The organism is Shewanella sp. MF05956 (assembly GCF_059758055.1).
The window spans coordinates 1-50,358 of the sequence record NZ_JCAYNV010000022.1 but is presented as its reverse complement, the minus strand read 5'-3'; the positions used below and the strand labels follow the sequence as shown (position 1 = coordinate 50,358).

Sequence of the window (50,358 nt, the reverse complement as noted above, 5' to 3'; positions counted from 1 at the left end):
CGGCTTGCTTGAGGATAGCCAAGATTTGGCTGTCGCTAAATTTTGATGTTTTCATGCAGAATCTCCCTGCGTATATAGTACGAGAAAATTCTACTTTTGAAATCAGCTTTTTTTAGGGGGGATTACCCTATGATGAAGGTAATGTGTTCGTTTAGCTTGGAAAATTAAGAAGAGGTTATTGCTTTTGTTGTAACGTCTCAAAAATATTAGTGGTGTGCTCGCACCTACTTGAAAAACACTAGGAAAGCATCTTCTCAACTAGCAATTTCTCTCCTGGTACGAGGTAATTCAATATTTCCATGCTCAACCTAAGTAAACTAACTTAACAGTTCAACCCCAGTATTTTTATTGAATTTGCTGTAAGGATGTGACATTAGCTGCTCGACCTTCGTCAAATGGAAGTTCTTCTGACATTCTAGTTTCCGTCCTACGCTGAATGTGCAATGTAGTCATTGACTGCATTTTCTACCGCAGCATTCAAACTAATGCTTTGCGATAGCGCTATTTCATTCAGTCGAGCGTGAACCTCTGGCGAGATCCGAACGTTGAATTTGCCAGAGAAGTTTTTATAAGGCTCAATGCCACGCTCCTGACACATCTCTAAAAAAACGCTTAATGACTTCGCGCCCTCGGCTTCCAATTGATTGATGCTTTCACCGTAGAAATCCGCGCCGCCGTTTAACCCAACGAACTCTCCACGGAATGTTTCAGCGTCTGGATCAAAATTAATAAAGGCTTTTACCCCGTTGATCATCATTAGATTTTTCATGCTTTTACCCCGTTTCTTTCTAACCATTTTTTGACGCTTACCACTGCGCCTTTGTCAGTTTCTTTATGAGGATGTGGGCGGTGATATACCTGAACTTCACCAAACAGCACCACACCAATTCGAGAACCCTCACGTTCCTCTATGTCTGCCCCTAGAGCAATAAACAGCGCTTCAATATCAGACCACTTGATAGAACCGCTGACAGGTCTAGCAAAAATAGCCGCTAACGTTCTTAAATGTTTTTTGTTCATAAAGCCTCATAATCCGTTAAATTCATAGTACCACTTTTTAGTATCTTTTCAATCGAATTTGATACTATTTTTTAGTACCATCATTAAAAGGCATTTGCAGCTATAGCCCCCATAGATACGGGGTCAGTTGTTAGCAGCTTTTGCGTGGTTTCGAGTGTGCGATTACCTAGCATGTGATGTATGTGGGCAACATCGTAGCCTTGGCGGTGAAGCTCTACAGCGAACACTCTGCGGCCAGATAACACACTTGGCGACTCGTGTACGACCATAATAAAGTTTGATAAAAATTATGGTTGTCATGAACGGTAATACCGCTATTGTTTGATAATTTATCTGAGGACGAATATCAGTTTCTGATAACTAAGTTTGATCATTTTCAAACTCACTTTTGGACATTTATTGGTTAGAGTAAAGATTCGATGCATCGAAACCTTCATGGAACAATGAAAATACTTATTCACCTTAAATGAATAGGCACTCGGATATAAATAATTTACCTAATCATCCACAACTTCAATCGTTACATGCTGAGCACCAAGGTAAGTACCTTCATCCACTTCATAGCGCAAGGTTTCATCACAGTGTGGGCAGTCAAAGGCTTCGTTTGGCTCGATGCACTCATCTTCGAGCCAATCCCAGCCAATATGCTTTTCACAAGTTGGGCATGTCATTCAACAATCCTTACTCATTCAAATACAGCTCCGCCATTCCATCTAAACGGGCTTTTACTGCTTTCCAATTAGGCATCACGCTTGTTAATAAGCGCCAGAATTTCTCACTGTGGTTGTGCTCAGCGATATGACAAAGCTCGTGCAGAATCACGTAATCAATACACTCTTTAGGCGCTTTAATTAGATGAATGCTCCACGAAAGGTTTACGGAAAGCTTGGTGGCAGCCCAAGCAGCTTTCCTGCACGTGGGCGAATGATTGGATCACCGCCTTGCCGTCGCTGCTCGCAGCAGCCAGCTTCATGGCCAGCGCCGCCTCGTGAGTCTGCGCGTCAAAGTTTCTGAACTTGGTCGCATCAGCGCCGAGGTAAGCAAGGGTGCGCATTTTTTCAGTAAGCGGTGGCTCGGGGTGTGCAGCAACTTTTGGGGCGAGCTGAACGACCTGAACCCATTCCTCCTGCGAAATCGCACCGGTTGCTTTCCTGACGCTTGTTTTCATCAATTTGAGTCAACAAATGCTGGATGGTTACTTCAAACTCTGCGGAAGTTATTGCCTCTCTTGAGGAATATTGGAGTCGCTGCTCATTACCCATTAAACGCATGTCAGACGCTGTTGACGCCGTTTCTGAATCAAAAGCACTCAAGGCACGTTCAGCCTCTTTTAAAGCTTTGGATGCAGCATCAAGGCGGTTCTCTTGCTCTGTTTTAAACTCAGACTCAAGTTTATCGCGTTCTAATTTAAGCTGTCGGCTCATTTCCCATAAAGCATCCTGCCGACTTTCACAAGTCCCAAGCTCTGACTTGAACTTGTGACTTTGTGAAGTTGCCAAAGAAATCTCGCTTTCGCATGATTTAATCTCTTCAAGCAACACGTCTTTATCGCGAAGAAGCAACATGAGTCTTTGATCAAGCAGTTCGTTCGGCTGTGCGTACTCTGGCAGATCTAAATTCTCTATCTCAAGAGTAATCCCGAAGACTGTCCGTGTTGCGTCTGTGTCAACGACAACAGGATTGAGCTTCGAATTGTTTAATGCTTCTGCACTAAGCAATTTACCGAAAGTCTTGCGCCAGTCTGGAATATTGTCAGCCAGGTAAGCACGCAAACTGTTTTTGTTCGGGCTAAGTAAATTGCGTACATCTTCTATTTGGGTCTCACAAGAGTCGAGTTTTTTACCAAGCCCCAATCTGTGTAATTCATAACTTTGCCGTTTAGTGAGGATGTCATCAAACGCGTTCTGAGTTTGCTTATGCTTGATCTTAAGCTCGTTAATCTCTTCGTCGATCGCGTTACGGTGTTCTTGCAGTTTCAATAAGGCAAGATTTTCTTCTTGCGTGATATACCGTGCCTTCTCTTCCGCTCTGACGGCTTGATTGATGGCAGATACATGGACATCGCGTTTTTCGCTTCGCTTTGACTCATATTGCTTAATAGCGTCAGTGGTTTCCCGTTCAATCCTCATGACACCATCATTGACTTGTTTTTGATGGGCCGCTTTTTCAGATTTGACTGCATCTATTTTGACAGACAACGTCTCTCGACGTTGGGATGCTTGCGCCGAAACTTTTGCGGATTGTGCTTGATAGGCGTTGGATTCCTCCTTGACGGAGTCCAACAACATCACATGATGCTTGACGGCGTCTTGAGCTATCACCTCAAGGTTGTGCAGCTCGTTATATGCCGCTATCTTTTGAACCAAATCGAGTTCGTCATACTCGTCTCGTTTTGCATAAAGGTGTTCAATAACCCTTTCCAAATGCTTGAAGGAGTCATTCAGATCATTCACTTTACCTTGCGTTTCACTAATTTTGGCATCGAACGTTTTCTGCGTGATTCTGATCTGGTCACGCAACTCGGTTAATAAACTCCTTGCCCTTTCTTGTTCACTACTGAGCACTAATTTGTGCTCATCCAACTGCTTGGTATGACTCAATAGTAATGACCATACAGATTTGATGTCGCCATAGGCCTGAATAGCAGACTCGAACTCACTCTGATGCGACATCATTCGCTCAAGCGCACTGAGAGCATCAATCGTCAACGTATCATTGTCGTTATATGGCGCTTTCCCGACATCTAGCTGACTGTCAATAACGGCGTTTTTCAAGGTAGTTGTCGCCTAAGCTGTTAAGCTGCTTCTTTTTTGTTCTCTGGGTTTAACTCCACCTCACCGATTTCATCCCAGTTTCTGGTGCCATTTGACCAGCGGTTAGGGGTAATTTTTTGCGATTTTTTGTATAACTCACGGCGTTTTGCCAATATCGCTTTATCTTCACCATGATGACGTTGTGCCGGTGTCACGAATTTGATACGACTATGTCTGTGCTCATTGTTGTACCAATTCGCGAAGTCTTTCACCCAAGTTCTTGCATCTTCAAGGCTTTTAAAGCCTTCACTTGGCCAGCGGTGGCTGTATTTGACCGTGCGAAACAGTGATTCCGAGTACGGATTATCATTGCTGACACCTGGACGACTACGAGAGCCTATTACTCCCATTTCAAGCATCTTGGACTGCATCGTTAAGCATTTCATCGGACTGCCGTTATCTGAGTGCAATACCACGTTTTGTTTAACGCATTTCTCAGCCCAGAGAGTTCGCTCAAGTAACTTTGCAGCATAGTCACCTGATTCACTATCATGAACTTCCCAACCCACAATTTTACGGCTGAAAATGTCGATTATCATGTAAAGGTAGAAAAACCGTCCAATCACTGTTGAAGGACAGTAGCTGATATCCCAGGTCCACACTTGGTTTGGTCCTGTCGCTGTGTACCCCTTAGGCTTAGCTCGGCTACCTTTAGGTTTTTCTTTTCCTCTATGAGTGAGTTGGTTGTTGGCCTTCAGCACACGATAAAAGCTTGATTCAGATGCGATATATTGCCCATTATCTGCCAGCATTGGTACTATCTGGCTTGGCCCTAAATTAGCGTATTCTTCTTGATTGCTGATAGCTAATATGGCTTGCTGTTCTTCCTCTGTTAGCTTATTTTGGGGCTGGGGTCTATCCGCTATAGGCCTTTTATCACCGATGATTTCACCTTGCTCCTGCCAACGCTGTAACGTCCGTATAGACAAACCAATTTCTTCACAGGCTTTCTCCTTTCTTGCGCCTGAGGTAACGGCATTATCAATCAAGGATGTGTAATGCAGCCTATCTGAGAGTGAGGTTAACTGTCCTCGTCTTCCCCCCAGTAGGCATTTAACTTTTTTCTTAACACCAATAATGCCGCAGTTTCTGCTAGGGCTGCATCCTTACGTTTTAACTCTTTTTCTAGCTCTTTAATTCGCTTACGGTCGGCTTTTCGCTCTTGGGCTAATTGCTTACGCTGCTGGGCTTGTGTTTGATTGCCTGCAATACAGCTTTGCTTCCATTCTTTAACTTGTTCAGGGTAAAGCCCTTTTTCACGGCAATACTCACTTAACTCAATTTCGCTTAATGCTGACGTTTCTAAAACAATTGAGAACTTTTGCTCTGGTGACCAACCATCTAAATTATTACTCTCTGCCAAACTAGAACCTACTTTTAAATACTTATCTCGCCATGAATACAAAGTAGATAAGTTGATACTTTCTAGCTTTGCGAATTGGCCTAATGATAAGCCACTTTCAAGGAGCTTTCTAATGACGGCTTGCTTATGCTCTTCTGGATAATGCTTCATTCATAACAAACTTACCGCTCCCTGTTTTATTTTTATGAAAAACTGAGGCGACAACTATCCTGACACAGGGGGATAAAGCAATCTGCAACCATGTCTTTTAACCCTTCCATCAATTTTGTTTTTTTGTGCATGACGGACGTTAAGCGTTCAATGTGCCTCATTGATTTCCCTGGACGGCACAGAGAGAATTTATCAGCAATATCCTTGAGTCCTGACTGTCGAGCTTTAATCGGGGATAGGTGCGACAAGTTGTGCTGGATAATTGCGCAGTAATCCTTGATGGTTTTGATCTGCCGGGACACTTCTGTTATCTGAGCGATGTCTTCCGAGAGCCAGCAATCAATATTTTCCGCATTATTCAGCTTCATTTTGCTCTGTTCTGTAAATAAAGTGGAATCGGCGTCCCCTTTGACAAACCTGTAATGCAACGTGTTGTTATGTCTGTAAAGCACGACACAGGAGATCTGATCTTGTCGTTGATATTCAAAAATGACAAAACTACGTGCTTTAGAAAGATAGAAATCCAGAAAGGTTTTAGGCTTTTCTCTGACCATATACTGAGGGTCAATCCCATAAAAAACAGGAACCAGAACAAGAGATGAGGTTTTTCCTGCTCCGTTTGTCCCTGAGATGTTGCTATGACCCGTCAAGGATATTTCCGTCAATGAAGGAAACGCGCTCTGGTTGGTGATGATCCGCAGTAGTGCACTTTTCATAAAAATCGCCTGCAAAATATACATTAAATCAATATATATCAGATCAGTGCATATTGGTAGTGTCAAGGTTAAATAATAGGCAATTTTGTACTAGGTAGCGTTTTAATTTGATTATGGACTTTATGCTATACCGATAAATACACAGGAAATTTTTTTCACAAAAGTGTATGAATGTTGATAGAAGCAACAAGCTACCATCGAAGGGCGTTTCCAAAGATATTGGTATAACAGAGCATCGAACAGACTCAGTTGGAAAGGATCTCGCGTAGAAGCTCTATCATCTTCACGGATAACTCGCGTTTCCAACGATAAATTAGTTTGGGATTATGTAGGGTAACGTTGTTGTATCGTTATGTGATTTTACTCACTTAGCGCGGTGTACAGAACTACTGGATCAGATCAGTTTCAACTGACGTTCTGCCGTTGCACATTTTGCCCTGATGAGTTCGTTCATTGTTGTAAGACAGCCACTCATCCTGATCATTTTGCCGCGTCTCCAGCGTTTGATTAACTTGTTGCGAAAAGCCACCTGATAAAACTCGTTCAGGATCGCCTTATCAAACTGCTCGCAGATCCCATTCGTTTGCGGTGACATCGTTTTAGTTTTCGTGTGATCGATGCCACTACTAGAGTTGGTAATCATGACGCTCGAACTTGCAGAGTAGCACAGCCTATATCGATGTTAACTCTACACCTGACTCTGTCAATTTATGTGTATCAACATAGTGGCTGAAACGTGCTAATAAGAAGGTGAGTTTTGGATGAATGTACCTTTGACAAAATGGTCTGTTGGGTGCTGTATAAAAGTAGTCGATAAGCTCAGTTTTATTCGCTTTAAAATCCTTAAAAAAATAAACCTGAGTAATGACTGGCTGCTCAAAATCAGCTCTACAGGCATCTAATATGTTTACAGCCTGGTTATACTGAACCTCATCATAAGCGTATATCGCTGAACGATATTTACCACGCATTGAGTGGTTTGATGTGCTCGCGTGAGTATGTAAATGGATTTCGATCAAGGTTGATAAAGAAATAACAGTCGGATCAAAAACCACTTCAATGGCTTCGCTGAACTGAGCGTTGTCACCAATTGAGGCGATCCAACCTTGATTGACAGTAGCAATGCCAATAAGTGATGAAAATACGCCTTCGGTGCACCAGTGACAACCACCGCCTAAGCCGATTGTATTAAGGGTGGTTGTCGTATGCAAATTGCAAGTCTGTGTGGGCTGCTGCAAACTCATTGAGATGAGGGCAACTTCCAGTCTGGTCTGGGGAAGTGGCAGGTATAGCCATTTGGTCGGAGTTCCAAATAGTCCTGATGCATAGCCTCCGCTTCCCAAAAATCACTTGCAGGTTCGACTTCAGTCACTACTTTTCCAGGCCATAATCCCGAAGCATCCACGTCAGCAATGGTTTTTACTGCCTCAGCATGCTGTGCCTCAGAGGTATAATAAATGGCTGAGCGATAAGATGTGCCCTTGTCATTACCTTGTCTATTTACTGTACTAGGGTCATGAATCTGAAAGAAAAACTCTAAAATTTGTCGATAGCTGGTGATTTCATTATCGAACATTATTTCAATGCCTTCAGCATGGTTACCATGATTGCGGTAGGTAGCATTAGCCACTTCACCACCGGTATAACCTACTCGGGTTGAAGTGATACCGGGACGTTTGCGGATAAGATCCTGCATGCCCCAAAAGCAGCCACCGGCTAATACTGCGCGTTCAATTGCCATAATTAAATGTCCTCTACTTGGTCTAAATACTCTGCGTAACCTTTACTTGCCATTTCTTCCCTAGGAATAAAACGTAATGACGCTGAGTTAATACAATAACGTAGGCCACCCTGGTCTTTGGGACCGTCTGAAAATACATGGCCTAAGTGACTGTCGCCATGAGTTGAGCGCACTTCTGTGCGGGTCATGCCGTGCGACCTATCAGTGATTTCAATTACGTTGACAGAGTCTATCGCTTTGGTAAAGCTCGGCCAACCACACCCTGATTCATACTTGGCAGAAGACGCAAATAAAGGCTCACCTGACACGATATCCACGTAAATGCCGGGCTTGGTGTTCTTTAGCAATTCACCAGTCCCTGGACGCTCTGTACCATTTTCTTGCGTCACCCGATACTGCTCCTTAGTCAGAGCAGAAATCGCATTCATAGATTTTTGATAGGTATTCATAAATGTCCTCTTATAGAGTAGAGCCATGTGCCTTTCAGATTATAAGAGACCTTCCGGAGTTTTTCAAGTTAGTTGTCGCATCAAATTAAATTTTATGCCGCCCGCATTGCTTCTTTTTTCTCTGGATTTAAATTTACTTCATTGATCATTGTCCAATCTCTAGATTTTCCTGACCAACGAATTGGATTTTGCAATTTCGCTATTTCATTTACTCGGTGACGGTTCGCTAGTATCGCTTTATCTAATCCTAAATGACGCTGGTTTGGCGTGACAAATTTAATACCGCTGTGCAAGTGCTCATCGTTGTACCAATCAACAAATCCGTTAACCCACTTCCTTGCACTACCGATGCTTTCAAAGGCTTTTTCAGGGTATTCTGGGCGATACTTTAACGTCTTAAATAGCGATTCAGAATAAGGATTATCATTACTCACTGACGGTCGGCTAAATGAAGGCACAATACCTAACTCCTGCAATGTTGCCAATAACGTTGCCCCTTTCATTGGACTGCCATTATCCGAGTGCAACGTGACTTGATCTGGCTTTACCTGCTCTCGCCTGCAAATATCTACCATTAAATCAGCCGCCAGTGTGCTTAGCTGTGTGTCATGAACCTGCCAACCAACTATTTTTCGACTATAAATATCCATCACTAAATATAAGTATAAAAACTGACCTTTAACCGCTGTTGGCAAATATGTGATATCCCATGTATAAATTTCGTTTACACGTGTTGCCTTGAGCGCTTTTGGCTTTTTTATCTTTTTATTTGGTTTAACTTTTTCTCTGTGTGTTAATAATTTATGTGATTTCATAACACGATAAAACGAGCTTTCTGATGCTATCCACACACCTTTATCTAATAGTTTAGGGACTATCTTGCTGGGTGGTAAATGTCCATATTCTATTGAATTTACTGTCTTAATAATACGCTGTTGCTCTAATTCAGTTAGCCTGTTAGGTGGTCGCTTTATCGTACTCGTTCGCTTATCTGTCATATCATCAGCTTCAATCCAGCGTTGAATTGTTCTTGCCGTTAGACCAAGTAACTCACATGCTTTTGCTTGCCTTGCCCCTGATTTCTGCGCGTCGGTAATGAGCTTTATCAGTTCATGACGTTCAGTTGAGCTGGTTAATCGTCCTCGTTGAAACCCCAAAGCGCATCTGCTTTTTTTTTGAGTACAAGTAAGGCAGCTGTTTCTGCTAACGCTTTGTCTTTACGATTAAGCTCTTTTTGAAGTTGCTTAATTTCTTGTTTGAGCTGTTTACTGTCTGATTTTACGGGCTTCGTTGAAGGCCCTTTAGCAAAATCTTGCTTCCACTGTTTAATATGATGCGGGTAAAGCCCCTTAGCACGGCAATATTCATTAAGAGCTGCTTCACCTAAACTCGCACATTCAATAATGGCATTAAGCCTTTCTTCTAAGCTCCAGTCATGAGGGCGTTTTTCTGTTGTCATGTGACTACCATTATTTTTAGTTTCAAGTTCATGTTTTTTAGCAAGCGTAATCCATCGTTGCAAGGTTGAATAACCGATGCCTAAATCAAACGCAATATCTTCTAGGCGAACATCATCACATTGAGATAATGCTTTTTCAACAGCTTGAACTTTAAATTCTTGTGTAAATCGACGACTCATTTTATTGCCTCTATTAAAAGTTAGAGGCGACAACTATCCTGACACAGGGGGCCTTCTGTTTACAGAATTTATTTCACTTAGGCCGTTAACCCGAAAAAATGATCTGATCCAGTAGTTCTGTACACCGCGCTAAGTGAGTAAAATCACATAACGAGGTGCCTATGACAGCTAAAAAGAACTGCAAGACCTATACCGCAGAATTTAAGGCCCTCTAACTTATAGTTGTTTCGGATGCGGCTTATTTGTTTTTGTGCTCCAGTGCTGTAAGTGATGTGCCTACGATAAATATAGACACGACAAACAAGCCTAAATCTTTTAGCAAAAACTGGCCAGGAACCACAGAGATCGCAGGAAACCCAAGAGATGCCTCAAAAACACCGGGTGTAGTCAGCATGAACGACAATGTCGTAAAAAAGAGTCCGGTTGAAAGTACACCGCCCAAGATTGCGAGCTTAGGGGAGAAAACTCGTGCAGCGATTAACAGGCCAACTGAAATTTCAAGCACACCCAGAAAATTTGAGAATCCTTGAATGCTGAGGAAACTATACATCCATGAAAGCAGAGGGCTATTACTAACAAAACCATGTATACCGTTTGCTTCGTAGCTAGTGAATTTCATACCACCAAACCACAAATATATTATCGTCATGGCAACGTAGATGCCACCTATACCAAACTTAGTGACTTTTGCACCGAGATTATTACTAAGGATATTGGTAGTCTGGACACCATTTTCAATTTCGGAGGTAACCATTTTATATCTCCAATTATTTTTAGCCATGTGGACTCACTCTATGTAGCTCACTAAAATGATATGACTCTTGAGAAAAACTATATGTTTACTCGGGTCGAACCTAACTTAGGTAATTGCTGTAGTTGAGCACCAATGGATTAGACATCAATGCCTAGTGGTTGAACGGCGGGGAAGTCGACCTCGGTCTGTGTCACTTCGTTAACGTAGTTAGTGAAAGTGTTCAGAGCAACAGCCAACAGAATATCCACTACATGTGCATCACTGTAGCCAGCGTTCAGCACCGCTTGGACCTGGTCATTGCTGACTTGCCCGCGCTGGCGGACTACGGCGGCAGCAAAACGCACGGCTGCGTCGGCCTTAGGGTCATTTGATGCACCGCTGCGGTTGGCAGTGAGTTCAGCATCATCAAGCTTGGCCACCTTACGGCCTAGGAAGGAATGGGCAGCAAGGCAATAATCGCAGCCGTTGATCTCAGCGACGGCTAGGGCAATACGCTCAAGAGTCGCTGTACCCAAGCCGCCCTGTGCTGATGCTGCGCTCAATTGCAGGTAGCCAGTCAGCGCAGCAGGGCTGTTGGCAACGACGCGGAACATGTTAGGAACGCGGCCCAGTTGTTTTTCCACAGCCTTGAGTGAGGTATGGGTAGAAGTAGGCGCGGCGTCGATTGTGGTAGGGGTGTTCAAACGTGACATAAATTTCTCCTAGTGATTTGAAAGACAGTACGCTGTATGTAGTGGTGAACTAATTTTGGCCACTTCGTTGTAGCCAAGCCAATATCTGCGCTCGGATTCATTCGGATCCAAACCACCGTTATAGTGATGTGACCTGAGCTGGCTGTAATAGCCAGCATGTAATCCAGTATTTCCCGCTCTGCTTCAGCAAAAGAACTATAGACTATCGTTGGCACACAGTCCGTTTTTAATCTTCTGAAGGTGTAGTGGTCGTTTAGGCATGATTGACGATCTAACGCTCCAGAACCAAATCAGGGATCTGGCTTTAGCGAGTCGGAGCGAACCGACCGATGGTTGGCGTACCGAAGAGCTTGACCCTAAGTTGTGGAACGGTTGGCGTAAAATGATTCAGGGGGACCGGCTAGAAATCGCTGAATACGATCTGACGGCTAAGGTTAGCCAAGGGGACTCTCCTAGTGACAAGCCCGGAGTGGTTGAAGGTCTAAAACAAAGAATAAGGGCTTACAACTTTAGTAAACAAAGGACGTCATCAATAGCAGTGATATAAAAAGTTATCTTTGCCGCCCCGATAAGGCTTTACGGGGCGACTAAGTCTCACCCAACCGACAATTCCGATAGTTTCAGAATAAGCTTTGAGTTTTCTAAGATTGGAATTACTACACCACAGCACGTACTCGAGATACTACAAATAGCTTTTTGGTAGGACCGATACCGAATAAATATCCATAATACATCAGGAGAAACTTTTCTTAATTTCCTGTAGCCGGTCATAAATCAGAGGTGGATAGTTTGCATGATATTCACCGCACTCTGGGCAAGTTTCTTGCTTTAGGTGCGCTTGATTGTCGAGATCTTGGTAAGGAAAAACGCTGAAGAGAAGTTCGTGCTGCATTAGTGTTTTATAAAAATTCTTGTGATAAGGTGCAATTTCGCTGTCTTTAATTTTGTCGAAATATAGGTCAACGCTGTTCAAAATACTCATGATTTCTTTAACCCCGTCAAACATTAAAATGTCGTCATCTTTGTGAATATCAACGTTCAACCCCTCTAGGTCCTCAATGAAACATTTAATCGCTCGCCTAGAATGCAGAAGGATATTTTGCGACTTGCCATCAACGGTCTTTTCCTGATCATAGCTAAAATTTTTAATGTTTCTTTCCACGAACATATAAAGTTCGTGAAGCTGATTCAACTCATGCCTCAATTGCTCCTTAGTGTACTCCTTTTCGATTTGCTGCTGGAGAAAGCCATTAGCGTCAATCTGGGCTTTCAGCGCTAGAAAGAGGACCACTGAACCCAAAATTTGTACGAATGGGCTTGAAATACCTCCCAAAGCATCACCTATTTCGCCATACCCTTTCAAATATTGCAGCGGAAGAAGAGGTGCAAACAAAGGGATAAGCAGGCAAGCCGCACCACCAATGACTATGACCCAGAAAGCTATTTTGGTAACAGGAGAGTTATAGATATTCATTTTTACACCTTTTCAGAATTTTCTTTTCTGTACGCGCTAGGAGTTTTGCCAATTTTTTTCTTAAACAACTTTTGAAAGTGTTCATGTGCCGGATACCCAATGGCTTCACTCACTTCGGGAACAGACTTACCGGATTCTTTAAGCAGCTGCTTTGCTTTTTCAAGCCGACAATAGGTTAAATAATCAAGAGGTGTCATGCCTGACAGCTCCTTAAATTTGACGCTGTAGTTCGTACGCGACATCCCCGCAATCCCGGCGAGATCGTCAAGACCCCATTTTTTATCGAGACTATGATGAATAGCTTCCAAGGTTTTGCTGAGTTGCGGATTTTCGATCAGTTTGAAGAATCCAGCATTTTTATTGGATTTGTACATGTGGATTCTTAACGCTTGCACGAAGATAATTTCGGTCAGCTTTCTGACTAACGTGTTGCTTCCAGGAAGCCCTGATTTTGCTTCCTGCTCTATGATACTTAATAGCATGGCAAGCCAAGGTGAGTGGGAGTTCTCAGCACTCTTGATATGAACAATGTTTGGCAGTGAATTTAAGAATGGATGATCGGGTCCGCCGTTAAAACAAAAATGACCGCAAACGACATTTGCTTTTGGTTTGCTCTGATCGCCGTACTCAAGAACTTGAGTTTCGGTGAGGTTGGCCTTGGATCTAAATTTGACCGCCGGCTCGGCCTTAATCTTTGGCGCACTGGTCATGGTGTGCTCCATCCCTTTGAATAAGATCAAAATATCCCCCAGCTCCGCCAAGGCCTTAAGTTTAAGTTTTGGCACCTCGTACCAAAACTCGCCATGAGTGACGATATGAAATCTGGCTAGATTCTCTTCCTGTGGAAGATTAATACCCCAGTCTCCCGCAAATGAGGTTCTATACCAGTAGCTGCTAGTAAGCTCTACCTTATCTAAAATTTCACTGAGAACATCCATATATAGCTCCTACGTAAACTGTCCAATAGGTCATGTTATACGAACTATTGAACATATTATATCTATTTTACATGCTGTAAAGTCAGTCTAATCAGTAAGTGGATGAAAACTAAGGAGGCTTTATGAAACTAGATTATGTGATCGTTGCCGGAGGGTGTTTTTGGGGTCTCGAAGACCTCCTTAGGAGTCTGGACGGTGTGACGTCAACGAAGGTGGGCTACTCTGGCGGAGATTTTGATGATCCTACCTACGCCGATATTATAACAGGGAAAACGGGGCACGCCGAAGCGGTTCGCGTGGAATACGACCAAGACGAAATATCTCTCGAAGAGATTCTACATTACTTTTTCAAAATCCATGATCCGACTACGAAGAATCGCCAAGGAAATGATGTTGGCACTTCGTATCGCTCGGCAGCGTTCTATCGTGACGATGCACAGAAAGCGATTATCGAAAACGTGATTGATGAGGTCAATGAGATCGGTCGCTTCGAGAATGAAGTGGTCACGACCGTCACCCTGGAAAAAGAATTCTACGACGCTGAGGCATATCACCAAAACTATTTGCAGAGGAATCCCAGCGGATACTCTTGCCATTTTGAAAGAGACTAAATCATGAACCAAATGAACGAGGAAAAAATGAAAGCACTTAAGAATGTTGTTATTTATACGAAAGACCATTGTCCATTTTGCGCACGCGTGAAGAATTACCTAACTGCTGAAAAGGTCGATTTCAAACAAATTCGCGTAGACGACGATCCGAAGACTTACCTGGAGTTGAAGGAAAGAACAAATCTCCAAACTGTACCGCAAGTTTTTGTGGATGGAGAATTCATTGGTAGTGCTACAGACTTCTTCTCGTGGATTGATAGCTAAAGAGTGAACCCTAAAATAAAGGAGCAAATATATGTTCAATTGGAAAAGCATTTACAACTACCTGGATAACGGCACTCCCGCGCCTCCCAAAAAAGTAGAAAAGAGCGAGGAAGAGTGGAAAGAAATTCTGACGCCAGCGCAATTTCGGGTCATGCGGATGAAAGGCACCGAACGCGCGCACACCGGAGAACTCTGTTCATTTTATGAAGCTGGAAGGTACGCCTGTGTGGGCTGCGACACCGAACTCTTTGACTCGAACCTAAAGTTCGATTCGGGAACGGGATGGCCGAGTTTTTCTGAGCCAGTCGCAGACAACGTAATTCAATATGAACTGGATACGACCTTCGGGCGCAGAATCGAAGTGCTATGCAATGTGTGCGAAGCCCATCTGGGGCACGCTTTTCCAGACGGTCCTGAGCCATCAGGGGTCCGATTCTGTATTAACTCGGAGTCATTGAAGTTTGTAGAATAATTTTTAAATCGAGGGGGTTTATGAAAGTGAACCTTTTGAAAAAAGGAGCCGTTCGTGTTGATTAAGCTGTTCGGTCATAAAGACTGCCATAAAACCAAGATTTACCATTCGTACTTGCAAGAAAAAGGGAGCCAGTTTGTTTTTTTGGATGTTCATGAAGACGACGCGGCTGCTGATGAACTGTGCTCCCTCTATTCGAACGGAAAGCTGAATTTCCCGACAATAGTGGTTGGGACAAAGAAGCTGAGAAACCCCAAGTTCAAGGACCTTGACAGGTGGTTGGAAGCTTCAATGAAATAATGAGTTTTTTAGAATTATTAATAACTTAATAAGCAGTAAGATCAATGGTTACAGCAATTTTCCGCAGTTGTGTTACCAAGAAACATGCTGCGGAGTTTTAGCAAAGATACTTCATCAAGCTGGTGTTGGAAAACGTGGTCTTATCGTCGTTTGCACGGCGTGAGGAATGGGAGTGGCTTCAATTTTTGAAAGTTAGGTGAAAAATATGTCGGATCTAAAAATGAATAAAGAAGACGGTGTTGAAAGCTATGAATTTGCAACCCCTGAAGCAATCGAAGAAGCATTGAAAATCGGGAAGCTTAGTCAAACGGTTTTCGGCATGGGTTGCTTTTGGGGACCGGATTCTAATTTTGGAGGGACGCAGGGAGTAGTGCAAACACGTGTTGGCTACGCTGGAGCATCAACTCTGGATCCGAGTTACCGCAACATCAACGGACACGCCGAAGTCGTCAGAGTGATCTACGATAAAGACCAAATCAGCTACAGGGAACTTCTTGGAAGTTTTGAATCATGGTCTGTTCATGGTAGAAAGCAGGGCCAGTATCGCCAGATACTTTTTGTTTTTGATCTGGAGCAAAAACAAGTAGCTGAAGAACTGATTCAAGCGATTGGAAAGGAGAAATCTCCCGAGGTGATTGAGGCCGGAGAACAAAATGGTTATTTTTGGCCCGCCGAAGATTACCATCAAAAGCATCGTCTTCGCAGAAACAAACAGCTTGTAAGTCTTGCAGAAGTAGATTTCGGTCCTCGCTGGGATGAACATCTGTATTTTACTAAATTAAATAGTACCGATAGAAAAGGCTTCAGTCTCTCAAGCTGGCTAAAAAAGTTGTCTCCGGAAATGCAGAAAGCTTACCGAATCGGTTAATCTGAAATTGCAGCTGGCTAAAGAACTCTATTTTCTATATGTAAAGAATGTGACGATCTCCTTCACATGGAGTCCAAGAGAGCATAAAAAATCTGTGTAAGTCGCATTACCCATGTATTTGAAAGGAATAAATAATGCCAATATCAGACCAGCTTATCGACCGAAGCAAGACCTCAGTTTTTATGAGGTCTTGAGATCAGCGCAGCATGAACAGATCTCTTACAGTGTGGCGAACACACTGGTTTGATTGCGGCCTTGGGTTTTAGCTTTGTATAACATCTGATCGGCGACTTCGAGCAACTGCTTTTTGTCGTCAAATAAATCAGCGCTGGCCAAACCTATGCTGACCGTTAATTGTCGTAATAACCACTCATGGTTAGCCACTACCAGCCTTAACTTTTCCAGTGTTTTATTTGCGGACGCTGTGTCTGTGCCTGGCAGGATCAGCACAAACTCTTCACCACCATAACGGGCGAAAAAGTCATAGTTCCTGCTATGGCGCTGAAACAGAGCCGCGACTTGACTCAGTGCCTCATCTCCTGCGGCATGACCATAGCTGTCGTTAAAACTCTTAAAGTGATCAATATCAATCAATGCCAGTACAAAAGATTGTCCTGTTCTTTGCCAGCGAGCAAATTCAGCTTCAAACTTGAGGTCAAAAGCTCTTCTGTTGTTCACCCCTGTCAGCGCATCCGTCATGCTGGTATTATGTAATTGTTCGCCGACTTTTTTCAGCTCCAGTATGGCGATCACTTGTCTGGACAGAGCCTGCAAAGAGCTTATCTGCCGCTGGTTCAGCTGCTTAGGAACATGATCATAGACACAAATAGTACCAATCACTGCACCTTCGGGATCAATCAGCGGCGAGCCAGCATAAAATCGGTAGCCAGGTCCTGAAATCACCATAGCATTGGTACTGAATCTGTGATCTAAAGTAGCGTCAGGGACCACCATTACCGCATCAGGTGTTTCCATTGCATACACGCAAAAGGACTCTTTAATTAATACAGAGGTACGCGAAATACCAACTTTTGCAATTAGATTCAGCTTTGTGTCATCGGTTCGCGTCACCATAGCCACTGGTGCATCACAGATATAACACGCCAGTTCAGTGATATCCCGCAGGTTCTGATCTGCTTCAGCAGGTGCTTTTAGTGTGGTTTCTGCACTAGCTGTTTGAGCTAAACTAAAGGTCATGTACTTCTCCGTTTTTCTACTGCATTTTTCAAAGATCCTGCATAGAAAAATGAATTAAATCGTTGATTTAACTCTAGCATAGATCTGTCAGACTTGAAGTTATCTCTGTAGCAATGGTATTGTTTTGTACAATATTCGCCTGCTTGATTTGAGTTTTAGCTGTATTTATAAACTTTTGGCTTTTCCGGTCGCAGGCTCTATAATTTGCTCGTTTAAATCCAACTCTTCGTCTAACGTCATCTATTTAGTGTGCATGCGGCCTCCGGAGCATTTTCCGTGGCTTATTTTACCGAAGCATCGGGATTGCTAAATAGAGCTGAACGCTGTAATGCGCTTTCGAACTGAGCTTTCCGTAACTTCGGCATTAGTTCATGTACCTTGCTTACTGGATGTTGGTTGACGCGCAGCAGCACGTCCGTCAGATAATCGTAAACGTTAATAGCAGTGTTGACCTTGCTTTGAATGACGCCAACATGCTTAGCACCAAGCTCCGTTCAGCAGAATCACAGCCAGTTTTTCAGTTATCCCAAGTGTCACTCTCAGATTAAAGGCCGCCATACCGGATGTAGTGCCAACAAGAAAACTAAAACACAACTTCGCTGATCATCGCTGAGTGTTTATAAATCGTCTCCCATCACCGGTATCGATAAGCAGATAAGCCTGGTTATGCCATTAGCAGTTCTTGAAGCATTCCTGCTTTCAATGTCGTCAACGTGATCACGATTTGAGTTGAGATAACGACTCTGTTGCTGAAGACTCTCAGTTAATTGCCACTCACCAGATTCAAGAACAGCACCCGCTAACTCGGCACATACTGTTGCAAAACCATAAAGCGCTTGATTATCGCGGGTAAAACGCAGCGGCATCGTCTGGCCTTTTACAAGAAGGGACCATTCCAAAACTCTGTACTTACCTTTTAATCGGTTACTGACAAAAATAGTTATACTTGTACCGCTGGCGCCAACAACTAAAAAGCTCGTGATAGCTAGTCCTATCAGAGACCATAACTCTGGTTTCCCACTTAGTAACAGTGGATTAGGCAAATGACTCCTCAAAACGAGATCAGCACCAAGGGTCAGCGCTGTTTTATACACTGCTTGTTCTAATAATGGAGTTGCATTGACCAGTGACGCAACAGCATCACAACTATAAGGTTCTAGAACTGCCGTAGCTCTCAACCATTCTGTTTCATGGGCAATCGCCAACAAATTTGACCAAATTCGAACCAGTGCCGCTATATGAATGGAGTTTTCATCAGTCAGGACGGTTTGATTAAGCTGCTTATCCAGTTCCTGATGCCAGTATTGGTATTGGCTTGTCAAAAGTACAAACAACTCAGATTGAAGCAACTTATTATTAGTTACCGGTCTTATCCTATTTGACATCTCATTGAATAGTTGTATAAATTTTTTGTCTGCTTGTTGCTCACGCTTTAGCAGATCTTGCTGTTGTTGAAGCATCTGTAAATCGTATTCAATGGCCTGCTTAAAAAGTGTGAGTAAGGAACAGTGTTGTGATGCCCGATCTGGGCTTGAAAAGTCCAACATACACAAAGTACCGAAAGTTTTTCCGCTAGGCCAAAGCAATGGCAGGCCATAGTAATAACTAAAGCCTGCTGCAAATGTTGGGTTATTGTTTTCATATCGGGTACCGATTGCATTTTCAACTAGTAATGGCTGGTTACTGGAAATGACTTGGGAACAATAAGTGTTAAGTGCCAATGGAACAGGTTCACCGCAATAAAAAGTTGGTACTGACACACTGCCAACAGCCTGACAAATTTCGTTTTTATCTAATCGATTAATCAGCACACAAGGCACTTCCGCGACTTGAGCCATCGAGTTTACAATGCCTTGCCAGCGCTCTAGGAGCAGAGCGGTTTCTATGCTCAAATCTACTGCCATTTGTTCCCTCAGTATTTAAATAGTCCCCTTTTGCATCATTCGATCTTGTTTATCTCAGAGTATCAAACAGGAAACAAAGTGATTGATGTCAATCAGGGAATTAGCAGCATTGATGCATTAAGCGGCGCACATACACTCTAAGTAAAGTGCTTAAGTCTGATTATGGCAAGAAATTGTTACTTTGTCAGGGATAGTCAACACTTTATTAGCGAGAGACTTGCTTGGCTGACATTTAAGACAAATCGCGAGATTCCAAATCTGCCACCAACAGTCGGAACTGAGTAACTCACTTGAGCTTTAAAAAGTAAAACATTGAAATATTTATGGTATTTATACATCCTACCTAGCTCACAGCAGAGTTTAGCATCGTGCATTAATATGACCTTACACTAAAAATACGTACTAGTTGACGTCTATCAAACTCGTTTACGAGATAGTGTAGTGGTCGACAAATTTTGGCCACATCGTTATTGCCTAATAACCGATGCTCTCTTTAAATGCGAAATGAGTAGTGCACGCATTTTTAGCCTTTTGGCAAAACGTTGATGTCTCGAAATTTTCAAGCGCTGTGCCTTGTTTATTTTCAGAAACGTCTGCTTTCAGTGAGTTCCTGATGCTCGGGCGCTCTAAATTATGGGTATAGACAATCTGATTTGCCCTATATTTGCAGTTTTTCGTGAACCCTTAATTTCACAACTCTTTTAATCTGATATCCAAAGTCTGCATCCATACATAGCCCCTACGTAAACTGTCTAATAAGTCACATTATACGAACTATTGAGCATGTTATATCTATTTTACATGCTGTAAATTCAGTTCCATTAGTAAATAGATAAAAACCAAGGAGGCTTTATGAAAAATAAATAATGTGATCGTTGCCGGAGGGTGTTTTTGGAGTCTCGAAGACCTCCTTAGAAATCAGGACGGCGTGACGTCAACGAAGGTGTGTAGTGGCACTGAAATGGCGACTGCGCAAGACGTGAAGATGAGCTGTCTGATAGCAACGGATTATCAAGCAGAACCTTCTTAAATACAATTTATTCCACGCCAATACAGCGTGCTGTCTTTCAAATCACTAGGAGAAATTTATGTCACGTTTGAACACCCCTACCACAATCGACGCCGCGCCTACTGCTACCCATACCTCACTCAAGGCTGTGGAAAAACAACTGGGCCGCGTTCCTAACATGTTCCGCGTCGTTGCCAACAGCCCTGCTGCGCTGACTGGCTACCTGCAATTGAGCGCAGCATCAGCACAGGGCGGCTTGGGTACAGCGACTCTTGAGCGTATTGCCCTAGCCGTCGCTGAGATCAACGGCTGCGATTATTGCCTTGCTGCCCATTCCTTCCTAGGCCGTAAGGTGGCCAAGCTTGATGATGCTGAACTCACTGCCAACCGCAGCGGTGCATCAAATGACCCTAAGGCCGACGCAGCCGTGCGTTTTGCTGCCGCCGTAGTCCGCCAGCGCGGGCAAGTCAGCAATGACCAGGTCCAAGCGGTGCTGAACGCTGGCTACAGTGATGCACATGTAGTGGATATTCTGTTGGCTGTTGCCCTGAACACTTTCACTAACTACGTTAACGAAGTGACACAGACCGAGGTCGACTTCCCGGCCGTTCAACCACTAGGCATTGATGTCTAATCCATTGGTGCTCAACTACAGCAATTACCTAAGTTAGGTTCGACTCGAGTAAACATATAGTTTTTCTCAAGAGTCATATCATTTTAGTGGGCTACATAGAGTGAGTCCACATGGCTAAAAATAATTGGAGATATAAGATGACTATTCCCGAAATTGAAAATGGTGTCCAGACTACCAATACCCTTAGTAATAATCTCGGTGCAAAAATCACTAAGTTTGGTATAGGTGGCATCTACGTTGCCATGACGATAATATATTTGTGGTTTGGTGGCATGAAATTCACTAGCTACGAAGCAAACGGTATACATGGTTTTGTTAGTAATAGCCCTCTGCTTTCGTGGATGTATAGCTTCCTCAGCATTCAAGGATTCTCAAATTTTCTGGGTGTGCTTGAAATTTCAGTTGGCCTGTTAATCGCTGCACGAGTTTTCTCCCCTAAGCTCGCAATCTTGGGCGGTGTACTTTCAACCGGACTCTTTTTTACGACATTGTCGTTCATGCTGACTACACCCGGTGTTTTTGAGGCATCTCTTGGGTTTCCTGCGATCTCTGTGGTTCCTGGCCAGTTTTTGCTAAAAGATTTAGGCTTGTTTGTCGTGTCTATATTTATCGTAGGTACATCACTTACAGCACTGGAGCACAAAAACAAATAAGCCTCACCCGAAACAACTATAAGTTAGATGGCTCCTAAACACATTAGAGAGCCTTTATTTTTATCTTTTAAGTGCTTCAAGTACGTGCCTTACTAGAGGCTGTTGATCTTTGAGTGAAAAATGAACGGCATAGCAACAAGGTATAATGGTTTCGCCAAAAATCAAAAATACCACCGAGAACGGACGTTGCTATGCCAAGGACAATGCTAACAGATAACGCCTAGGAAGCCCTAAAGCAAATACTTAAAGAGACAGGGCGTGTTTACAATAAATATGAACACCGAAATACACTGGAAGGCATACTTTATCGTATGCGCACAGGCATTCAGTGGCGAGATTTGCCTGAAAGATTCGGTCGTTGGAACTCTGTATTTAAGCGCTTTAACCTTTGGTCAAAGAAAGGTGTGTTACAAAAATGGTTTCAAAGCATATCGTCCGATAATGATCCAGAATGGTTGTTTATTGATGGAAGTATTGTCAAAGCGCATCAAGACAGTAGCGGAGCCGCAAGCAGTTCAGATGAAGCGATAGGAAAAAGTCGGGGTGGGAGTTCTACAAAAATTCATCTCGCTGTAGATAGCGGTGGGCTTCCCGTTTATTTTGAAATATCGGGTGGTCAGATAAATGACATTGTCCATGCTCAGAGCTTAGTATCCGCGGCCCCAAAGTCATGTAGTGTTACGGCCGATAAGGGCTATGACAGTGATAACTTCAGAGCATTTATTAAGGCAAATGGCAGCATTGCCAATATTCCAAGAAAAGAGAACAGTAAAACAGGGAATGGTCACATGGATTGGTGCCTTTATAAGTATCGGCACTTAGTTGAGAACGCTTTTTTAAGGATAAAGAGATACAGAGGTATCGCTACACGGTACGACAAACTGGCCAGAAACTACGCCAGCAATGTAGCGTTGGCATTTGTGATTATGTGGCTGCCGATGCATTTCTGAGCAAAATATGTTCAAAGATCAACACGCTCTAGCACATATTTAAAGCTGATAATGACTATTTGATTGATAGGCATGATTTATTTAGATCAACATACACTTTTAGCAGCAGGTCTAATCGTAGCATTGGTATTAGTTTGAAGGCCAAGAATCTATAGCCTGCGTCGCTACTGCTTCGAGTTTTTCCTTGCTAAAGCCTGCTTTCGCTTGTACGGCCATTCCGTGCAAAACTGCACACACATAAGAAGCCAAAGCAGAACAATCTGCTGATGCAGGTAAATCCCCATCGTCTCTAGCTCGTTCTAAGCGCTCCCTAAGAATGCTCTCACCCTTTGCTCTGGCTTCCACAACAGCAAGTCGAACTGGCTCAGAACTGTCAGAAACAGCTAATGCGCCTTGAATTCCCAGGCAGCCTCTGCGATCAGGATTACGTGTATTTACCTCTATAGATTTAAACAGAATGTCCTTAACTACTTCTTTAGAGGTAGGCAATTCTAATGCCGCAGGGAAGAACGCCAAATAGTGATCATAGTAGCGCTCAAGTGCTTGTTTAAAAAGCGACTCCTTATTTCCAAATGCCGAATACAGTCCAGGCCTTTCCACACCTGTAGCACTGGTTAAATCAGCATATGATGCTCCCTCGTACCCTTTCTGCCAAAACACATCCAGCGCGGCATCCAAAACCTCTTGTACATCAAATTCCCGGTGACGACCCATAACACTCTCCTTAATTCATTAATGACCATTGTAAAAACGTTAAGACCTCCATGCAAATTTATTTAACGGCCATTACAGTAACGGTCGTTAAATAATTCTGGACATTACCGGGCCCCTAACTATAATGGCCGTTATGATAACGATCGTTATTTAATTTGAACTGTAGAGGTAAATCAAATGAGCAAGACATTTCAAGGCAAAACCGCACTAGTAACTGGTGGTTCACGTGGACTTGGCGCTGTTGTAGCAAAACAATTGGCAAAGCAAGGTGCAAACGTTGCTATTACGTACGTAGCATCAGAGGCGAAAGCCGCTGCGGTTGTAAATGAGCTTAAAGAGTTCGGCGTAAAAGCCATTGCGATAAAGAGTGATCAAGGCGACTTGGCATCAGCTCAACCGTTAATTGATACCGTAATCTCAGAGTTCGGCAAACTGGACATTTTGATTAACAACGCAGGCATTGCTATCCAAGGTCAACTGACCGATGACCCCACTCTGGATGCAGAGAAATTCAACTCTCAGTGGCATGTCAATGTGTTGGGTTCTATTGCTGTTACACGTGCCGCAGCCGCCAAACTAACAGACGGCGGTCGAATTATTTTTATTGGATCACTGTTAGGCAGCTATGTGCCCTTTGCAGGTGCTGCTGACTACGCCGGTAGCAAAACTGCACTTGTTGGTTATGCACGGGGTGTTGCTCGTGATCTTGGTGGTCGAAATATTACCGTCAACGTTATTCAACCTGGTGTTATGCCAACCGACATGGCTGCGGCGGTTCTGGGTGAGAATGGTGCCCCGGATGCGCTGCTTGATCTTCATCCTATTCGCCGTATCGCAACTCTGGAAGAGGTGTCTGAAACCGTCTGTTTTATTGCCGGTCCGCATGCGGGCTATATCACAGGTGAAACCATCAATGTGGCAGGTGGTTTAGGTATTTAGTTTTAGAACATCCACTTTTAAAAGTGATTCAAAGAAAACTTTATTGATCAAACTTTTCGGAGCGAAATTATGACAACTTTATTTGGTGCTAAATCTACAGCGGACGAGGTGCTTGCAGGCACTAAGCTGATAAACAAGCGATATTTGGTAACAGGTGTTTCTTCTGGTATCGGTTTAGAAACAGCTCGTTCTTTGGTTGCCCATGGTGCAACAGTTATTGGAGCAGTCCGCGATATTGCAAAAGCAGAATTGGCATCAGGTGGGATAAAAACATCTGCTCTGAACGGTGGTGGGAAATTTGAGTTAGTGGAACTTGATCTTGGCTCGTTAGCCAGCGTCAGGGCATGCGCCAATTATTTGCTTGAACAAGGCGAGCATTTCGACGGGATCATTGCAAATGCAGGAGTGATGGCGACACCTTTTGGCAAAACTGATGATGGGTTCGAAACTCAGTTTGGCATTAATTACGTTGGTCACTTTGCCTTGATCAACATGCTTATGCCACTGCTGGTAATAGCCTGCATGTTGCGCCCGAGTTCCTGCATGATCTTGCGTAGCGCCAGTAGCTCAACCTGGGTAGCGTCACCAGCCCAAGCTGGCAACTGAAAACCCCATAAAGCAGGCAGGCCGTAACGGTCAGGGTGATAGTTCCAAATTCGTGGCTGTGTTTGCGGTGGGTCATGAAATTCTCCTGTAATTCAATCGTTCTCTCATTCGAACTCCCGCCCTTCGCCAGCTTCCTCATGGGTCACGCCGTCGCGGATGTGGTAGATGCGCTTGAATGTGGGGATGATCTTTTCGTCATGGGTGACGACGATGATGGCGGTCTCGAACTTCCGGGCCATGTCGTTGAGGATGCGGATTACAGCCATGGCGCGCTCGGAATCCAGCGGCGCAGTGGGTTCATCGGCCAGGATCACCGGCGGACGATTGACCAGTCCGCGCGCGATGGCGACCCGTTGCTGCTCGCCACCGGAGAGTTGCGAGGGCATTGCGCGAGCTCGGTGTTGCACATCAAGCGCTGTGAGCAATTCCAGTGCCTTCGCGCGCGACTCTCCATTCGCGACGCCTGCAAGCATCGGCAGCAGCGCCACGTTGTCGGTGACATCGAGAAACGGAATCAGGTACGGCGCCTGGAAAACGAAACCGATCTTGTCACGCCGTAAGGCGCGCAGGTCGCGGACTTTCCAGCCATCGGCGTAGATCACTTCATCGCCCAGCGTCATGCGACCGGCGGTCGGTTCGATCACCGCACCCAGACACTTGAGCAGCGTGCTCTTGCCGGACCCGGAAGGGCCGATCAGTCCCACCACTTCACCAGGCGCAACATGCATATTCACGTCTCTCAAGGCAAAGACAGCGGTGTCACCATCGCCATACCGCTTGCTTAAACTTTCGATGTGTATCCCTTTGCCACTCATCTCAACCTCCAATGGCTTCGGCCGGGTCGACCTTGAGTGCCATGCGAATGGCGACGAGGCTAGCTAGAACGCAGATCACGAGCACGGCAAAAAAACCGGCGACAGAATCCATTGGCGTGAGCAGGACATATTTTGGAAAAGCCGGTGCTGAAAAGGTGGCTGTGATCTTGCCGACCACGAAGCCAATCACGCCCAGGGCGAGCGCCTGCTGCATGATCATCGCGGCGATGGTTCGGTTGCGTGTGCCGATGAGCTTCAACACCGCGATCTCACGGATTTTGTCCATCGTCAGCGAATAGATGATGAAGGCAACGATGGCCGCGCTAACGATGGCCAGAATCACAAGGAACATGCCGATCTGCTTGGCTGAGGTGGCGATCAGCTTGCCGACGAGGATGTCTTCCATCTGTGCCCGGGTGTAGACCGTGAAACGCTTCCAGCGCTGGATGGATTCGGCAACCTCGTCCGGCGCATGACCAGGTTTCAGAGTGACCAGCACGGCATTGACGAACGCGTTGCTGCTCTGTGAAGCAATCACGGCATCCAGCAAACCTGGATCACCGGGTCGATTGAAGACCGGGTTGGCTTCGGTGCGACGCCGGCTTTGCCAGATGGCATCGTTGTCCTTGAGGAACTGGGCCTCCTGGGCATCTTTGAGCGGAATGAATACCATCGGGTCGCCGCTGGACGACACCATGCGCCGTGTCAGCCCCACGACGGTGTAATGATTGCGGCGAATGGCAAGACGATCTCCCAGTTTGAAGCCGGTGGCGATGTCGGCCACAGCCTCGTAGTGACCGCGCGTGATCTGGCGTCCAGCGACGAGATAAGGAGGCCATCCGGGTGTAGCCCCCAACGCACCGGGCGCGATGCCGACCACCATGGTGCGTACATCACTCTCGCCCTTGCGTACCTGCATGGTCAGGTAGGTCGCGTTCGCTGCCTGTGAGACTCCCGGCATGGCGAGAATGGCGCGATACACGTCATCGTTGAGGCTGGACGACTCCGCATAAGGACCCAGAGTATCCTTTTGCACCACCCAAAGGTCAGCGCCACTGTTGTCGAGCAACGCCTTGCCGTCGTCCACCATGCCTCGGTACACCCCAGCCATGACTAGGGTGACGCCGATCAGCAGACCCAGACCGATGCCGGTGAAGACGAATTTCCCCCAGGCATGGAGAATGTCGCGGCCGGCCAGGCTGATCATCGTGAAACTCCCGGGATATGCTCGACCACATGGATGCGGCTGCGCGCCGTCAGTGCCTTTTCGCTATAGGTCACAACCTGGTCCCCATTCTTGAGCCCTTCGCGCACCTGCACGTAACCATTGAGGTCGGAAGTGCCGAGCTTGACCGGGGAGAAATGCAGATCACCATCCACGATTTGCCAGACACCAACTTTATCGCCTTCACGCTGGACGGCAGCGTTGGGGATCAGTGGAGCGGCCGGGAGCGCCGGCAAGTCAACCGTGACTTCGGCCAGTTCACCCACTGGTGGCAAAGGTTCTGGTTTGTTATCGAATGTCACCTTGGCAAGCGTTTCCTCGGTTACCGCGTCGGCCTTGGGTTCCACCCGCAGCACGCGACCTTTCAAGGTCTGGCCACCACGCGAACGCAGGACGATATGAGCCGGCAGCCCCCCAGCCAGCCCCGATGCGCTGATCTGGTCGAAGCGCACATTGATCCACAAACTCTTGGGGTCGATCACTTCCACCACGGCCTGGCCCGCGACGATGGTCGTGCCGGGATCGGCATCGCGCACGGTGACTACACCATCGACCGGCGCGATCAGGCGCAGATTGCTCCGCTGCGCGACGAGTGCTTCGCGGTCGGAGCGTGCCCGGGCAATATCTTCCCGAGCGGCGGATAGGGCGGCATCGGCGATCTGCAGTTCCTGCCGCTTGGTGGTGACGATTTCCTCGCTGGTCGAGCGCACCGCAAACAATTGCTCATAGCGGCGCGCCTGGGTTTGCGCGTAGGCTTGCCGGGCTTCTGCCTCGCGCAAAGCCGCTTCCGCCCGCTTGAATACAGACTCCTGTGAGCGCACCCGAGCATCAAGGTCGACCGGCTCCATCTCGCCGAGCACCTGTCCGGCCTTGACCTGGTCGCCTACATGCACCTCCAGGCGTTTGACGCGCCCGGCAAACGTCGGCCCGATCTTGTAGGTGTAGCGCGCCTCCACCGTGCCGATGCCGAACAGCGCCGGTGTGATAGCCCGTGATTCCACGCTTGCCACCGTCACAGCGACCGGGGCGAGCGGCCCTGATCGCAGACCGACATAAATAAAAAGCACCAGCAAAGGAATGATGACGGCAAGCAGTGCCAGGGTGCGGCCTTGCAAGGGTAACTTTTTCATTGCGCACTCCTTATGCCACGCCGATAAATTGCAAAGACGCGCGGCGCATCGCGGTGCATACGTCCCACATCACCCGCCAACAGCGATTGCATGACCAAGCCCTGGATCGTGCCAATGAACAGCGTTGCCGCCGCCTCGTTGTCAAGCGAGGGAGACAACTCGCCGCTGGCCTTGCCTTTCTCGATGAGACGATGCAAACGTTCGCCGTAGCGCTGAATCAAGGTTTGCACCATGCGCTTGGCCGGTGTCGATTCGGCACGCTGAAGCTCACCAAACATCATTCTTGGCACGCCTGGGTGCTCAGCTACGAATTCGATGTGACTCATGAACATCGCCTCCATGGCTGCCAAGGGCGACTCGATTCCTTGTGCGGATCGATCGATTCTGGCTAATAGGCGCTCTGCTACCCACTCCATGACCGCCTGCCAAATGGCTTCCTTGTTCGGGAAGTGCCGAAACAGCGCACCCTGGGTCAAGTTCATGTGTTTAGCGATAGCCGCAGTGGTTATCTCGCTTGGGTTTTGTGAACCGGCAAGCGCCACGACGGACTCGACAGTTACGGCACGACGTTCATCGGCCGGCAGATGCTTTGGATGGGGGTCCACGAGCACTCCTTGTAAGATAGTAATTGATTACTATCTTACCACAAGAGGCAACTCAAACAAGAGAAAACCCGACGTACTCGTCAATATCTAGAGTCTGCAATGGGCTTAACGTGCTTTATTTTCCGTTTTCTGAGACGTCCCCAGTACTCGATTGCCGACTACCAGCTTGCGATTAAACTGCTTAGGATTCCATGAATAATGAACGGATGATGGTATTTGAGTGCTTTCACCTGAGAGGCTTTGCAGAGATAGGTTGTCCATCTCAAAATCGACCCCTTTCATCTTTAATATCTCACGCATCAGGGCATCGCATCCCCCTGGGTTAGTAGGCATGGGTCTGCCTGTTAAGCTGTTAATCCTTGCCTTGGTATACAAGCCATAGCCAAGCTTGATTAACTCACCTTTTTTGACTAGTTGTTTTAGCGCACGACCAATTTGATCGTAGCTAGCAAAGCCATCAAAGTCTTTGCGCTCAAACACATAGCGTCTTGAACGCTTTATCTTTTGATAAATACGGTCAACGGCTGTCATTTGAACCTCCTAATTTCCTAAGTGTTCAGATTATAACTCAACCCTGTTGCCATAGGAATAAATACGGCACATGCATATGAGTAAATGCGACACTTGATCAGTTGATAGTTAGCATAAAGCATTGAAATAAAGATACAATATTGATTCAACTCAAGATCGACATAATTTGAATTTAGTGTCTAACCTTGTTATGAGTCTATCCCTTCAGAGATGTTCAGCGCATCCTCTATCTCGACCCCCAAATATCGAATTGTATTATCTAGCTTCACGTGACCAAGTAACAGCTGAACAGCCCGAATGTTTTTGGTGCGAGCATAGATTAACGTCGCCTTGGTACGGCGCATTGAGTGCGTACCATAAAGATAAGGATCGTAGCCAAGTTCAGTTGCCCAGCGGCGAATAATGGTGGCATAGCAGCTATAACTCATTGGCTTACCTTGTTTGCGAGGGCTTGGGAAAAGATAATCTGGTGCAGATAATTGGCTGAGTATTAGCCATTGAGTCAAGGATTGTGCTGTGCGGGAAGTGATCTCAAACTGTACCTCTCGACCAGTTTTGCTTTGGCTGTAAAGAACACGATCTTGAATGACACCGCCAGAAGATATATCTCTAACTTTCATCCTAAGTAAATCGCATGAGCGTAACTTGCAGTCGATGGCGAGATTCAGCAACGCTAGCTCCATGATGTTTCCTTCGATTTCGAGTCTAGTGCGAATTCGCCAGATGTCTTCGAGCTTGAAGGGCTTTTTCTGCCCAGTTAAGTGACCTTTCTTCGTCCACATAATTGACCTCCAGTCTAACTTTAGAAGTGGCCTTAATAAGTTTAGATGAGGAAATTGAATGGCTATGCAGTTAGGGGGCCGAAAAATATTGCAGACTAAAGTGGGTTAGAATCTTTACTCTAGATGATAAAGGGGCATAAGCGTGTTAGTGCTTACACTCTAGTTAATGATATTATGTGATTAGTTTTAAATAGCATTAGTTTTAGAGTATTGAAATGGCACACGCGCGTTTAACTAAAAAGCACATCGAATCATTAAAAAATTAAATCAAACTTTTAAACTGCCTACAAAATATTATATGAAACCAGAAGCCTTTTCCCATTACCTGTAAAAAAATTTAAAAAGTAATTATCTAATGGCTTGGGCTTATTCAAAGACTACCTAGCTGTTCATAGCTAACTTTATTTCGACCATTCTTCTTTGATTCGTATAACGCTTGGTCTGCTGCTTTAACCACTGCCCAGTCGTCCGAGTCATTTGCGTATTTCTGTCCAGGCATGATTGTGCTATATCCAATAGATATTGTGACAACATCGTATTTAGCTTCTGGGGCGTGAGTAAGGTTTAATTGTTTTATAGATTGGAGTAGTGCGGAAAGTATTGTATTGGCACCTTCAACATCGGTATTCGGTAGAATGAAAGCAAATTCTTCACCACCATATCTAGCGGCAAGATCTGTTGAGCGTTTCATACTATTGCCTAAGGCTAATGCGATGTCTTTAATGCAATCATCACCTTCTATATGACCAAAATGATCGTTGAATTTTTTAAACTCATCAATATCTATTAGTGCCACAGTAAGCGGTTCTTGTTCGCGACGGGCACGCTTCAACTCAACAATTAGCCGTTCATCAAACGTACGTCTATTGGCAAGTCCTGTCATACTGTCTGTATGTGCTAACTTCTCTAGTAGCTTAATAGCGAGTTGGTAGTCTATATGCGTTTGAACACGTGCAGCCACAACTCGTGGATTAAGTGGTTTAACAATATAGTCAGCGGCTCCAACGTCAAATACCTTTTCCTCAAAACCCACTTCGGTATGACTAGTAATAAACAATACTGGGATGCTCTCTGTTTCTTGGGCTGTTTTTAGAATAGAGCACACATCCAAACCACCGATGTCTGGCAATTCCACGTCAAGTAATATCAAATCAGGATGTCTTTCTTTAATCATTACAAATGCTTGCTTAGCATCCGATGCAAAACGAATGCGCCCAATTTTATTCAATGCTTTGTGCAAAGCCATGACTACCGACTTGTCATCATCAATAATCAAAATATCAGCAAGAGTGCGATTCGTTTTTATCATAATACTATCTGGCCCCAAGAGTGTTTATAAGAGGAGTGAGGATGCTTATAACTTCTTTAAAGTTAAGCTTTTCTAAATGTTCTTGAAGTTCTATAAAGATCTCATCACCTAAAGCATTCCTAAATGATGCACTATTTTCATCAAACTCCCCCAAAGCGCTCAAATCCTGCTCTTCTAGTAGCAATAAAATTTGCGTCACCGTTTCTAATTGAAGTATGGGTACTTCGCCTTTAGACGATGTCCTATCGGGCTTTTCTTTTTTCCAAATCAATAACGTAGCTGAGCAGGCTTGCTGTAGTTCTTGTAATGCAAGAGAGAGTTCTACCAATACCTGTTTCGCCGGATTATCTTCAGAACGCAATATTTTTTCAGCTTGTGCGGCAAGTTGCTGTATTTTCTCTGCCCCAACCATGCCTGAAACACTTCTCAATTTATGTACTTGAGATGCTATTTCGAGTCGTAAGGCTGCTGATTTTGGTTGATCAATATCATTCTCTGGCGCTAATGCTAAATTAGAATATTCAAGTAGTAAGCCATCTAAGGTATTCAAGAAAAGTGCTTTATCTCCAAGTAATAAATTTTTCGCTCTATCAAGATTTAGTCCAGTAATAACTGGCCAGCTATCTATTTCTGGAGTTGTTTTAGACGCTATTGAATGCAGAGACTCTATAGCGATTTCTTTGCCACGATAAGCCTCTACCAATGTGCGCAATACATTAATAAGCTTTGATGGATCAATAGGTTTTGTAAGGAAATCATTCATGCCGGCTTCCAGCGCACGATTTCTCTCCTCTACTAATGCGCCAGCAGTCAGTGCAATAATCGGCAATGACGTCAGTCCTAAATTTTTTCTGACTAGCTCGGTCGTTTCAAGGCCATCAATACCTGGCATTTGGACATCCATCAATACGGCATCGTAGTCATTAGATGAATCTTCTAACAATATTAACGCTTCTTCTCCGCTATTCGCCGTCTGTACTAATGCACCATTGTGTTTTAATACATGGCTGACAACGATAAGATTGGTAGGACTGTCATCGACGACCAGCAAACGTATATTAGGTAACCATTTAGCACCAACGGCTTCGGCACGAGTCGATTGCAGTACACGCTTAGAATTACCAGTATTGAGTGTTACAGCGTCGTTTACTGCATTAAACAACGATGATGGATCAACTGGTTTCAGTAAGAAACCACTTGCATAATGCTCTGGATCATTTGCTGTAATAACCTCTTTATCGTGCGCTGACACCATAAGTACAGCAGGAAGGTTTTCACGCCCAATCTTGCTCGCCAACAGATTCATAGCCTCTATGCCATCCATTAGAGGCATTTGCCAATCCAAAATCATGGCATCTGGCGGTCGCAGATTATTCTCTTGACGTGCAATATAGGCATCTACTAACTCAACTCCATTACTCACAACCTCAGAACGCCAGCCCAGCGCCCGTGTCATTTTTCGTAACTGCTGAGCATCTGCTGGGTCATCTTCGGCAATCAGCACAAAAAGCGTTTGATTGTGGTTTTCTTGCGCAGCAATTTCGTCAAGTGTTTGAACTCTTAGCGGTAAGTCTACCCAGAATTGGCTGCCCACATTCTCTGCGCTTTCAATACCAATCTTCCCATCCATTAAACTAACCAATTGATGAACGATAGATAACCCTAACCCTGTACCACCAAAACGCCGAGTGGTACTTGAATCTGCTTGACTAAATGGCTTGAATAAACGGGCTTGTGCTTCGGGTGATATACCAATCCCTGTATCTGTAACCGTGAGCCGTACATTAATATGATTCTCAGGCAGTACTTGCTCAGTATCTTCGACTTTGGCACTAATGGAAATCTTACCAATTGTGGTGAATTTAAGAGAGTTACTGATTAAATTAGCCAATATTTGGCGTAATCTGGTGCTGTCCGTGATCACCCAGAAAGGCAGTTTAGGATCTAACTCAAAATGGAACTCTAGACTTTTTGCTTCGGCCTGTATGGCAAACACACTTGATACTTCTTCACAGAGTTCTCGTAACTCGACAGGCTGAGCTTCAAGCTCCATTTCGTTCGCTTCTATCTTAGATAGATCCAATACATCGTTCACTATTCCCAATAAAGACTTGCCTGAAATCTGAATTTTCGATACTAGCTGGTGTTGTGCCTCTGTTAATTTTTCCTCAGCCAACAAATAGCCTAGACCAATAATAGCGTTAAGTGGGGTACGAATCTCATGACTAGTATTCGCTAGAAAGGCACTTTTTGCCTGTGTGGCCAGTTCTGCATCATGTAACGCATTTCTAAGCTTCTCTTCCACTTTAAGTCTTTCGCTTATATTACGCACGGAGGCCGACACCAAGATTTGCTCGTCTAGATTTACGGCACTTAAACTTATCTCAACTGGAAATAGCTCTCCATCGGCACCTAAAGCAAAAAGCTCTCTGTTATCCCCCATGACCATGGTTTTTGGCGCTTGCATATATTCCATTATGTGTATTTGATGTATATCTCTTAGATGTTCTGGGAGTAATTTATGTATTGGCTTCCCTTCCAGCTCCAAGCGGCTGTAACCAAACATATGCTCAGCTTGGGCATTAACGACCTGAATGATACCTAATTCATCAATAACAAAAGTTGCATCGGGGGCCGATTCCAACAGCCCCTTGAATCTTGTCATTTCTTTATTGCGTTGCAATTCTATTTGTGCGTTCCAAGTCTCTCTTTGACGTATTTTATCACTCAGCCACATCCAATATTGAATAATGACTACAATCAGACTAATCAAAAGGAGAGCAATAAGCACACTTCCGATTTCGAACGCTATACGTTGAAAAACTAGGAATTGGGGAATTGTCGCGTATATTTTTATTACCCGATCATTAGCGTTACTACTTAATAAAAAACTACTTTCGTTCGCAAACACATTATCCTGCTGACCACTAAAAGCAGTGAAATCAAAACGGTTAAAACCATAGGATAGATCGACTGGATGAAATTCATCCTGCCAACGATTAGAGGCACCATACTCGAAAGTAAACTCTTTTGATGAATTAGGGTGTCGTAAAAAGCCACCTTCGTTATTGGTAATGTATAACTCTGTATTCAGTGTCGTGTTCTTTGAGATTTTTTTCAGAAAGCGATCGGCATTGACATTGATAATGATAATGATCATACCGAGTGGGCGACCATCAGAATAAAATAATGGTGTAGAAAAGCGCCAAACAGGCCTCATCGGTTGTTCGATTTTGCCAAACTCGCGATTTAAATTAAAATCAGATTGAAAAACATTCCCTCGACCAACATCAAGTGTTTGGCCAATATAAGGTTCATTTTCTTTAGACTGGAGTAATTCTTTGTCATATTCTTCAAGCTGTTCACCATTACGCTGTACTTTGACTCGTTCCTGCCAACCATTAGCGGTTTCTATAAATCGTACTTGGTACACATCCGTATTGGATAACATGTAGGCTTTAAAAATGTCCTCTATTCTTTCATCGGACTGTTTTAAAAGGGCACGGTTCTCTTTTGATACGGCTATATCACTATGAACTGGTAACTTTTTTAAACTCTGAATGGGTGGTGTGTTAGCAAGGAAAAGAGTATCTCGACGATAGTGGCTCGCTTCTTCGGCGAGGGTTGAAATTGCAGACTGTTTGGTTTCCGACAAATGGTTTGCCACTTCAGTAAAGTGACTTTGTGTAATGGACCAAGCTGATACTAAGAATATAAGAACAATGACCAGTAGCCCAAATGGGCAAGATCGCTTGAATTGAGAACTTTTGAAAAAAGCTGAAATACTTTTGAAATTCAGCCGATAGATCTCGTTACTTTGATCAATAGTGGTTGTATTGGTTCGTAATAAATTAATCACAAAAAGAGCAAACAAGGTTAGCCCAAGCCCCAAAATAATCACCGAACCTACATTGAATGTTTTTATTTGGTTGACGGCTTGCGTCGATGGCATGAGCTCCATCTTCCAATGCTGGCCCAGTACAAAAATATTACGAGCTGTTGCATTTTCTATGGAACCATTTATTTCTGAATCACTTGAACGATAAAAAGGTTCGGCTTCTGTTAGGTTAGTTAAGGTGACTGAAGCTTGATCGGTTAAGGACTCAAGATGAGCAAGTACCTCATCAATAACTAACGGAACGTAAGACCAACCGGCAACCGCTGATTCCCGCTCTTCTGGTGTGTTTAGAACGGCATCAGCAGAATAGATTGGCAAAAGCACCAATGAGCCTTTCCTCGGCTTTTTATTTGCTTGAACGAGGGTAATGGGTGCGGTTAAGTACGGTTTATCCTCTCTGGCTGCCGATAATGCCGCCGCGCGTCGATTGGCTTCTGATCCAATATCAAGCCCAATTGCTTGGCTATTTTTAGCTGCTGGATAGATATACTGTATGACAAATCGATCACTGTCGTGTGGTGTTAAGGCTCGAATGGTAAAGTCAGGCGCGCCATCTGCACGGGCATGATTAAGGAAATCGCTTTCTTGTTCAACCGATACTCGTCTTATGAAACCAAAACCAAGCGCCCCAGGAAACTCGCCTCCTACATCACGGGTGCCGCTATACTTCTCAAATTGTTTTCGAGTGATGTCATCAACTCCAGCGGTAACAATCGCCCCTCTGGCACCTCGTAGTCCATATTGAAAGTGCTGAAAACGTTGCTCTATGAGGCTTTCGGTTTTATCCGCTAGGTTGTTCGTGTATAAATTGACCTCATAATTGTTTTTATAGTCAACAATCCACGCGGCAATTAAGGTACTAAAAACACCAACTAGTAATGGAAGCCAGCAAGCAAGAAAACCAATTTTTTTAGTGTTTTTAATCGTCATATGTCGTAGCTGTCTCTTACTTCATTGGCCGTAACGGGTCTCGAAAAGTAATAACCTTGGAGATAAGAAACGCCTAACTCTTTAAGACGACGCGCCTGATCTAAAGACTCAACCCCTTCCGCTACCGATTTCAGTTTCATACTTTGCGCTAGCGTGGTGATCGTCTTAACAAGAATTTCATCTGGTTTTTCAATACTAAGCTGCGCGACAAATGATTTATCAATTTTCAAGACGTCAACAGGCAACTCTTTCAGATAACTCAGGCAAGAAAAGCCTGTGCCGAAATCATCGATTGAAATGGATATCCCCATTATTCGCAGTTGCTCCATATCGCGGATCACTTGCTGTAAGTTATCGAGCATTAGACTTTCGGTTAATTCTAGTTCAATCATTTTTGGGCTGACGTGATACTCATCAATCGCTTTTAGCAAGAAAGGAACAAAATGCGGATCTAGAAATTGTATTGGAGATATATTTAGACACATTCGAATCTTCAATCCTTCGTCACACCACTTCTTCAACTGCTCAAAGGCAAGTTGAATCATTTTCTCTCCTAATGGAATGATCAAACGAGTTTCTTCCGCAAGCGCTATAAACTCAATAGGAGAAATCAATGAACCATCGTTATCTTTGATACGCATAAGCGCTTCAACGGCATTTAACTGCCCAGTAATTGCATCCACAATAGGCTGATATAAAGCGATGACATTGTTATCCGCAATAGCAGATTTAAGCTGCATATAGCGTTGACGTCGTGAGATAAAGCGCGATTCCATTTCTTCAGAGTAAAAGCTAAAACCATCATGTATAGAGTCAGTTCTAGCTCTATGTAAAGCGGCATCAGCATGCAGCAATAAGGATTGAGCATCTGCTGCATCATCAGGGTAAACACTTAGCCCCATGCTGGTTGAGAAATTATGGATCTCAGGCTGTAGCACTGCTAGCTCCATCACGTGATCTCTGATCATGACGGCCAAATTTACTAACTCGCTAGGATGCTTCAACTCAGGAACCAACACCATAAACTCATCGGCATGATGCCGGCTAAGTGTTTCATTATTATGGAGTTGAGATTTAATACATAGGGCTATTTTTTTAAGCAACTCATCACCAAACTCAAAACCAAATTCTTCATTGATGAGTTTAAATCGATCAATATCAAACAAAATCAAACCAATTTTAGTGTTACTTGTTTGACGCCGAGCCATCTTAGTATTAAGGCGTTCCATCAGTAAAAAGCGATTAGGGAGGTTAGTCAGTTGATCATATTGAAGGGTATTGGACATTTTTAGAGCCATTACTCTAGACTCATTAATATCATCAAACACAATGACGGAGCCGATTACATCGCCGTCTTGTGAAATAAGCGGGGCTGCACTGTCTTCAACCGAAATCCAATGACCATTTTGTTTCATCATCTGACAGTTAAATGCCATACCAACCACTCTATTTTCTTGGATACAAATACGCACAGGGTTGATGTGTGGAGGGCCATCATCGCCTATTCTTAATGGCATCACTTCTTCAATAAAGCATCCAATTGCATCATTTAACGACATTCCAATCATTAGCTCTGCGGTTGGATTCATAAAAGTGACTCTCGCATCCTTGTCAGTCGTAATAACCGCATTACCTATTGAATCTAAAGTGACTTGAGCATGCCGGTAAACTTCGAGCAACTCACGCTCTCTGTTGCGAAGCATTAAGTGAGTATTAACACGGGCAGCGACAACATCAGGCTCTAATGGTTTAGCAATAAAATCTACAGCCCCTTCTCTTAAACAGAGAAGTTGATCTTCGACAAAGTCATATGAAGTAATAAAAATGACGGGGATGTTACGAGTCGACTCGTTGTCTTTTAGCTGAGCCAATACCTCATGGCCATTCAGGCTAGGCATGTCTATGTCTAATAAGATAACATCAGGACGAATCTTAATAGCCTGATCTAAGGCAGATAATCCATTCTGCTCGAAAAAAACCTGTCCAATGGCTTGAAGGACCTTATTTAAGATATTGATTTGATTAACATCGTCGTCAACTAAAAGAATTCGTGGTTGTATGTTACTACGTGAAAACATGTACTCTCCGTGTCAATTCTTAATCCAACTTTTTTACCAGAATTCGAAACAACGTCTATTTCTATTATCTCGATAATCCACATACAACTTTAGTGCAAAAGATCTTTTAAAACAAATAAGAAACATTGCAGTAAGAGATTTAAATAACCCTGTTCTAAATTTATATTTAAAGCTTTGTAGTGATGTGATGGACTTACAAATGCCGCGATGGCATGGATGCCTGAGAGCGGCAATGGGATGGACGGTCGCAGAATTATTTGCAAGTGAAATACTAATATCTTCCATTGTGTGTGATTCGGAGCAACACATAAGCAGAGCCCAAATTATGTACTTCAAGATTACCTCCTTGTCTTGTGACGCGCACATAATCGGACAAGAATAGCTGACTAAAATGAGGAGCTAAGCCAAACTTAGCCAACTATTTGAATTCCGTTTGAAGTGCTTATGTACGCCAGCATGGGCATGAACTAGTGAGGTGAAAACCCTCTGTAGGAAGTTCACAGTTTAATAACATGCTGTTATTAAAAAAGCTTAAGTCGAGTCAGCCATTACAAAACAATAACATAATGCTCTTTCGCTATATGTTCAAGCAAGATTGTGGGATTTCACTACTAGAAGTTCGATATGCAATAAATTTAAAGCTTATCAAGCCAGCCAGAATAAAAAAGGAGCCATTGCATCACATTCCCACTTTGACACTATGGTCGCAAATTAACTATAAGCTATTAAGTTTTATTAAATTAGTTTTTTTAATGCAAGCTAGGCAAGTGGGCACCTATAAGATTTTGACACTTCGACTCTAAACAAAGAGGGTTAGCACTTATTGCTGATATCTAGTGATCCATTCTAAAACCGATGCTTAAACTGTACAAAATGTGTAGCGGTTGTTCGTACTGTTTCATGCCTTTATCAATAGATTTCCTATGGCTAATTGTGATGGCTAAAAATAACTGAGTAACTACACTAACTGATATTGGGGCAGAAACGAGTTATTAACTTCGGTAAACTGTGATTCATCTGCTACTGCAAAACAGTCGAATCACCTACAAACTAAAGACCAATTTTACTCACCCACTACATACATTATCTGGCTAGCTACTTTATTCAGAGCCATAGGGCCACCTGATGATACAGATGGTTCACTCTTATCGTGGTGAATAACGCTTCATACGACTTCACGTCGCACGGGCAGAAATGAGTTAGTTTCTGATAAATGTGCTTCCAATGACAAGCTGTTGGGGTATGTGCAAATATGCTCAGTGAAAACAAATCACTGACCAGTCCTTGAAACTGATCTGACTCTAGCTCTGCTACTTATAGTTAACAGATACAACAATCGGATTAGTATTAGACAAGTTTATTCATCCTCTTTTAATAACTGAGCACCAAAATCAATTTCTACACTTTCAACTAAACTTTCAGCACTTCTACGCATACTTGCTGTAAGCGGCTGTAGTTTTTCGGGGTGTTGTTGCATGTCATTTTCAAGAATAGATAAAATTAATGCTGCACGATACTCATTTTCAGAACTCAGAGGCGTCTCTTCGCAATAAGTAATAATCTCATTTCCAACTGAAGGAGAATCAAGCCAGGCATCTCTACATATTTCGTCTACGAACTCAAATTCCAGTGTTGTATGTTCAAGATAAAAAGGGCTAAGTCGTGTTGATATTTCATGCTTTATTGCCATATATTCTTGTTGATCAAAATAATGATTCACTACTAAATGAGCTGTAAGAACATGCCTTTCGCCGTCAAGGGACCACAAATGGAAATGATGAATATCTTCAATAAACTTCAATGTTGATAATTCAATTTTTATTTTTTCTTGAATGGCTTTCTCAGGTGTTGCTTGTAAAAACAGACGTATTGCAGTACGGAGGTTTTTTAAGACATTAAAAAGAACAAATAATGTAAATCCTATTGAAAGTATGGGATCAAGTATTGGGAGTTCGATATATATTAGGACGATAGCAACAATTAATACGGCTACCCAACCTAAGACATCTTCCAATAAATGCCAATTAAGTACACGTTCGTTTAATGTTTTCCCTTCACTTAATTTGAAAGCAGCATAACCGTTAACAATCACCCCCAATATCGCTAACCACAACATGCCTTGAGCATCAGGCATTTCTGGCGATATCAATCGAGGAAATGATATGGTTAATACCCAAATCGATCCCGCGATTAAGACAACACCGTTAATTAGCGCACCAAGTAAAGAAAAACGGTGGTAGCCGTAACTAAACGTTTCATCGCGACTTTTCTTGCTGAGTTTGTTTAATCCCCATGCGAGACCAATGGATAAACTATCTCCTAAATCGTGAACCGCATCTGCCATTATCGCGGTACTGTTGGTTAACCAGCCGCCAATAAATTCGATAATAGTAAAACAAACATTTAATATAAATGCCCAGCCAATACGACTTGAAGACATATCTTTAGGAATATGACTGTGTCCATGGCTAGCTGGGTGTTGATGTGAATTGTCGGACATTACTTTCTCCTATAAATTGATATCCCGCAGCGAATACCTACGGGATATCTAGTTAAAGCAAACAGTTATATTTATTTAACCAAGCAGCACTACCTTCTCATTTCTTCAATCCGACCTTTAGAAAACCAAGCATAAAGTACGGGAAGAACAAATAAAGTAAGGAACGTCGCAGTGACCAATCCACCCACAATGACTGTAGCTAATGGTCGTTGTATTTCAGAACCAACACCATTTGACATGATCATGGGTATCAGACCGAGGGCGGCAATAATAGCCGTCATTAATACTGGGCGAAGTCTTGATATAGCACCTTCGTAAACGGCTTGAGCAATACTTTCCGTACCTGTTTCAATGCGCAGATTAATCGCTTCAACCATCACCACACCATTTAGAACAGCGACACCAAATAAAGTAATAAAACCAATTGAACTTGGTACAGATAGGTATTGACCGGAAATATACAAGGCAACTATGCCACCAATCATGGCTAAAGGTAAATTAACGAGAATGAGCATGGCTTGACCCACACTGGTAAAAGCAAAATATAATAACAACGCAATAATGCCAATAGAAAGTGGCACAACAATAGCTAGTCGTTGCTGTGCTCGTTGTTGGTTTTCAAATTGCCCACCGATATCAACGGAATAACCGGGAGGTAAATCAACCTTACTTGCAATTGCTGCTCGAATATCTTTTACCACACCACCCATGTCTCGACCTTGTACGTTGGCTTGAATAACGACGCGTCGCTGAACATCATCTCGGCGAACCTGAGGAGGGCCTGATTCAATGGCAATATCTGCAACATCACCTAGTCGTACCCATGCACCTGTTGGGGCTTGTAGTCGTAAATCAGCAATAGTTTGTTGCTGATCTCTAAACGCTTTGTCTATCCGCAGATAAATATCATAACGTTCATTACCATTAATGACCTGTCCTGCTTCCTGACCACCAATACCATTTCGCACTAACCTCATGACATCACCAATCGATAAACCATATCGAGACAATTGACGACGGTTTGGTCTGACGACTAACTGAGATTCTCCTTCTATTGGCTCCATAGCAACATCCCTCGCACCATCAACCCCTTGAATGGCATTAACAATAGCCTGACCTTGCTGAGCCAGGATATCGAGATCTGGACCGAATAGTTTTATTGCCAACTGTGCTTTAACTCCGGAAAGTAATTCATCGACACGGGTTGCAATAGGTTGAGAAAAATTCAGTAATAAACCAGGGAATTGCTCAAGCTTTTCTTCCATCAAGCCCTGTAGTTCATGGCGTGTTTTTGCGCTCGTCCACTCTGCGGTAGGCTTGAGACCAATATAGATCTCAATATTACTCACTGGCTCAGGATCGCCACCAATTTCCGCTCGACCAATACGACTGGCTGCGTAGGTAACTTCAGGAAATTCCAGTAATAATTTTTCCAGTTTAGGGGCAACTGAAAGCGCTGTCGCTAAACTGGTTGATGGAGCCATTGTTGCACGTAAATTAATAGTGCCTTCTTCAAGTTCAGGTACAAATTCAGTGCCTAAATGCGGTACTAAAAATAAAGCACCTACAAGCAAAGCTCCAGCTCCCAGAAGAATAACTTTTTTGGCATTCATCGCTTTTGTTAAACTACTGCGGTAAAGTTTCTCCAGTACACTAACTAAAGGGCTGGTTCTGGCTTTAAAGCCTTTTTGAAAGAAGTAACTGGCTAACGCGGGTACGACAATAAGTGATACGGCTAAGGACGCGGCCATCGCAATCATGATACTGATTGCCATCGGTTGAAATAGTTTACCTTCGACACCTTCTAAGCTAAATAAAGGGGCAAACACTACCATAATAATCGTGACGGCAAAAAATACTGGCTTAGCTACTTCTCTAGCGGCAATTTGTATACGTAAACCAACAGAGGTATCTTTTTCTACATCAAAAGGATTTTCACTGTCGTGTGTTCCTTCATGCTCATGACGACGATCGGGTTGACTAAGATGTTTGAAAATATTTTCCATCATCACCACCGCACCATCGACCATCATCCCTATAGCAACAGCTAAACCACCCAGTGACATTAAGTTCGCAGACAAGCCATTGTAGGCCATTACCGTTAACGCCATACCAACAGAAAGCGGAATAGAAATAAGTACCAATAAAACAGCGCGTACATTCAGTAAGAAAAGTACTAACACGATAACAATAAAGACAAAAGCCTCAATCAATGCTTTTGAAACCGTACTAACCGCTTTTTCAATTAGGTCAGCTTGGTCATAAATAGGTTCAAACGTGACACCTTTTGGCAGGGCTTGTTGAATGAGCGGTATTCTATCTTTTATGCCATCAATGGCAACTTTGGTATTTGCGCCCATACGTTTTAAAACAATACCTGATACAACTTCACCCAAAAACTTACTGCCGTTAACTCCTTCTCTTTTAGTCATGGTGACAGCGCCTTGTCTAATTTCGCTACCAAATTCAACAGTGGCCACATCAGCAAGATAAACAACAGTACCTTCAATTGTTTTAACAGGGATTTGTTTTAGTTCTTCAATACCTTTTTCATCACTACTTAACCAACCAACACCTCGAATAATAAGTTGCTCTTGGCCTCTATCCATATACCAGCCTCCCGCATTGTCATTATTATCTTCTAATGCATTAGCGATATCTTGTTGAGTTAATTGGTAAGCAAGCAAACGAGAAGGATTAATATTTACTTGGTATTGTTTAACATTTCCGCCGAATGCTAAAACATCTGTAACGCCATCTACTGGCATTAAGAGTAATTTAACCACCCAATCGTTAAGGCTTCGAAGTGACATGCTGTCATACCCCGAGTCTTCATCAGCGAGCAATAAATATTGATATACTTGCCCCAAACCAGAAGTGTTTGGGCCAATTTCAGGTGTACCAACCCCTTCAGGGATCAATTCTTTTGCTGATTGCAATCGTTCAAAAACCAATTGACGAGCAAAATAAATATCGGTGCCTTCTTTGAAAACAACCGTAATACCAGACAAGCCTGTTTTAGAAATAGAGCGTACTTCTTCAACATCAGGTAATGCATACATTACGGCTTCTATTGGAAAGGTTATGAGTTGTTCTACTTCTTCCGAAGCCAAACCAGGCGCCTCAGTATTAATTGCCACTTGTACGTTGGTAACATCTGGAAATGCATCCAAATTCAAACGAGGAATAATAAAAAAGGCCGAAACCGTGAACGCAATCAAGGCAAGAATCACCAATAATCGGTTAGCGACAGACCAGTCAATCAAACGATTTAACATGTGTTAGTTCTCCAATTATCAGTTAATTAATGGTTATGAGCATCAAAACTGCCTTTGGCAATTTCCGCGGCAACATAAAAAGCGCCAGTTGTAACGACTTTAGTACCTGATGGCAAACCAAAAATTTCACGTGATTTTCCCAGTTGTCGTCCCAATTCAACTTCGACACCTTTAAATTCGCCATTTTCTTCAACAAACACCATCCAATCACCATCACTACCACGCATTAATGCTTCTTCAGGCACAGTCAGAACTTTTTTGTCCGTTTCAAAGGCAAAATAGACATCCGCAAATAAGCCTGGATGAAGCTTATGACCGACATTTTGAACCTGTAAGCGTATAATACGTGTGCGAGTTACTGGGTCTATGGTATGAGCTTTTTGAGTGATCGTAGCTATGTATGTATTGTTACCTACATTTACTTGCGCCTTTGAATTTTCAGGTAAGTCCAATTCCATTGATGGAGCTAAACGTGCTTCAACCCATAACGTATCTTCATCAGCCAACTCAAATAAAGTACCGCCCGATTCTATGCGTTGGCCTTGACGAAAATTATCAGATAATACCGCGCCAGAAGTCTCAGCGTTTAGAGTGTATTGCCCCAGTTTTTTAGTGTTGGTAGTCAAAGAGATAATAGCGTCAGTAGATAAGCCAAACGCATATAATCGTCCTAAGTCAGCCTCAAAATCGGTCTGAGCTTCTATAAAGCGTTTCTCACCTACCGCTTTTCGACCAAGTTTTTGAACCCTTTTCCATTCTGAATCAGCGAGCCTATAGCTGGCTTGAGCTTCAGCCATTGACTCACTAAATAGGGTGACTAACGGTTGATTGATTTCAACATGATCACCTAAAGCAACATGGCGTTTTAGTATCACTGAATCTACTCTTGGCGAGACTAAATAACTGGTATAATCATTAGCCTTTATCTCCCCTTGAGCATAAATACTGTAAGCCATCGTCTGAGGCTCTAGTACGGTTATGTTAATTTCAGCTAAAGTTAATTGCCCCTTTGAAAGTTTAACTCCCGCACCTTCTTCCTCCTCATTTTTAGCTTCATGTCCATGTCCATCATCTTTTTCTTCAACATGCTTTTCGTTTTTTTCAGATGATTGAACATTTGCAAATGTCGCAGTAGTTATGGTTGTTATTCCACAAAAAAGTACGGCCAGCGTTATTAATTTAATTTGCTTATTCATATGTTTTTTCCAAAATTGGTTCATTGACTATTAATTATTCAAATTACATTTAATGATCAAGGCTGAGATAATTGTTGGAGCACAGTCTTAATTTGCCCCACTTGTAATAGCCAATCTATTTGGCTTAATTGAAATTGACTTTGTAAGTCTATGCCCGCTTTAAGACCTTCAGCACGCTGTTGTAAAGCGAGTAAATACTCGGTAGTGCTCACATCACCGCTTTGCCATTGCTTTTGCAGCAAGTCGCCACTACGTTTACCTCTTCCATCCATCAATTGTTGCCAACGTTGATAGTTTTTTTGATAAGTGAGCAAGGTGTCGATACTTGATTGAATAGAAAACCGTTGTTTGCGCATAATGGAGAGAAAATTTGCTTCGGCAGCTAATGCTTGTTGATTCGCAGCTCTTGCTTGTGCTGAAAAATTGTTGCGAATGTTCAGAGGCATTGAAAGCGTTACTCCAAGCACATTGTCTCCTGCATTTTTACCTGCATTTATACCGATAGTAGGGTCCGCTTTAGCCTCCAACATTGACAGTTGAGCATTACTTTTAGCTATTTGCCACTGCGCTTTTGCCTCTAGAACTAAAGGATGTTGTTGAAGCCATTGAGGTGATAATTGATAATTGCTGATAGTCAAACCTTGCGCAGGTAAAACCTCTTTATCCGGCGTCCAATCCTGCAGTAGCTCCTTGACTTGAGCTTCAGCTTGTTTTAATTGAACTTGTGCTTTTGCGGTAACATTCAACATTTGAGATAAACTTAAAAAAGTAAGTTCAGCATCTACTTGTCCAAGATCACCTGCTTTTTGACGATCCTTAACTAAATCAAGTATGGTTTCCAACTGCTTTTCTTGTTCTTGAGCTATAAAAGCTTGCTTTTTAGCTGCTTGCCAAGTAATTAACGCTTGTAAAGCTTGCGCTGTCTTTTCTTGAACAAGAAAGTCAAAGTGTTTGCTTGCTTGAGTTAAGCTAAAGTTAGCTTGTTGCTCTTTTGTTTCTCGTTTATCCCACCAATCAATCGTTTGATTAATGCCAATGGAATAATTATTAGCGTCACCTTCTCGCTCATAACCAGTCTCTAGTTCAGGATTATAAAGCGGTTGCTTGTTCCCTTCCGCATTTGAAAAAACAGCATTCATTTCTTCTTTGGCAGCAATAATATTTGGATGTTTGTTTATTTGCATTGACAGCCAAGACGTCGATGTTGGTTGTGCATTTGCTCTTTGTATATTGATTAACATAGCTAAAAACATACCGACGCATAGCATGGCGCAAATACTTTTTTTAAAAAATATTTTCATAAATTAAACTCATATTTATTTTGGTAGTGTTAACTGACGACAGTAAAATCGTAAGTAGACAAGAATATAAAGATGCTCAGCTAAAATGAGCTATTCAAATAGAGTTAACTTATAGGAGGGATTATTGGGTTATCAGAGTATGCATTAGCATATTGATATGAATATAGGTATTGATGAGTTACTAGTATATTGTGATCAATACTAGGTTTAGTTTGAGTCAAACATTGAGAATGAAACCCATGACAATGTCCACAGTGATGACAGTCCTCAACACTATGTTCACCTTCTATTGGTAATTCGTTATCAACTATTTGGCTATCATATTCGTGAGAATGTTCGGTTTGGATATGTTGTACATCTAATGTATGCGTTTCTTGTGAATTTGCAATAGCTACAAACGATTGTATTACAATCGCAATCGCTAATATTAAATTTAGAAACTTATTTTTCAAAGAAATAACCATCAGATGCACAAAGTTAAAGTAGAACATTTCTTATTGATTTCGTCAATTAAACTAAACTGTATTTTTAAAGACTGTTGTCGCTTAAGTCGTTAAACAGCTTCTTTGTATTGATCTGGATTTCTGCCAGTTTCGCTCGAAATCACAGTAGGTTTCACTAATTTATTCATGCTCGTTTCTTTTTCTAATAACTCTTGGTCGAATGATCGGATCAAGGAACGAGCATTTAGTTCCTTTGGGGAGCTAATTTCTTATCCGAAGCTCAGGTAATTTACTAAAGTTTGTCAAAGCTACTCCCTTGTACGGTTTCTCATTTCAGTTGATTATTTCCATAATCAACCAAGCAGGAATACCCCGATAGCAAGTCGGTTTGGGTACCACTAAAAAAAACATCTGCTCATCACAGACTTAAAATGTACTTCACCCCTTCGCAACGTTTAACTGCTTTTGACCGTTAACGTTCCATAAAACGCATTGTTGATGGTCAGCTTGTTTTTGTCCTCCACACCATTACAGGCTTTCACAGGCCAAGCTTAACTCACTACTACTACGGGGTCATCTGCCACCACACACTAAAATTGATCTTGGCTTTCGCCTTGACTCAATGTCTCCGGTCTATATCCGGATTCAGTGCCAGGCTTCCCCAGTTACTGCACTGACTCCCTGTTAACAATGCCACCCTCAAACACAGCTTAGGTCTGGCTGAGTATAGGACTTTGCGTTATTTTGCACGCTTACCCACCTCAACTGCCGAAGCAGGTTCACTTGCGTTGTGTACTGTTAACTTCCTATGGCTTCCTTCAGACCCTGTCGTTGACTAACAACGCCTTTGCGATTATCTTCCCCTCAGTAGGGTTGATCTGGGCATCTTTCAGCCTAGCGGGTTTGCCAGCTTCGCTGGGCAAAAAAAGCGACCACTCAATGAGTCGGTCGCTTTTTATTAGTTTCTAACTTTTCAGTTAGTAGCGATCTTTATGACTAGTTTCGAACATTATTTAACTTCCATAATAAATGAACACTGGGACACCATTACCCAAGCGATTCACATGATTATGCGACCATTTCAAGTTGACTAACTCAAGCTCTCATAATGTGTAGTAGTAAACAATTAGGATGATGGTGTTATCAATTGCCATTATGACCAACAGGCTTCTAAGTAGATAGTGCCGCCTTTAGACGCCTTGTTCTTATCCTGACTTAGTAAGAACAATGGTTGCGACTACTTCAATTAGAAGTAGTCGTTTGGCAATCACTATTACATTACTTACCGCTTATTTAAAGCCATTACTCTCTGATATAGCAACAACCTCGCCATCGTCTTCAATTTTAAAAAATATTGTCTTTTTTGTTTGTGAATTAGTCGCACTCACTACATAGCTTCCCCCATGGGTGCTTACAATGTTCACATCGGCAGTGCTTATGCTTTCCCACGATGAAGGCAATTTGCCCACTTCATATCCTAAGTCTTTAAATGTCAATTTCTGTATTGTTGTTATTGTAATACCCTTGACCTTTTCATCGTTCATATGACTATGTCTTGAATGATCCATACTTTTCATTCTATCTACATGTGCAAATGAATCACTACTGACAAGAGCGCTACAGATCACTAAAATTAAAATTAAATATCTCAATTACTTGTCCTTATGATTTTAAACCAATCACTTTATATTGACCTTTAACCAGTAATTTAATGGTTACAGGGGTGGTAGACTTATTTTTCCAATACCAGCCATGAGATCCTGCAAAGGGGGCGGTAAAACTCCCTTTCATCTCATCAGACGTGGCAATAACATAACTCTCGTAATATCCAGTTGTATCTCCTTCTGGTTCGCCGTGTAGATCGAAGAACAATGCGTCTCCATCAGTTAGCCATTCATAGGGTAATCTCCCCATTTTTAACTGAGATCAAAAGTAGATATTTAGGCCACTAGTGCCAGTTTTTGCTTTGGTGGGACACCACCAATTGCTGTATTGGGTCTTTCATTGTTATAAAACCATAGCCATTGTGTCGCATGTTCCTGTACCTCGGCAATACTATTCCAAAGATATTGGCTCAGCAATTCGTATCGCACAGTCCGATTATAGCGTTCTACATAAGCATTCTGCTGTGGATTGCCAGTGTAACCCTCCCTCCCTTAAAACCAGAATGTTTTAAATAGAGTTTTCCATTTACACTAAACCAAATGGAGAATCACATGAAAAAGACACGTTTTACTGAAAGCCAAATTATCAATATCCTCAAAGAAGGTGAGTCAGGCGCACTAACTGTGCCTGAGTTATGCCGCAAACATAATGTCGGTCAAAGCACCTATTACAAATGGAAATCAAAATATGGTGGAATGCAAGCCTCTGATTTAACTCGCATGCGTGAATTAGAAGCCGAAAATGCCAAACTTAAAAAGATGTTTGCGGATGTCAGCTTACAAAACATGGCACTCAAAGATATTGTTGAAAAAAAGCTATAAAGCCAGCAGAGCGGAAGGTGTTAGCCCACTATGCCATTCATGAGTTTGGCCTAGGAGTTGTGTTGGCTTGTGATGCATTACGGATCAGTCGTTGCACATTTTATTATCAACGTAAAAGTATCGATGATAATGACATCATTGAGGCCGTATCAGATATTGCTGAGAAGCATAGGGCTTATGGGTTTCGGAAGATATTCAAACGGCTACGACTCTTAGGGCATAAATGGAACCATAAACGCGTGTACCGTGTTTATTGTGGTTTAAAGCTTAACTTACGGCGTAAAGTGAAAAAGCGCTTACCTTCTCGAAAGCCAGAGCCGCTGGCTGTTCCAGCCAAAGTTAATGAGTGCTGGTCAATGGATTTTATGAGCGATAACTTATTTTCGGGCAAATCGTTTAGAACGTTTAATGTGATTGATGACTACCATCGTGAAGCTTTAGCAATAGAAGTGGACTCAAGCTTACCTGCGCAACGGGTTATACGTGTACTGGATAGAATCGCAGCCTATCGCGGTTATCCAAAGCGCTTAAGGCAAGATAATGGACCTGAGTTTATTTCAAACGCGCTTGAGGTTTGGGCAGAAGAACATGGCATTAAGTTAGATTTTATTAAGCCAGGGAAACCGACGCAGAATGCGTATATTGAACGATTTAATCGGACTTATCGAAATGAAGTATTAGACAGTTATTTGTTCAATAGCTTGACTGAAGTTAGGGAAATCACAGATAGTTGGATTGAAGAATATAATTATGATCGGCCACATGAATCACTGAATGATCTACCGCCCAAGATATATGAGCGATTAAATGAGGAAAACTCTCTTAAAATATGATCTATATAAGGGAGGGTTACACCAGGCTGAATAAATTTCAGTTCTACATCGTGTTTTTCAGCCCATGCAGCCAGCACCGCACTGATGTACTCTGGACCGTTATCACTGCGTATTTGTTTCGGTTTTCCACGCCATTCGATGATTTGCT

Annotated in this window: 45 protein-coding genes and 6 pseudogenes; 12 read left to right on the top strand and 39 right to left on the bottom strand. The window is 43.2% G+C overall.

Annotated features, from left to right (window positions below):
- Nucleotides 1-427 precede the first annotated feature (427 nt).
- The 18 genes and pseudogenes from AC19MX_RS19345 to AC19MX_RS19260 all read right to left on the bottom strand — a co-directional run bounded on the left by AC19MX_RS19345 (nucleotide 428) and on the right by AC19MX_RS19260 (nucleotide 13,749).
- Complete coding sequence (locus tag AC19MX_RS19345; RefSeq protein WP_188741154.1) at nucleotides 428-769, bottom strand: type II toxin-antitoxin system HicB family antitoxin; 342 nt, start codon at nucleotides 767-769, stop codon at nucleotides 428-430.
- Entirely contained in the window at nucleotides 766-1,020 is a 255-nt protein-coding gene (locus tag AC19MX_RS19340; protein WP_188741155.1) for a type II toxin-antitoxin system HicA family toxin, read from the bottom strand. Before AC19MX_RS19340 ends, AC19MX_RS19345 begins: the two co-directional genes overlap by 4 nt.
- A gap of 497 nt (nucleotides 1,021-1,517) precedes the next feature.
- A complete protein-coding gene (locus tag AC19MX_RS19335; RefSeq protein ID WP_004394002.1) occupies nucleotides 1,518-1,691 on the bottom strand; it encodes a hypothetical protein in 174 nt (57 codons plus the stop codon).
- 10 nt (nucleotides 1,692-1,701) lie between these two features.
- The gene (locus AC19MX_RS19330) at nucleotides 1,702-1,872 is read right to left on the bottom strand and encodes a M48 metallopeptidase family protein (protein WP_231893563.1); all 171 of its coding nucleotides are present in this window, start codon (nucleotides 1,870-1,872) and stop codon (nucleotides 1,702-1,704) included.
- Nucleotides 1,868-2,074, bottom strand: coding sequence for a cytochrome c (locus tag AC19MX_RS19325; protein ID WP_432364102.1), 207 nt, complete (start codon nucleotides 2,072-2,074; stop codon nucleotides 1,868-1,870). The genes AC19MX_RS19330 and AC19MX_RS19325 overlap by 5 nt, the downstream gene beginning before the upstream one ends.
- 4 nt (nucleotides 2,075-2,078) lie before the next feature.
- Complete coding sequence (locus AC19MX_RS19320; protein ID WP_498299538.1) at nucleotides 2,079-3,794, bottom strand: ATP-binding protein; 1,716 nt, start codon at nucleotides 3,792-3,794, stop codon at nucleotides 2,079-2,081.
- A gap of 20 nt (nucleotides 3,795-3,814) precedes the next feature.
- A protein-coding gene (locus AC19MX_RS19315; protein ID WP_498299537.1) for an IS3 family transposase occupies nucleotides 3,815-5,346 on the bottom strand; the annotation gives its coding sequence in 2 pieces (ribosomal slippage) (nucleotides 3,815-4,884 and nucleotides 4,884-5,346; 1,533 coding nt in all).
- A gap of 32 nt (nucleotides 5,347-5,378) precedes the next feature.
- Nucleotides 5,379-6,062, bottom strand: coding sequence for an ATP-binding protein (locus AC19MX_RS19310; protein ID WP_498299536.1), 684 nt, complete (start codon nucleotides 6,060-6,062; stop codon nucleotides 5,379-5,381).
- 386 nt (nucleotides 6,063-6,448) lie between these two features.
- Nucleotides 6,449-6,718: pseudogene (locus tag AC19MX_RS19305) on the bottom strand (IS481 family transposase); the annotation flags it as partial.
- Between the two features lie 15 nt (nucleotides 6,719-6,733).
- Nucleotides 6,734-7,273: a peptide-methionine (S)-S-oxide reductase gene (locus AC19MX_RS19300; protein ID WP_041413416.1), complete on the bottom strand. Its 540-nt coding sequence runs from the start codon at nucleotides 7,271-7,273 to the stop codon at nucleotides 6,734-6,736.
- 29 nt (nucleotides 7,274-7,302) lie between these two features.
- Nucleotides 7,303-7,803, bottom strand: a complete 501-nt coding sequence (msrA, locus tag AC19MX_RS19295; protein WP_011711652.1) for a peptide-methionine (S)-S-oxide reductase MsrA — start codon at nucleotides 7,801-7,803, stop codon at nucleotides 7,303-7,305.
- 2 nt (nucleotides 7,804-7,805) lie between these two features.
- Nucleotides 7,806-8,252 (bottom strand): peptide-methionine (R)-S-oxide reductase MsrB, encoded by a 447-nt coding sequence (gene msrB / locus AC19MX_RS19290; protein ID WP_011711653.1) that lies wholly within the window; start codon nucleotides 8,250-8,252, stop codon nucleotides 7,806-7,808.
- Between the two features lie 92 nt (nucleotides 8,253-8,344).
- Nucleotides 8,345-9,891, bottom strand: a protein-coding gene (locus tag AC19MX_RS19285; protein ID WP_243530850.1) for an IS3 family transposase whose coding sequence is annotated in 2 segments (ribosomal slippage) — nucleotides 8,345-9,432 and nucleotides 9,432-9,891 — 1,548 coding nt in all. Because the reading frame shifts where the segments join, the coding sequence is not laid out codon by codon here.
- Nucleotides 9,892-10,129: 238 nt separating this feature from the next.
- The gene (locus AC19MX_RS19280) at nucleotides 10,130-10,672 is read right to left on the bottom strand and encodes a YkgB family protein (RefSeq protein WP_251702306.1); all 543 of its coding nucleotides are present in this window, start codon (nucleotides 10,670-10,672) and stop codon (nucleotides 10,130-10,132) included.
- Between the two features lie 110 nt (nucleotides 10,673-10,782).
- Complete coding sequence (locus tag AC19MX_RS19275; protein WP_210763726.1) at nucleotides 10,783-11,337, bottom strand: carboxymuconolactone decarboxylase family protein; 555 nt, start codon at nucleotides 11,335-11,337, stop codon at nucleotides 10,783-10,785.
- A gap of 9 nt (nucleotides 11,338-11,346) precedes the next feature.
- Nucleotides 11,347-11,576: pseudogene (locus AC19MX_RS19270) on the bottom strand (IS3 family transposase); the annotation flags it as partial.
- A 494-nt stretch (nucleotides 11,577-12,070) separates the two neighbouring features.
- On the bottom strand, nucleotides 12,071-12,811 hold the full coding sequence (locus tag AC19MX_RS19265) for a hypothetical protein (protein ID WP_432339163.1): 741 nt from the start codon (nucleotides 12,809-12,811) through the stop codon (nucleotides 12,071-12,073).
- A 2-nt stretch (nucleotides 12,812-12,813) separates the two neighbouring features.
- Nucleotides 12,814-13,749: an AraC family transcriptional regulator gene (locus tag AC19MX_RS19260; protein ID WP_432339164.1), complete on the bottom strand. Its 936-nt coding sequence runs from the start codon at nucleotides 13,747-13,749 to the stop codon at nucleotides 12,814-12,816.
- Nucleotides 13,750-13,871: 122 nt separating this feature from the next.
- Here AC19MX_RS19260 and msrA (AC19MX_RS19255) point away from each other — a divergent pair, with 122 nt between their 5' ends.
- The 5 genes from msrA (AC19MX_RS19255) to AC19MX_RS19235 all read left to right on the top strand — a co-directional run bounded on the left by msrA (AC19MX_RS19255) (nucleotide 13,872) and on the right by AC19MX_RS19235 (nucleotide 16,264).
- Nucleotides 13,872-14,360 carry a peptide-methionine (S)-S-oxide reductase MsrA gene (gene msrA / locus AC19MX_RS19255; protein ID WP_069785042.1) on the top strand — a complete coding sequence of 163 codons (489 nt, stop codon included), beginning with the start codon at nucleotides 13,872-13,874 and terminating at the stop codon, nucleotides 14,358-14,360.
- A gap of 3 nt (nucleotides 14,361-14,363) precedes the next feature.
- A complete protein-coding gene (locus AC19MX_RS19250) occupies nucleotides 14,364-14,624 on the top strand; it encodes a glutaredoxin (RefSeq protein ID WP_005403706.1) in 261 nt (86 codons plus the stop codon).
- Nucleotides 14,625-14,655: 31 nt separating this feature from the next.
- Nucleotides 14,656-15,096, top strand: coding sequence for a peptide-methionine (R)-S-oxide reductase MsrB (gene msrB / locus AC19MX_RS19245; protein WP_005403705.1), 441 nt, complete (start codon nucleotides 14,656-14,658; stop codon nucleotides 15,094-15,096).
- A gap of 54 nt (nucleotides 15,097-15,150) precedes the next feature.
- Complete coding sequence (locus tag AC19MX_RS19240) at nucleotides 15,151-15,396, top strand: glutaredoxin family protein (RefSeq protein WP_011711656.1); 246 nt, start codon at nucleotides 15,151-15,153, stop codon at nucleotides 15,394-15,396.
- A gap of 220 nt (nucleotides 15,397-15,616) precedes the next feature.
- Nucleotides 15,617-16,264, top strand: coding sequence for a peptide-methionine (S)-S-oxide reductase MsrA (locus AC19MX_RS19235; protein WP_223846397.1), 648 nt, complete (start codon nucleotides 15,617-15,619; stop codon nucleotides 16,262-16,264).
- A 219-nt stretch (nucleotides 16,265-16,483) separates the two neighbouring features.
- Here the strand turns inward: AC19MX_RS19235 and AC19MX_RS19230 are convergent, their stop codons facing one another.
- Both AC19MX_RS19230 and AC19MX_RS19225 read right to left on the bottom strand, forming a co-directional pair.
- A complete protein-coding gene (locus AC19MX_RS19230; protein ID WP_002119794.1) occupies nucleotides 16,484-17,461 on the bottom strand; it encodes a sensor domain-containing diguanylate cyclase in 978 nt (325 codons plus the stop codon).
- Between the two features lie 617 nt (nucleotides 17,462-18,078).
- Entirely contained in the window at nucleotides 18,079-19,365 is a 1,287-nt protein-coding gene (locus AC19MX_RS19225; RefSeq protein WP_000257537.1) for a GAF domain-containing protein, read from the bottom strand.
- 868 nt (nucleotides 19,366-20,233) lie between these two features.
- Between AC19MX_RS19225 and AC19MX_RS19220 the strand changes: the two genes are divergently transcribed.
- The 4 genes from AC19MX_RS19220 to AC19MX_RS19205 all read left to right on the top strand — a co-directional run bounded on the left by AC19MX_RS19220 (nucleotide 20,234) and on the right by AC19MX_RS19205 (nucleotide 22,611).
- Entirely contained in the window at nucleotides 20,234-20,395 is a 162-nt protein-coding gene (locus AC19MX_RS19220; RefSeq protein WP_223290059.1) for a peptide-methionine (S)-S-oxide reductase, read from the top strand.
- A 58-nt stretch (nucleotides 20,396-20,453) separates the two neighbouring features.
- The gene (locus AC19MX_RS19215) at nucleotides 20,454-21,008 is read left to right on the top strand and encodes a carboxymuconolactone decarboxylase family protein (RefSeq protein ID WP_000088799.1); all 555 of its coding nucleotides are present in this window, start codon (nucleotides 20,454-20,456) and stop codon (nucleotides 21,006-21,008) included.
- 110 nt (nucleotides 21,009-21,118) lie between these two features.
- Entirely contained in the window at nucleotides 21,119-21,661 is a 543-nt protein-coding gene (locus AC19MX_RS19210) for a YkgB family protein (protein WP_001107536.1), read from the top strand.
- A gap of 239 nt (nucleotides 21,662-21,900) precedes the next feature.
- Nucleotides 21,901-22,611, top strand: coding sequence for an IS5 family transposase (locus tag AC19MX_RS19205; RefSeq protein WP_228288498.1), 711 nt, complete (start codon nucleotides 21,901-21,903; stop codon nucleotides 22,609-22,611).
- A gap of 129 nt (nucleotides 22,612-22,740) precedes the next feature.
- Here AC19MX_RS19205 and AC19MX_RS19200 read toward each other — a convergent pair whose 3' ends face one another.
- The gene (locus AC19MX_RS19200; protein WP_117096826.1) at nucleotides 22,741-23,325 is read right to left on the bottom strand and encodes a TetR/AcrR family transcriptional regulator; all 585 of its coding nucleotides are present in this window, start codon (nucleotides 23,323-23,325) and stop codon (nucleotides 22,741-22,743) included.
- Nucleotides 23,326-23,502: 177 nt separating this feature from the next.
- Between AC19MX_RS19200 and AC19MX_RS19195 the strand changes: the two genes are divergently transcribed.
- Both AC19MX_RS19195 and AC19MX_RS19190 read left to right on the top strand, forming a co-directional pair.
- On the top strand, nucleotides 23,503-24,264 hold the full coding sequence (locus tag AC19MX_RS19195; RefSeq protein WP_210763754.1) for an SDR family NAD(P)-dependent oxidoreductase: 762 nt from the start codon (nucleotides 23,503-23,505) through the stop codon (nucleotides 24,262-24,264).
- Nucleotides 24,265-24,333: 69 nt separating this feature from the next.
- A complete protein-coding gene (locus AC19MX_RS19190; RefSeq protein ID WP_498299534.1) occupies nucleotides 24,334-24,870 on the top strand; it encodes an SDR family NAD(P)-dependent oxidoreductase in 537 nt (178 codons plus the stop codon).
- A 104-nt stretch (nucleotides 24,871-24,974) separates the two neighbouring features.
- On the opposite strand, the gene AC19MX_RS19185 is transcribed toward AC19MX_RS19190, so the two are convergent.
- The 17 genes and pseudogenes from AC19MX_RS19185 to AC19MX_RS19105 all read right to left on the bottom strand — a co-directional run.
- Entirely contained in the window at nucleotides 24,975-25,685 is a 711-nt protein-coding gene (locus tag AC19MX_RS19185) for an ABC transporter ATP-binding protein (RefSeq protein WP_004393997.1), read from the bottom strand.
- A gap of 1 nt (nucleotide 25,686) precedes the next feature.
- Nucleotides 25,687-26,892 carry an ABC transporter permease gene (locus AC19MX_RS19180; RefSeq protein WP_167680145.1) on the bottom strand — a complete coding sequence of 402 codons (1,206 nt, stop codon included), beginning with the start codon at nucleotides 26,890-26,892 and terminating at the stop codon, nucleotides 25,687-25,689.
- Nucleotides 26,889-28,040 carry an efflux RND transporter periplasmic adaptor subunit gene (locus AC19MX_RS19175; protein WP_004393991.1) on the bottom strand — a complete coding sequence of 384 codons (1,152 nt, stop codon included), beginning with the start codon at nucleotides 28,038-28,040 and terminating at the stop codon, nucleotides 26,889-26,891. Before AC19MX_RS19175 ends, AC19MX_RS19180 begins: the two co-directional genes overlap by 4 nt.
- On the bottom strand, nucleotides 28,037-28,645 hold the full coding sequence (locus AC19MX_RS19170) for a TetR/AcrR family transcriptional regulator (RefSeq protein ID WP_118119241.1): 609 nt from the start codon (nucleotides 28,643-28,645) through the stop codon (nucleotides 28,037-28,039). The genes AC19MX_RS19175 and AC19MX_RS19170 overlap by 4 nt, the downstream gene beginning before the upstream one ends.
- Before the next feature lie 105 nt (nucleotides 28,646-28,750).
- Nucleotides 28,751-29,176: a DUF6088 family protein gene (locus AC19MX_RS19165; protein WP_118119243.1), complete on the bottom strand. Its 426-nt coding sequence runs from the start codon at nucleotides 29,174-29,176 to the stop codon at nucleotides 28,751-28,753.
- Between the two features lie 188 nt (nucleotides 29,177-29,364).
- Entirely contained in the window at nucleotides 29,365-29,958 is a 594-nt protein-coding gene (locus AC19MX_RS19160; RefSeq protein WP_064663439.1) for a tyrosine-type recombinase/integrase, read from the bottom strand.
- Nucleotides 29,959-30,328: 370 nt separating this feature from the next.
- Nucleotides 30,329-31,267, bottom strand: coding sequence for a diguanylate cyclase (locus AC19MX_RS19155; protein WP_498299532.1), 939 nt, complete (start codon nucleotides 31,265-31,267; stop codon nucleotides 30,329-30,331).
- Nucleotides 31,268-31,271: 4 nt separating this feature from the next.
- Nucleotides 31,272-36,095 carry a CHASE domain-containing protein gene (locus AC19MX_RS19150; RefSeq protein ID WP_498299530.1) on the bottom strand — a complete coding sequence of 1,608 codons (4,824 nt, stop codon included), beginning with the start codon at nucleotides 36,093-36,095 and terminating at the stop codon, nucleotides 31,272-31,274.
- A complete protein-coding gene (locus AC19MX_RS19145; protein ID WP_498299529.1) occupies nucleotides 36,092-38,173 on the bottom strand; it encodes a putative bifunctional diguanylate cyclase/phosphodiesterase in 2,082 nt (693 codons plus the stop codon). The genes AC19MX_RS19150 and AC19MX_RS19145 overlap by 4 nt, the downstream gene beginning before the upstream one ends.
- Before the next feature lie 1,594 nt (nucleotides 38,174-39,767).
- Nucleotides 39,768-40,673, bottom strand: a pseudogene (locus AC19MX_RS19140) (cation diffusion facilitator family transporter); the annotation flags it as partial.
- Between the two features lie 89 nt (nucleotides 40,674-40,762).
- Nucleotides 40,763-43,951 (bottom strand): efflux RND transporter permease subunit, encoded by a 3,189-nt coding sequence (locus tag AC19MX_RS19135; RefSeq protein ID WP_160056809.1) that lies wholly within the window; start codon nucleotides 43,949-43,951, stop codon nucleotides 40,763-40,765.
- Between the two features lie 26 nt (nucleotides 43,952-43,977).
- On the bottom strand, nucleotides 43,978-45,147 hold the full coding sequence (locus tag AC19MX_RS19130; RefSeq protein WP_160056810.1) for an efflux RND transporter periplasmic adaptor subunit: 1,170 nt from the start codon (nucleotides 45,145-45,147) through the stop codon (nucleotides 43,978-43,980).
- Nucleotides 45,148-45,203: 56 nt separating this feature from the next.
- On the bottom strand, nucleotides 45,204-46,448 hold the full coding sequence (locus tag AC19MX_RS19125) for a TolC family protein (RefSeq protein ID WP_160056811.1): 1,245 nt from the start codon (nucleotides 46,446-46,448) through the stop codon (nucleotides 45,204-45,206).
- Between the two features lie 104 nt (nucleotides 46,449-46,552).
- Nucleotides 46,553-46,900: a DUF2946 domain-containing protein gene (locus AC19MX_RS19120; protein ID WP_188741094.1), complete on the bottom strand. Its 348-nt coding sequence runs from the start codon at nucleotides 46,898-46,900 to the stop codon at nucleotides 46,553-46,555.
- Nucleotides 46,901-48,180: 1,280 nt separating this feature from the next.
- Nucleotides 48,181-48,543 carry a DUF6488 family protein gene (locus tag AC19MX_RS19115; RefSeq protein ID WP_160056812.1) on the bottom strand — a complete coding sequence of 121 codons (363 nt, stop codon included), beginning with the start codon at nucleotides 48,541-48,543 and terminating at the stop codon, nucleotides 48,181-48,183.
- A 10-nt stretch (nucleotides 48,544-48,553) separates the two neighbouring features.
- A pseudogene (locus AC19MX_RS19110) lies at nucleotides 48,554-48,799 on the bottom strand (hypothetical protein); the annotation flags it as partial.
- Between the two features lie 32 nt (nucleotides 48,800-48,831).
- A pseudogene (locus AC19MX_RS19105) lies at nucleotides 48,832-49,029 on the bottom strand (integrase core domain-containing protein); the annotation flags it as partial.
- 78 nt (nucleotides 49,030-49,107) lie between these two features.
- Between AC19MX_RS19105 and AC19MX_RS19100 the strand changes: the two are divergent.
- A protein-coding gene (locus AC19MX_RS19100) for an IS3 family transposase (RefSeq protein ID WP_286957275.1) occupies nucleotides 49,108-50,210 on the top strand; the annotation gives its coding sequence in 2 pieces (ribosomal slippage) (nucleotides 49,108-49,372 and nucleotides 49,372-50,210; 1,104 coding nt in all).
- Between the two features lie 20 nt (nucleotides 50,211-50,230).
- On the opposite strand, the pseudogene AC19MX_RS19095 reads toward AC19MX_RS19100, so the two are convergent.
- A pseudogene (locus tag AC19MX_RS19095) lies at nucleotides 50,231-50,358 on the bottom strand (DDE-type integrase/transposase/recombinase); the annotation flags it as partial.

Coding starts and splice junctions, on each gene's coding strand:
- AC19MX_RS19345 (WP_188741154.1), bottom strand. CDS start 769: ATGAAAAATCTAATGATGATCAACGGGGTAAAAGCCTTTATTAATTTT.
- AC19MX_RS19340 (WP_188741155.1), bottom strand. CDS start 1,020: ATGAACAAAAAACATTTAAGAACGTTAGCGGCTATTTTTGCTAGACCT.
- AC19MX_RS19335 (WP_004394002.1), bottom strand. CDS start 1,691: ATGACATGCCCAACTTGTGAAAAGCATATTGGCTGGGATTGGCTCGAA.
- AC19MX_RS19325 (WP_432364102.1), bottom strand. CDS start 2,074: ATGCGCACCCTTGCTTACCTCGGCGCTGATGCGACCAAGTTCAGAAAC.
- AC19MX_RS19310 (WP_498299536.1), bottom strand. CDS start 6,062: ATGAAAAGTGCACTACTGCGGATCATCACCAACCAGAGCGCGTTTCCT.
- msrA (WP_011711652.1), bottom strand. CDS start 7,803: ATGGCAATTGAACGCGCAGTATTAGCCGGTGGCTGCTTTTGGGGCATG.
- msrB (WP_011711653.1), bottom strand. CDS start 8,252: ATGAATACCTATCAAAAATCTATGAATGCGATTTCTGCTCTGACTAAG.
- AC19MX_RS19280 (WP_251702306.1), bottom strand. CDS start 10,672: ATGGCTAAAAATAATTGGAGATATAAAATGGTTACCTCCGAAATTGAA.
- AC19MX_RS19275 (WP_210763726.1), bottom strand. CDS start 11,337: ATGTCACGTTTGAACACCCCTACCACAATCGACGCCGCGCCTACTTCT.
- AC19MX_RS19265 (WP_432339163.1), bottom strand. CDS start 12,811: ATGAATATCTATAACTCTCCTGTTACCAAAATAGCTTTCTGGGTCATA.
- AC19MX_RS19260 (WP_432339164.1), bottom strand. CDS start 13,749: ATGGATGTTCTCAGTGAAATTTTAGATAAGGTAGAGCTTACTAGCAGC.
- msrA (WP_069785042.1), top strand. CDS start 13,872: ATGAAACTAGATTATGTGATCGTTGCCGGAGGGTGTTTTTGGGGTCTC.
- AC19MX_RS19250 (WP_005403706.1), top strand. CDS start 14,364: ATGAACCAAATGAACGAGGAAAAAATGAAAGCACTTAAGAATGTTGTT.
- msrB (WP_005403705.1), top strand. CDS start 14,656: ATGTTCAATTGGAAAAGCATTTACAACTACCTGGATAACGGCACTCCC.
- AC19MX_RS19235 (WP_223846397.1), top strand. CDS start 15,617: ATGAATAAAGAAGACGGTGTTGAAAGCTATGAATTTGCAACCCCTGAA.
- AC19MX_RS19230 (WP_002119794.1), bottom strand. CDS start 17,461: ATGACCTTTAGTTTAGCTCAAACAGCTAGTGCAGAAACCACACTAAAA.
- AC19MX_RS19225 (WP_000257537.1), bottom strand. CDS start 19,365: ATGGCAGTAGATTTGAGCATAGAAACCGCTCTGCTCCTAGAGCGCTGG.
- AC19MX_RS19215 (WP_000088799.1), top strand. CDS start 20,454: ATGTCACGTTTGAACACCCCTACCACAATCGACGCCGCGCCTACTGCT.
- AC19MX_RS19210 (WP_001107536.1), top strand. CDS start 21,119: ATGGCTAAAAATAATTGGAGATATAAGATGACTATTCCCGAAATTGAA.
- AC19MX_RS19200 (WP_117096826.1), bottom strand. CDS start 23,325: ATGGGTCGTCACCGGGAATTTGATGTACAAGAGGTTTTGGATGCCGCG.
- AC19MX_RS19195 (WP_210763754.1), top strand. CDS start 23,503: ATGAGCAAGACATTTCAAGGCAAAACCGCACTAGTAACTGGTGGTTCA.
- AC19MX_RS19190 (WP_498299534.1), top strand. CDS start 24,334: ATGACAACTTTATTTGGTGCTAAATCTACAGCGGACGAGGTGCTTGCA.
- AC19MX_RS19185 (WP_004393997.1), bottom strand. CDS start 25,685: ATGAGTGGCAAAGGGATACACATCGAAAGTTTAAGCAAGCGGTATGGC.
- AC19MX_RS19180 (WP_167680145.1), bottom strand. CDS start 26,892: ATGATCAGCCTGGCCGGCCGCGACATTCTCCATGCCTGGGGGAAATTC.
- AC19MX_RS19175 (WP_004393991.1), bottom strand. CDS start 28,040: ATGAAAAAGTTACCCTTGCAAGGCCGCACCCTGGCACTGCTTGCCGTC.
- AC19MX_RS19165 (WP_118119243.1), bottom strand. CDS start 29,176: ATGACAGCCGTTGACCGTATTTATCAAAAGATAAAGCGTTCAAGACGC.
- AC19MX_RS19160 (WP_064663439.1), bottom strand. CDS start 29,958: ATGTGGACGAAGAAAGGTCACTTAACTGGGCAGAAAAAGCCCTTCAAG.
- AC19MX_RS19155 (WP_498299532.1), bottom strand. CDS start 31,267: ATGATAAAAACGAATCGCACTCTTGCTGATATTTTGATTATTGATGAT.
- AC19MX_RS19150 (WP_498299530.1), bottom strand. CDS start 36,095: ATGACGATTAAAAACACTAAAAAAATTGGTTTTCTTGCTTGCTGGCTT.
- AC19MX_RS19145 (WP_498299529.1), bottom strand. CDS start 38,173: ATGTTTTCACGTAGTAACATACAACCACGAATTCTTTTAGTTGACGAC.
- AC19MX_RS19135 (WP_160056809.1), bottom strand. CDS start 43,951: ATGTTAAATCGTTTGATTGACTGGTCTGTCGCTAACCGATTATTGGTG.
- AC19MX_RS19130 (WP_160056810.1), bottom strand. CDS start 45,147: ATGAATAAGCAAATTAAATTAATAACGCTGGCCGTACTTTTTTGTGGA.
- AC19MX_RS19125 (WP_160056811.1), bottom strand. CDS start 46,448: ATGAAAATATTTTTTAAAAAAAGTATTTGCGCCATGCTATGCGTCGGT.